Consider the following 57,671-nt stretch of genomic DNA (forward strand, 5'->3'; position numbering starts at 1 on the left):
TACTGACGTACTTCACTAAAGGTCATACCTCGCCCTTTGAAAGTAGAATGGTATTCTCCTCCAAAAATATGATCAGACAAACGACGTGTCTTAATCTCAATTTTTCGAACTTTTTTTAGTAACTCTTTAGTATCCATGTTTTAAGTATGCAGTGTGCAGTCTTCAGTTAGCAGTCAAAAAAATCAGAATTCTAGCAAGCATTGCCTACTGAATACTGATTTACTGGTAACTCATTTATGGTACTTCTATTTCATTAACAATTTTATTGATAATGTCTTCTGAGGTCACATTTTCAGCTTCGGCTTCATAAGTAATACCTATTCTGTGACGCAATACATCGTGTACAACTGCACGAACATCTTCTGGAATTACATAGCCACGACGCTTAATAAATGCATAACATTTAGCAGCATTAGCTAGGTTAATACTTCCACGAGGTGATGCTCCAAATGAAATAAGTGGTTTTAAATCGGCTAACTTATATTTTTCAGGATAACGTGTAGCAAACACAATATCTAAGATGTACTTTTCAATTTTTTCGTCCATGTAAACTTCACGAACAGCCTTTTGAGCATTTAATATTTGTTTAATAGATACTACAGGATTTACTTTCTCGAAACTACCCCTTAAATTCGCTCTAACAATTAATTGCTCTTCATCCATTTTTGGATAGTCAATGACTGTTTTAAGCATAAAACGATCCACTTGCGCTTCTGGTAGAGGGTAGGTTCCTTCTTGCTCTACTGGGTTTTGAGTTGCCATTACCAAGAAAGGCTTGTCTAAAATAAATGTTTCATCTCCAATAGTTACTTGCTTTTCCTGCATGGCTTCTAGTAAAGCCGATTGTACTTTAGCTGGGGCTCTGTTAATTTCATCTGCTAAAACAAAGTTGGCAAAAATTGGACCTTTTTTAATTGAAAAATCGTTTTCTTTTATATTGTATATCAGGGTTCCAACAACATCTGCTGGCAATAAGTCTGGTGTAAATTGTATTCTACTAAATGTACCATCTACTGCTTGCGATAACGTATTAATGGCTAATGTTTTTGCCAACCCTGGAACACCTTCAAGCAAAATGTGCCCTTGACCTAGTAAACCAATAAGCAAACGCTCCACCATATGCTTTTGGCCTACAATTACTTTATTCATTTCCATGGTTAGTAAATCAACAAAAGCACTTTCCTTTTCTATTTTCTCATTAATCGTTTTGATGTCAATTGTACCTGTATCTTCTATCATTTTGTTATTTTTTTATGCGTGAATATAGCTCGCATTTTTCAACACCGCAAATTGTTAAAATATTTTGTGTAGTGCTGTTAATAATTGGTTAAAAAAAAGAGCATTACTAATTAGCAATGCTCTTTTTTTTATCTTTTTTAAAATATACTATTCAAAATTAACTGTTTCAATTGTGGTAGTGTTTCCTATAGTTACTTCTATATCTTCAATAACTAATGGGGTAAATCCTGAAGCTTCTTCCGGAGTAACTATTATACTGTAAGCACCTTCTTCTAAACCTACTAACATGAAATTTCCATCTTCATTTGTATAGGTAGAAATTGTCTCACCATCTATTTCTGTAGCAACTTCTACTTGAATTCCTGTTGGTAAAACTTGTCCTGAAATAGTTCCTGTTTTAGCTTCTATAGATCCTCTTATTACTGGTTTTAAAATTATGTTGCTTGAATTTCCAGCAACGACTATAGATTCATCAACCACAAAATCTAATAAAAATGTATAACTGATATTTTCTTCTAGTGTTTCATTTACTTTTATTTTTAACCCACTTTGTTGAGCACTAGGAGTTTTTAGCAAAAAACTTTCACCATCAATTACAACTGTATTGTCATCTCCTAAAACTAATCTTATTTCGTTTAATGTTCCTGAAGGTATCTGAAAATCATCAACCAATAACACATTAACTCCACCCGTTAATTCTAAAAGATCATAAATTCCAGTATTAATAGGGTTTAGACTTTGCCATCCATTTTCATCATTACTATAGTCATTTAATTTTACCTCAACATCTACTACCTCGATGAATACATTATCATAATCTGCTGGGTCATCCATTAATCTTACAGAAATACTTGAAGTCCCATTATTTGTGGAAACTTCATCTTCATTACAACTAAAAGACATTAAAATTAAAAATAGAATAGTTGTTAATTTAAGATTTTTTACTGTTTTCATATTTAAGTTTTTGGGTTATACAATAATTACGAATAACTTTAAGCTCTGGATGTTTTTAATGCTATATAGATTTTAAAACACTATAAACAATGATACAATAATTATAAAGTAATAAGTATTTTTATATACGAATTACAAAAAAACAACCATTAACTGACTAGAATTTAAATAACTGTACTAAATGAATCAAAACAAAACAGCTTTAATCACAGGAGCAACTAGTGGAATTGGAAAAGCAACAGCCTATGAATTTGCCAAACATGGCATACGATTAATTTTATGTGGAAGACGTCAAGAGCGTTTAAACATCATACAAACTGCTTTATCAAAACAAACCGATGTCATCACTTTAAATTTTGATGTTAGAGATAAAACAGAGGTTTTTAAAGCCATAGAATCGCTTCCAGAACCTTTTAAGCACATAGATATTTTAATAAACAACGCAGGAAATGCTCATGGCTTAGATCCTATTCAAGATGGGAAATTGGAGGATTGGGATGCCATGATAGATATAAACGTAAAAGGGTTGTTGTACGTGAGCAAAGCAGTCATTCCGAAAATGACTAAAAGACAATCTGGACATATCATTAACATAGGTTCTTCGGCTGGAAAAGAAGTTTATCCAAAAGGAAATGTGTATTGCGCTAGCAAACATGCTGTTATTGCCATTACTGATGGTATGCGTATTGATTTGAATCCGTTTGACATTAAAGTTTCTGCCATTAATCCTGGGTTGGTTGAAACCGAATTCTCGCAAGTTAGATTTAAAGGTAATGCCTTGGCTGACAATGTATATAAAGGATATAAGGCTTTACAACCTGAAGACATTGCAGACATCATTTATTTTACAGTTACAAGACCTCAACATGTCAACCTTGCCGATATATTAGTATTCCCAACGGCACAGGCTAATAGTGTGACCGTGAAGAAAAATCTTTAACTTAAAAGATTCCTGCTTTCGCAGGAAATGATGTTATGATTAATAAACGCTTACTTATTAAAAACCTATTAGCTCACAACGATGAGAATAGTTTTTATGATAAAAAGCGAAAAATTGACATTGGTCAAAAAGAAGGGAAAGCCAAATTTTTAAAACACATTTGCGCGCTTTCTAATAGCAATCCAAAAAACAACTCGTACATCGTTATTGGAGTTGAAGATGAAGACAACAAGATTGTTGGTGTTGATTTTTTTGATGACAGCAAAATTCAAAACCTCATCAATGCATATCTTGCTAATCCACCCATAGTGCAATATGAAAACATTCCATTTCCTCATCTGCCTGACGATAAAGTAGTTGGTTTGGTAACTATTAGACCAATAAATGAAATTACATCCTTGCGCAAAAACATATGGAAGTATTATGGTGGTTCTGTGTTTTTTAGAGATGGCAGTATGAGTATGCCTAAGGTATTTGATATTGAACTTACAGACACTAATTCTGAGATTGTTACTGCTATAGAAAATCATGCTCAGAATAATATTGAACATACTCTAGATGGTGTGTTTGACTTTCTGCAAAAACGAAAAGATTATAATCCACAATACAAAGTGTTTAAAGAATACTTTGTTATGTGTTGGGCTGGACAAAAAAAAGAAGTGAAAGACGAAGTGTTCTATTCAAGAGTAGATATTGAGTTAATTAATGAACAAGTGCGTTTGTTTTTTTCAACGTTAGACGAGGTCTCCATTGAATACAACGAGGATTCCTTTAAAATAATTGAATATGTGAACTTAGGGTTACAAGGAACAAACAAATACTTTCAGTTAGAAGAAACGATTATCAGCTTTCAAGAAAGTGCCAACTACACGATTGACACGCAATTACTTTTCGAGCCTCCACAATATGATAAAAAAGTATTGCATCATATTTACAATTCTAACAATGCACTTCTAAAAAACATTCAAATTGGGACATCACTTAATAAACAGCAAGAATTGGATTTAAAAAATCTTCCTGTGACCTATTTAATTTGTTATTTCAATGGGTTTGAAGATGCCATTACTAAACTAGAAGAGGCAAAATCATATTTAAGAAAGCACAGTGTTGAAGTCTATAAATTGTATAAAGAAGCTGTTCGTGTGTTAAGAAAAGTAAAGTATAATTAAAAAAGCCACAACAAAATGATGTGGCTTTTACTATATATCTCTAAATACTTTTAAAGGTCAAACTTTATCCCTTGAGCTAAAGGCAATTCATCAGAATAATTAATGGTGTTTGTTTGTCTTCTCATATAAATCTTCCATGCATCACTTCCAGACTCTCGTCCGCCACCTGTTTCTTTTTCGCCTCCAAAAGCACCTCCAATTTCGGCTCCTGAAGTTCCAATGTTAACATTGGCTATTCCACAATCTGAACCAGCATACGATAAGAATTTCTCAGCTTCTTTCATTTCGTTAGTCATAATTGCTGACGATAACCCTTGAGCTACACCATTTTGTAATTCGATAGCGTTTTCAACATCACCAGAATATTTCATTAAGTATAAAATTGGTGCAAAGGTTTCGTGCTGTACAATTTCGTAGTGGTTCTCGGCTTCAATAATCGCTGGTTTTACGTAGCATCCGCTTTCGTAACCTTCGCCTTCCAACACGCCACCTTCAACCAGTACATTTCCGCCTTCGGCTTTTGCTTTTTCAATAGCAGCTAAATACATGTTTACAGCATCGTGGTCAATTAATGGCCCAATGTGGTTCTTTTCATCTAAAGGGTTTCCAATAGTTAATTGTTTATACGCTCCAACAATAGCATCGCGAACTTTGTCGTAAACCGATTCGTGAATAATCAGTCGTCTTGTCGATGTACAACGTTGTCCACAAGTTCCAACTGCTCCAAAAACAGCACCAGGAACGACTACTTTTAAATCTGCTGTAGGTGTAATAATAATCGCATTATTTCCACCTAACTCTAATAAAGATTTTCCAAAACGTTCGGCAACTGTCTTACCAACAATGCGTCCCATACGTGTAGAACCTGTTGCAGACACTAAAGGAATTCTAGAGTCTGTTGTCATGAATTCTCCAACTTTATAATCTCCATTAATGATGCAAGAAATTCCTTCTGGCAAGTTGTTATCTCTTAATACTTCTGCAATTATATTTTGACAAGCAATCGAGCAAATTGGTGCTTTTTCAGAGGCTTTCCAAACACAAACATCTCCACAAATCCAAGCTAAAGCAGTATTCCAAGACCAAACTGCTACTGGAAAGTTAAACGCCGAAATAATGCCAACCACACCTATTGGATGCCATTGCTCACGCATGACGTGACCTGGACGTTCCGACGGTATGGTTTGTCCATTTAATTGACGTGATAAACCTACTGCAAAGTCACAGATGTCAATCATTTCTTGAACCTCTCCATAACCTTCTTGCAACGATTTGCCCATTTCGTAAGACACTAACTTACCTAAAGGTTCTTTTAAGTCTCTTAATTTATTTCCAAACTGACGTACAATTTCGCCACGTTGTGGTGCAGGCACATCTCTCCAGGTTTTAAAAGCAGCGGTAGCTACATCCATCACTTTATCGTAATCTGCTCTTGTAGTAGTTTTTACTTTTCCTATTAATTTTCCATCCACTGGAGAATAACTTTCAATAATCTCTCCATTTGAAAAATTATTGGATCCTGTAGATGTTCCTTCATTTATATCTTTTATCCCTAATTGACTAAGTGCTTCTTGTATTCCAAAATCAGTTGCTACTGCTTCCATTCTATACGTGTTTTTTTGATTTATTAATTTGATGCGAAGATACTAATTTATTATATTTTTGTAGTTGTGTAATCACGTTAAGATTTTGGGCTATAATTGATTTTAATACTTATTTAACATTATTAAAAAGTCTAAACATATTAAATCTTGCGTAAGTATTTAACAAGAGATTACTTACGCTCTTTTAACAACATCGTTCACTTAAATACTTTTTACAATTATGCAGCTAAAAAAATCTCTTGTCGTTTTCCTTCTCACAATAGTTGCTTTTTCATGTAAGCAAAGAGCAACGCAAACCGATAATCTTTTCAAATTTAAAGACCATATAAGCTACACAACATCTGGATTGGTTTCTGTGACGAGTCCAATAACTATCAATCTTGTAAAAGCTGTAGATAGTTGGAAACCTAACGAAGAGATTCTAACAAACGTAATACGTATTTCGCCTAAAGTTTCTGGAAAACTCATTTCAAAAAATGCTAATCAATTAGTTTTTATACCTAAAAACCCTTTAAAAGCTGATACAGAATACACTGTAACGGTTAATCTAAAAGATATATATGAAACAATGCCGAAAGGTTTTGAAAGTTATACATTTCAGTTTAAAACCTTTAAACCCAATTTCTCGGTTATCACAAACGATTTACAATCCTACAGTAAAGAATGGCTATATATTGATGGCATTATAAAACTAGCTGATATGGTGCGTTTAGAAGATGCTAAAACGATAATTGAAGCTTCACAAAACAATAAAGATCTTTCAATAAAATGGGATGAATCTATTGAAACAGCTCGAATATTTGAATTTAAAATAGATAGTATTCATCGTGATATTGATGACTCAAAAGTAACCATCAATTGGAATGGAAAATCCATCAATGCTAATAATAAAGGCGAGAATACCATGATAATTCCAGGTATTAATAACTTCACCATCGTTGATGTAAAAGTGGAACAATCGCCTGAGCAATACTTGTCTATTAATTTTTCCGATCCTTTAAAAAAGCAACAAAACTTTGACGGTTTGGTAACATTAAAAGGCGTTTCAGACCCAAAATATATTGTTGATGGCAACGTGTTAAAGGTGTATACAGACTCTCGTGTAGTTGGTAATATTCAAGTAGATGTGTTTCAAGGCATCCGAAATACTGACGATTTTAAACTAAGAACACCTTTTTCAGAATTGATTTCTTTTGAAGCGCTAAAACCTCAGGTTAGACTCATTACAGGAGCGGGAATTTTACCAAATTCGCAAGATTTAAGGTTCAATTTTGAAGCGGTTAACTTAAAAGCGGTTGATGTTCGCGTTATCAAGATTTTCGAAGATAACATCCTCCAGTTTTTACAAGACGATAACATTGGTAGCAACAGCAATTATAGCATTAAACGTGTTGGACGACGCATTGCAAAGAAAACCATTCCACTTATAAAAGATGAAACTATAAACACAGGAAAATGGAAGGCCTACAGCATTGATTTATCTGAATATTTCAATGCAGATGCAGGTGCTATATATCGTGTTGAATTAAGCTTTAACAAAGACTATTCGCTATATGATTGTGAAGTGAATAACACCAATACAACCAATCTTGAGGACGACGAATACTACGAAGATGATTATTATTATGACGAAGAAGAATACACTAAAACTTCTGATGATGAAGACCTTCGTGAAGAACAATATTGGGATAATGTTATCTACAATTACAAACGCTATTCGTATAACTGGAGAGAACGAGATAATCCTTGTCACGAAGCGTATTACAATCAAGAGCGTATGGTTTCAAATAATCTTATGGCTTCAAATCTTGGAGCCATTGTAAAACGTGGTACTAACAATTCGTTTTATTTTGCTGTCACTAATATTTTAAATACCAATCCTGAAGCAAATGCTAAAGTGACACTGTATAACTTTCAGCAGCAACCTTTGGCTTCAAAAACCACTGATACTAATGGTTTCACAATTATCGATTCGGACACCAATGCCTATTTCGCTTTAGTTGAAAAAGGAACCAACACAACGTATGTAAAACTCAACGAAGGCAACTCATTATCCTTAAGCAAATTTGATATCTCAGGAAAAACGTTGCAACGTGGACTAAAAGGCTTTATTTATGGCGAACGTGGCGTGTGGCGACCAGGAGATTCGTTACACTTAACATTCATGTTAAACGATAACGCCAACCCTTTACCAAAAGAACATCCAGTAAAAATGGAAGTGACTGATGCCAATGGAAAGCTCGCCTACAGAAACATTACACAAAACGGATTGAATAACGTATATCGCTTTTCCGTACCTACCTCAACAGAGGACAAAACAGGAAATTGGAACGCAAAAGTGTCTGTTGGTGGTGCCACATTTTATAAAACCTTAAAAGTGGAGACCGTAAAACCTAATCGCTTAAAAATTAAAATAGATTTTGAAGACGAGGTACTTTCTAACACAAAGCCACTACAAAGTAAGCTTAGCGTGAATTGGTTACATGGTGCGCCTGCAAAAAACGTCAAGGCTGAAATAAAAGCAAAATTTAGCACAACTTCAACTGGATTTGAAACCTATCCAAAATATGTGTTTAGTGATCCAACACGTTCATTCAATACAGAAGAAATTACCATTTTTGAAGGGAATGTAAATGCCGAAGGTATTGCCAATGTTAACAAAAAAATCAATGTTGGCGCGAATGCTCCAGGCATGTTAAACGTATCATTCTTAACCAGAGCATTTGAAAATGGAGGTGATTTTTCTATAGACGCGTTTAGCAAAAAATATACGCCTTATAAATCGTTTGTTGGTTTGCGTTCTCCAAAAGGAAATGCATATGGCTCGTTTTATACAGATGAAAATCAAACATTCGATATCGTAGTTGTTGATGCTAATGGAAAACCCATACAACGCAATAATCTTGAAATAAAAGTTTATAAAATTGAATGGCGCTGGTGGTGGAATTCCTCTTATGATGATTTAGCTTCCTATGAATCATCAAGCTACCACACACCTTTTTCAAGCAGTGCTGTAAACACAAATGCTAAAGGCGAAGCCAATTTCAATATAAACATTCCAGATGATGAAAGTGGTCGTTACCTTATTCGAGTATATGACAAAGAAAGTGGTCATGCCACAGGACGCGTTGCTTATTTCTATAGAAATTGGTGGCATGGTAATTCTAGAAACGATAAAGAAGCTGCAAAAATGTTAGTCTTTGCTGCTGATAAAGAAACCTATACTATTGGTGAAGAAGCCAAAGTCACATTTCCTAGTGGCACCGAAGGTCGTGCACTCATCAGCATTGAAAATGGTACAGAAGTACTTAGTACAACATGGGTAAAAACTCAAAAAGGAGAAACCACGGCGAGCATTCCTATCACTAAAGAAATGACACCAAATGTGTATATAAATATTTCGTTGTTGCAACCTCATGCTGTTACCGAAAATGACTTGCCAGTTCGATTATATGGTGTCATTCCAATAATGGTGGAAGACAAAAACACCATTCTAGAACCTCAAATCTCAATGCCAAATGTGTTGCGTCCAGAGCAGAATATCACTGTAAAAGTCAGCGAAAAAAACAACAAAGCCATGACTTATACGGTTGCGTTGGTTGACGAAGGCTTATTGGATTTAACACGTTTTAAAACACCAAATGCTTGGGAGGAGTTTTACGCTCGTGAAGCTCTTGGTGTAAAAACTTGGGATATATTTGATGATGTGATTGGAGCTTATACAGGAAGTATTGACCAAGTGTTTGAAATTGGTGGTGATGGTTCTGCTTCCGAAGGCAAAAAGAAAAAAGCCAATCGCTTTAAACCAGTGGTTAAATTTTTAGGTCCTTTTGAGCTTAAAGCTGGAGAAACCAAAGCACACGACATAAAAATTCCAAAATATATTGGTTCGGTCCGTACTATGGTGGTTGCTGGAGATTCCAAAAATGCAGCCTACGGAAGTATCGACAAGACAACACCTGTAAAAAAGCCTTTAATGGTGTTAGCAACCTTACCTCGTAAACTAAGTCCAGGTGAAAAAGTAACACTTCCTGTGACTGTTTTTGCTATGGAAAACAACATCAAAAATATAAACATTAGTTTAAAATTGAGTGATGGTATTTCAATAGTTGGCAACAAAAATCAGTCGTTAACTTTTGCAAAACCTGATGAGCAAATGGCGTATTTTCAGTTAGATGTTAGCAAAGCAAAAGGGATTAATACTGTTGAAGTGATTGCTTCTGGACATGGTGAAATATCGTCATATCAAGTAGAAATAGATGTGATGAATCCAAATCCATATAGCACCAAAGCAACCGATTTTGTTCTAGACGGCAACACATCGCAAACCATAGATTTTGCAACCTTTGGTGAAATTGGAACTAATAGCGCAAACGTTGAGTTTTCAACCTTACCTCCAATGAATTTCACTGGAAGATTACAATATTTAATTCGCTATCCTCATGGCTGTGTGGAACAAATCACGTCTAGTGTATTTCCGCAGTTATTCTTAACAGATATTTTCGATTTAACCTTTGATAAAAAGAAGACTATTGAAGATAACGTGAAAAATGGGATTAAAAAACTGGCTCATTTTCAAAGACCAAATGGTGGTTTATCCTATTGGAGTGGACAACATGATGTGAATGATTGGGGAACGTCGTATGCTGGACACTTTATGATTGAGGCAGAGAAAAAAGGTTATGTATTACCATTGACTTTTAAAAGTAATTGGATTCAATACCAAAAACAAGCTGCCAAAAATTGGCGACCAAGTTATAGGTATTATCGAAGTGATGTCGCTCAAGCTTACAGATTATATACGTTAGCGTTAGCAGGACAGCCAGATTTAGCATCGATGAATCGATTAAAGGAATTTTCAGAATTAAGCAACGATGCTAAATGGCGTTTAGCTGCTGCCTATGCACTTGCTGGACAACCTGAAGCTGCAAAAGCGATTTCAGCCACAGCAAACATAGAATTCAATAACGTGCAATATGATTATTATACTTATGGCTCAGTTGATAGAAATAGAGCAATGGCACTAGAAACCATGGTAATCCTAAACGATACAAGAACTCGTGAATTAGCCGAATTAATTGCAAAACGTTTGTCATCAAATCAATGGATGAGCACACAATCTACAGCTTACAGTTTGTTGGCAATGGCTAAAATGGTCAACGAAAATGGAGGTAAAGATTTGAATCTAACTTTCAAACTTAATAATGGAAATCAAGAAACCATCAACACTAAAAATGCCATTTCACAACGTGATTTAAACATTAAAGATGGTAATAATCAAATTGTGGTCAACAATACAAAAAACAATACCATTTATGCTCGTGTGATTACTTCTGGAAAATTGCCATTAGGCAAAGAAATTTCAGAGCAAAGAGGATTAAAAGTCTATGTGACTTATAAAGATTCACAAGGCAATACTATAGATATTACTAAGTTACAACAAGGTCAAGATTTTGTTGCAAGCATACAAGTTACTAACCAGAAAAATGAACCAATCAACGATGTGGCACTCACCCAAATTTTCCCTTCCGGATGGGAAATAGTAAATACGCGTTTTACTGCATTTGGAGAGACAGCCACGAATCAAGCTGATTATACAGATATTAGAGATGACCGCGTAAATTTCTATTTCAATCTGAATAAAAGCTCGAGAGATGGAAGCACAAAAACCTTTAATGTGCTATTAAACGCTTCGTATTTAGGAACCTATTATTTACCAGGAACACAAGCCGAAGCGATGTATGATAATGACTATTTCGTGAGAACGAAAGGTCAGTGGATTGAAGTAATTAAATAAACAAATCGGTCATTCTGAAATTGGTTCTGAGAGCCAAGAATTTTTCTGAAACTTTTTCGGAGTGACTTTTAACACCTTAAAATAATGAAAACAATAATAAGTTTATTAGTAACAATCGTAGCATTTGGCTACGTAGAAGCACAAGACATTCAATACGTTAATGCAGAAAACGGATTAATTGTAAGAGAAAAACCAAGCCAAGGCGCCATTAAAGTTGGTATGTTAGATTATGGAACAGCTATAGAAATTACCGAACACACCAATTTAAAACTCGACGTTGTCGATGGTGGCACAAAACTTACTGGTGAATGGGTAAAAGTAAGAGGTATTGACGCTTACGAATTCTTTGAAGAAGGCTATGTTTTTAATGGTTATTTAACCGAAGAAAAACTGGAAAAACGCTTTAAGGCAAGCTATGATGAATTCACAGTAACTATTGAAGGCATCTTAGAAAAAGAGAGCAGGAAAGATGACATAAATCCTGATTTTGATGGCGTGTTGTTTTACAAGTTGAATGATGATGAAACTTTAGAAGGCAAAACAGTTAGGGTAAAACATCATCAAGAATTTAGAACTATTGAAGTATTCCAAAAGCATGAAAACAGTATCGCTATTTCTGATGATAAATCGCATTGCGATATTATTAACTGGCAACACTACTATTCTAGTTGGAAGCCTTTAAAAACCATTTCCAGCAATAAAAAGTTTGAAGCTTTACCAATTTCAGAAAAAGAAGCAAGCAGGTTTATTGATGTTGATATTGATGAGCTAAAAACAGTTGTAAACGATGCTTGTGGCGAAACTTGGAGTGAAGCTATAAAAGATGTTACCTCTTTGAATGACTATCCTACGAAAATTGTGGTAAGCAAAATGTATTTACGCATTTTAATGACAGATATTGATGGCTATAAAACAGAGAAGATAATTATCTTTGAAGTACCACTTAATAGTCAAACAAAAAAAGAGTCTTATGCAAAACTTTAAGCCATACTACGCAGTAATATTTACATCCACTTTAACTCAAAAGAATGAAGACTATAGTGAGATGGCACAAAAAATGGAAGATTTAGCCAAAACCCAATCTGGGTTTTTGGGTATTGATAGTGCACGAGAAGATGTAGGTATTACTGTGAGTTATTGGGAAAGTTTAGAGGCTATAAAAACATGGAAACAACATTCAGAGCATTTAATAGCACAACAAAAAGGACGTGAGCAATGGTACAGTTGGTACAACACTAGAATCTGCAAAGTAGAACGTGAATATGAGTTTAACAATATATAAACTTCCTTCCCTATTTTAGGGAAGGTGGATTTAATTCTTTTAGTAGAATTAAATTCGGAAGGGTAAAATCATAAAAGAATGAGTAAAACCCATAATCAAAGACATCTTGAAGAGCGCAGGAAAGAACTTAGAAAGAACCTAACTCCTGCCGAAGCGACCTTATGGAAATCATTACAAAGAAAACAACTAAAAGGAAGAAAATTTAGAAGGCAACACAGTATTCAAAATTTTATAGTTGATTTTTATTGCGCTTCTGAGGGATTAATAGTAGAACTCGATGGCGCTGTTCATTTAGATTTTGCGCAACAAAATTATGATTTGGAAAGAACTGAAATACTTGAAAACCTTGGACTTAAAGTAATTCGGTTTGAAAATCGGTTGATATTTGAACATTTATCCGAAGTATTAGAAGAAATTATCTGTCATTTTAAAACCACCTCGTCTTCTGAATAAAAATTCAGAAGCCACTCCTCCTCTCTAAGGAGGAGAGTTATATAAATAAATATTAATTGGAAGAATTCCTTCCCTATTTTAGGTAAGGTGTCACGAAATGACGGAAGAGTTATGAATAAAATAATAAGCTACATAAAACGTAACAAAATAAAATCAGTAGTAGTAACAATACTGCTGATTGCTTATTATTTCTGTTTGCCAAAACAACTTTTTACAGATCCTACAGCAACCGTTATTGAGAGTCGTGATGGTGAATTGCTTGGTGCTATTATTGCTAAAGATGGTCAGTGGCGATTTCCACATAACGACAGTATTCCAGAGAAATTTAAAGAATGCTTACTCCTATTTGAAGATGAATACTTTTACAAACATCCTGGATTTAATCCAGTGTCTATTTATAAAGCCTTAAGAGACAATATAAGTTCTGGTGAAGTGAAACGAGGCGGAAGCACACTCACTCAACAAACCATACGTCTGTCTCGAAAAGGAAAGTCAAGAACTTACACTGAAAAATTTAAAGAGATTATCCTTGCAACAAGGCTTGAATTAAGATATTCCAAAGACAACATTTTAGCTTACTACACAAGTAATGCGCCTTTTGGTGGTAACGTTGTTGGACTCGACGCAGCCTCATGGCGTTATTTTAATAGGAATGCTAACGATTTGTCTTGGGCGGAAAGTGCTACACTTGCCGTATTACCTAATGCACCCAGCTTGATTTATCCTGGAAAAAACCACGAGCGTTTACTCAAAAAAAGAAATGCACTTCTTGAAAAACTATTGAAAAACGAGGTCATAGATTCTTTAACCTATGATTTATCAATTCTAGAAGAATTACCTCAAAAACCCTATCCTTTACCGCAAATTGCACCTCATTTATTGCAAAATGTTGCCAAAAGCAATTATGGTAAACGCATTAAAACAACCATCAAAAAACAGGTGCAAGAGCAAACTAATGTCATTGTAAAAAATCATCATCATCAATTACGCCAAAACGAAATTCATAACATTGCTGTTTTGGTTTTAGATGTCAACACACGAAAAGTGGTGTCGTATGTTGGCAATGCGCCAACCGATAAAACACATCAAAATGCAGTAGATGTCATAACCAAACCACGAAGTACAGGAAGCATTTTAAAACCCTTTTTATATGCTGCTATGTTAGATGCTGGCGATTTGTTGCCAAACACTTTAGTGCCAGACGTACCAACACAATTTGGAAGTTACAATCCGCAAAACTATAGTAAGGAATTTGATGGTGCTGTCACTGCCAAACGTGCTTTAGCTCGTTCGCTCAATGTGCCTTCAGTGAGATTACTACAACAGTTTGGTTTGGACAGATTCTACTATTATCTCAAGCAATTAAAATTAAAAGACATAAAAAAGAACGCCAATCATTATGGTTTATCCTTAATTCTTGGTGGTGCCGAAAGTAATCTTTGGGATTTATGCAAAAGCTATGCTGCTATGGCTGGAACCGTTAATCATTTCAATGAAAACTCAAGTCAGTATTATACAAATGAGTTTTTAGAGCCTACTTTTTTTGCAGATGCAGAAGTAGATTTTGGTAACCTCAATAATGAAAAAACCATTTTTGATGCAGCTTCTATTTACCTCACGTTTGAAAGTATGAAAGAAGTCAACAGACCTGAAGGCGACGAAAACTGGCAGTTCTTTGACTCCTCTAAACAAATAGCTTGGAAAACAGGAACTAGTTTTGGTTTTCGAGATGCTTGGGCCATTGGTGTGACAAAAGATTATGTCGTTGGTGTTTGGGTTGGCAATGCAGATGGTGAAGGTCGTCCAGGATTGGTTGGTGTGCAAACTGCTGCGCCTATTTTATTTGATGTGTTTGATATATTGCCACATAGCGACTGGTTTAGTAAGCCTTTTGATGAAATGCAAGAAGTAGCCGTTTGCTCCAAAAGTGGTTATAGAGCGTCGCCTAATTGCAGGGATACTGAACAGAAATTCATTCAATTGAGTGGCTTAAAAACCAAACCTTGTCCTTATCATATCTTAGTACATTTAGATGCTTCTGAACAATATCAAGTGAATTCCTCTTGTGAATCTTTGGATAATATTAAAAACGTTTCTTGGTTTGTATTACCGCCTTTAATGGAATATTATTACAAGTCTAAAAACCCGTTTTATAAACCCTTACCTCCTTACAAAAGCGATTGTATAACAAAAGGCTCTACTACCATGCAGTTCATTTATCCTAAACAATCTGGCAAATTCTTTTTACCTAAGGATTTTGATGGAAATACCAATGAGCTTATTTTAAAAATTGCTCACTCAAAACCAGAAACAACCGTTTTTTGGTATCTGGATGACAATTTTATTGGAAGCACAAAAGTCATTCATGAACTTGCTATTTTGCCTGAAATTGGAAAACATGTCATTACTGTGGTTGATGAACTTGGCAATGAAGCCAAACGTCGTATTGAGATTTCGGAATAATTATCTCAACGGAAGTCCTTTTCCTGCCCACCATGGGTGTATTTCTATCACTAAGCGACCAGCTTTTACCATGGGATCAGCATTGGCTAAACTATCTGCCATTTCTAAGGTTGGAACATTGTAAATAGTGATCCCTCTAATATCACCATCGTCACCAAAAGGGCCTGAAATATCAGCATAACCCAATTCATACATTTTTGCTAAATGTGCTAAATGCGCCGATTGAAGTTTACTAGCTTCTTCTTCAGATTGTGACCGATTTGGTCCAGACTTTAAAAAGGCCATAAAGTATTGTTGCATCAAGGTAGTATCTTTGGTTTTTTCATCTACATAATCAAACACCTGAAAGCCTTTTGCAATAAGCGCTTCTTTTAATGCTTTGTTAGACTTTTCTATTGTTTCAAGAGGTTGTTCTGCGACTTCAACAGTATCTTTCGTTTCCGTTTTGCATGCAATAATCGCCAAAAGAATTGCTAAACTAAAAATGACTTTTTTCATTGGTACCAAGTATTATATGGTTGTTTACTTAATTGCGAATTATAATATTTTATGTCTCCCGTCACTTCTTCTCCTAGCCACTCTGGTTTTGTAAAGGTTTCATCTTCTGATTGTAATTCTACTTCAGCGACTACCAGTCCTTCATTGTCTCCAAAAAATTCATCGACTTCAAAAATATGATGGTTAACTTTAACTTCATAACGTATTTTATCAATAACTCCTTTCTCGCAAAACTCCAATAATGCATTTGCATCGTTTTTTGAAATCTCTTTTTCCCATTCAAAACGCGATAAACCATCATTAGATGAAAGTCCTTTTACAGTTAAAATGCCTTTGTCGTCTTTAAGCCTTACTCTAACGGTTCGTTCAGGGTCACGATTTAAAAACCCTTGAATGATTCTATGTTTTTGATGCGCTTCGGCTTTAAAAGCATCTGATATAACCAAAAATTTGCGTTCTATTTCTATCATTTAAATTGAATAAGAAATCCTAAATTTACGCTATGCCAAACGATTTACCAATAAGAAAAATTATTCATGTTGATATGGACGCTTTTTATGCATCTGTAGAGCAAATGGACAATCCTGAACTTAAAGGTAAACCACTCGCTGTTGGTGGTGGTGGCAAACGAGGTGTTATAAGTGCTGCGAGTTATGAAGCTCGACAATTTGGCGTTAAAAGTGCTATGTCTGGTAACTTAGCCATTAAATTGTGTCCTGAACTTATTTTTGTAAAACCTAATTTTGAACGCTACACCAAAATTTCTAAACAAATAAGAAAGATCTTTCATGATTATACCGATTTGGTAGAACCACTATCATTAGACGAAGCCTACTTAGATGTGACAAAAAACAAAAAAGGCAACCCAAGTGCCTCATTAATTGCCAAAGAAATAAGGCAACGCATTTTTGATGAAGTTGGCTTAACTGCTTCCGCAGGTATTAGCATTAATAAGTTTGTGGCAAAAATTGCGAGTGATTACAATAAACCTAACGGACAAAAAACCGTAAACCCTGAAGACGTTTTGGAATTTTTAGAGCAATTGGATATCAGGAAGTTTTATGGTATTGGTAAAGTAACTGCTGAAAAGATGTACCAAAAAGGTATTTTTACAGGAAAAGATTTAAAAGCAAAATCGGCTGACTATTTAGAAGCACATTTTGGAAAATCTGGAAAGTCTTATTACTACATTGTTCGAGGTATTCATAACAGTGAAGTGAAACCACATCGCACAAGAAAATCGTTAGCTGCCGAGCGCACCTTTTATGAAAACTTAACTAGCGAAGTGTTTATGATTAAAAAATTAGAGCACATTGCCAAAGAAGTTGCTAAACGATTATCTAAAAGTAAAGTGGCTGGAAAAACCGTGACGCTAAAAATAAAATACAGCGATTTTACCTTACAAACACGAAGCAGAACCTTGCCTTATTATGTGAGTGATAAAGACATTATCCTAGATGCTGCAAAAAACTTGTTGTATCAAGACACCTTAAAAGAATCGGTTAGGTTATTGGGCATTTCAATATCAAATTTAAACACACAATCCATCTACGCTAAAGCTTCGATGGACAAAGAAAGCGTGAGTGTACAGTTAAAGTTTGAGTTTTAGGTATTTGACATTGTAAGAAAAAACACCTAACTTCGTTTAACAGTCGATAAACTTCAATTAAAACTGAATTTATCTTAACATTGTGTGCAATGCAAAAATGAAAAAAATGAAAAAAATAATCGGAATTTTAATTATAAGTTTATATATAAATTCTTGTGAAGAAAAACCTGTAATAAGTTCAAAATCTGAATTTTATACTGACTCTATTTATAGTAAATATTTGAGTGAATATCGAAAACATAATATTTATTTACCAAATGGGTTTAATAGTAAAAAAAAATACCCAATTCTATATGCAACCGATGGTGGTGAAATAAAAGAGAACAATTTTTATAAAAGAACATTAGATTCATTGATCGACAATCGAATCATTAATCCAATGATTATGATTTTAAGTCATTCTAATAATAAAGTTGCTGACAGTGTTGACATGGGTAATGGAAAGAAATTCTATTTAACATTTAGAAATTATGAATATGCTAATGATATTGCATCTATCAGTGAGGATTCATTATTAAAAAATAAGTTTAAAAACCATATGTTATACTTTAATGATGAATTAATCCTTAAAGTAGAAAATGAATTGAACCAAAACCCAAATAAAAAAGACAGATATTTTTATGGGACTTCTAATGGCGCAGGTTTTGGGTTAAATTTATTAAACAAACACCCAAACAAAATTGGAACCTATCTTTGTTTTTCAGTATTCGGAGGAGATATTCAATCGAAAACATGGAAAAACAATGTTTATTATCCTAAATTATATTTAAGATACGGTAATAAAGAAGATATTTCTCTCAAAAAAGATGCGGAATTTTTAAAACTAAAATATAAAGAATTGAATTTATATGCTGATATCAGCGATTTTGAAGGTGGACACGACTCAAATAAATGGAATGAAATATTTACTGAAATGATTAGTAAAATATTTACGACTGAATGAAGCACTGCTCACAACAATGGCTATAATTCATTGTGGTTTTGTGCCACACCAAAATAAAAGTATAAATCAACGGCTGATTTCTCAGCGGAATAATCCTGCGGATGATTCCACAACGAAATCATAGCCGAGACCGTTAAACGAACATCTAAAAACTACAACTTGTAATTTCAGTAACACGTAAAGTGTTTACCATGCCTTTGTCTTGTATTGGCATTGCCGCTAAACTAATAAGCATATCGCCTTCTTCTAAATACCCTTTTTTGCAAGCAATGGCATTTACATCTTCAATAGTTTCATCGGTACTTACAAACTTATCATAATAAAATGCCTTAACTCCCCAAAGCAAACTAAGTTGTGTTAAGATGCTTTTATTAGAAGTAAATACTAAAATGTGTGCGTCTGGTCGCCATGCCGAAATTTGAAACGCCGTATAACCACTATTGGTTAATGTAGAAATGGCTTTGGCATTTATCTCGTTAGCCATATTGGCCGCGTGATAACAAATAGACTTTGTTATATATCTGTTGGTGCGAATATGTGGTGGCTCTTGAGGTACTGTAATTAAATGTGAATCTTCTACGCTTTTAATAATGTTAGACATTTGCCTAATAACTTGTACTGGATAACTACCAACTGAGGTTTCGCCAGATAACATCACAGCATCGGCGCCATCCATAACCGAATTGGCTACATCGTTTACTTCAGCTCTTGTAGGCGTTAAACTGTTAATCATAGTTTCCATCATTTGTGTAGCAATAATAACAGGGATTCTTGCTTTTTTTGCTCGTAATACCAACTGTTTTTGAATCAGTGGAACTTCTTCAGCTGGAATTTCTACACCTAAATCACCACGTGCCACCATTAAACCATCGCAATATGCTACAATCTTATCTATATTCTCAACAGCTTCAGGCTTTTCTATTTTAGCAATGATTGGAATTTTATGGTCGCTATGTTCTTTAATCAATTCTTCCAGTTGCATTAAATCTTCGGCATGACGTACAAATGATAAGGCCATCCAATCTACACGTTGCTCAATAGCAAAAATGGCATCTTTAATATCCTTTTCGGTTAAAGCTGGTTGTGAAATGTTGGTATTTGGAAGGTTGACTCCCTTTTTCGATTTTAATGGACCTCCTTGAATGACTTTAGCTGTAACCTCGTTTTTTTTATTTGTTGAAACGACTTCGAATATTAATTTGCCATCATCTAGTAATATGTGTTCTCCTGGTTTGGCATCTTGAGGAAATTTGTCGTACGTCATATACACACGGTCTTTGGTGCCTTCAAATCTTTTCCCAGTGGCAAAAATTATTTGGTCTCCTTCATTGACAATTACATCTGATTGCATTTTACCAACACGTAACTTAGGACCTTGTAAATCTCCTAAAATAGCTGCATTATAACCAAACTCATCATTCAATTCTCTAATAAGTTTAATTCGTCTCTTTACATCTTCGTAATTGGCATGCGAGAAATTTATGCGAAACACATTTACACCTTCATCGAGCATTGCTTTTAGTGTTTCTTTTTTGTTTGTTGCAGGACCTAAGGTTGCAACTATTTTGGTTTTTTTTCTTTTATTGGCCATTAATTAAAAATTAAATTGTCCTTAGATTTTAGTTGAGAAACATTAATACTAAACACAGCTGCCACCTGAGGCATTTCTTGAATTTTGTGAATAATTGCTCTTTCGTTTATAAAATTTCCATCATTGTTAATCTTTAGCAAATAATTCACCTTTTTATATTCTGGAATTAAATTATGGGTTCTTAATATTTTGTTTTGTGTTTCAAATAATGATCCAGAACTAGCCATACTATCTTCTTCCTTTTTACAAACATTAGAAACTAGATTCCAAATGGTTTGCTGGTTTTTATCTTTCCATTCATAAATTGGAAAGGATGATGCTGTGTATTGAACATCTATATCTTGCTGTTTTCTTTGTAAACTTATTTGAAGCTGTTTGTTTAAAAGATAGGCAATACGATAATCCTCAAGGGTACAATGAATTGCTAACAGAGAATACGTTTCAATATCAAAATCATCAACAAGTAACTTGTGTAATGCCATAATGCTTAAATTATGAAATGTAAATATAGCATTTTAACACTATAATTGTTTACTGTTTATTATAACTTAACAATAAAATAGTATGAAAAACACGGTAGTCTTGGTACTAAGTTAGATAGCTCTAGATATTTTTTCTTGTAAAGCAAAAAATGCGCGCTTGGACGCTTTTTCCTCGGCTTTCTTTTTAGAAGTTGCTCTTGCTTTAGCGATTACTTTGTTATTTATAGATAATTTTACTGAGAAGTGTTTTAACTGGTCGTTTCCTGTATCTTCGTAAACGTTGTAATTAAAATTTTTCTTTTCTTTTTGGCACCACTCAATTAATAAGCTTTTGTAACTAATTACTTTTCCTTCTAGCTTTTCTATATCTACATGCGGAATAATTACTCGCTCATAAATAAACTTTTCGCACATAGAGTAACCTTTATCCAAAAAAATAGCACCTACTAAAGCCTCAAATAAATTACCATGAATATTATTCCCAAAATTATCGGTTGAAATTCTACTTTTAACTAACTCAATAAGATTTAATTCTCTTCCAAGTTCATTTAGATGCTCCCTGCTTACAATTTTAGAGCGCATTTTGGTTAAATAGCCTTCGTCTCCTTGTGGTACTTCGCTAAATAAATGCGACGCAATTACTGCACTAAGCATGGCATCTCCAACAAATTCTAACCGTTCGTAGTTTATTGGGTTCCCATCATCATCACGAATATTCATGGAACGATGGGTAAATGCTTTTTTGTAGAAACTGTGGTTCTTAGTTTGGAAGCCCAATATTTTTTGCAATTGAACAAAAAAATTCCCGCCTTCATCAGAACGGGAATTTCTTTTCAATATGTTACGAATGAAATTCATTCGGGATTTAATCTAATTTCTTGAATAATACACAGGCGTTGTGTCCGCCAAATCCAAAGGTATTACTCATTGCTACTTTAACGTCTTGTTTTTGTGCTTTGTTTAGAATTAAATTTAAATCAGGATCAATATTCTCATCTACTACTGAATGATTTATTGTTGGTGGTATAATACCATGTTCTATTGCAAGAATTGATGCAATAGACTCAATAGCACCTGCGGCACCTAATAAATGACCAGTCATAGACTTGGTAGAATTGATACTAATATTTTTAGCATGATCTCCAAATACTTCTTTTATCGCTTTTAACTCTGCTACATCACCTAAAGGTGTTGATGTGCCATGAGTGTTAATATGATCGACATCAGAAGGAGAAATACCTGCATTCTCTAAACAATTTCTCATTACAGCCATTACGCCAATTCCTTCAGGATGTGGTGCTGTCATATGATACGCGTCAGAAGATAAACCTCCTCCAATAACTTCTGCATAAATTTTAGCACCTCTAGCTTTTGCATGCTCATAATCTTCTAAAATAATAGCTCCTGCTCCTTCGCCTAATACAAACCCATCTCGGGTTGCATCAAATGGTCTAGAAGCTGTTTCAGGACTTTCATTTCTTGTTGACAATGCATGCATTGCATTAAAACCACCCATTCCAGCAATGGTAACTGCGGCTTCACTACCTCCAGTAACTACAACATCACAATGCCCTAACCTAATATAATTAAGCGCATCAATCATTGAGTTTGCCGAAGAAGCACATGCAGATACAGTTGTATAATTAGGCCCCATAAATCCATGCTTAATAGATATGTTTCCTGGTGCAATATCTGCAATCATTTTTGGGATAAAAAATGGATTAAATCTTGGTGTACCATCGCCTTGTGCGAAGTTTAATACTTCGTTCTGGAATGTTTCCAAGCCTCCAATTCCTGCACCCCAAATAACACCTACTCGTAATTTATTTACTTCATCTAGGTTTAGCTTAGCATCGGTAATGGCTTCATCTGAAGCGACCATGGCATACTGTGCAAACCTATCCATTTTACGAGCTTCTTTTCTATCAAGAAAATCGGTAGCGTTAAAGTTTTTTAATTCACAAGCGAACTTAGTTTTGAACTTTTCAGTATCAAAATAAGTTATAGGTGCAGCACCGCTTTTACCATTAATAAGACCATCCCAATATTCCTCTTTGGTATTTCCTATAGGTGTAAGTGCTCCTAAACCTGTAACAACAACTCGCTTTAATTCCATAAATAACTATTAATTATTTTGCGTCTTCAATATATGATACTGCTTGACCTACTGTTGCAATGTTCTCAGCTTGATCATCTGGAATTTGAATATCGAATTCTTTTTCGAACTCCATAATTAATTCTACAGTGTCTAATGAATCTGCTCCTAAGTCGTTAGTGAAGCTAGCTTCTGTTACAACTTCGTTTTCATCAACACCTAATTTGTCTACGATAATCGCTTTTACTCTTGATGCAATGTCTGACATAATCTTTAAATTTTAAGTTTTAATTAGGACGCAAAAATAAAAAACTTTATTTTAAAACGCACCTTTAGTACAAAAATGTGATTGTAATTTAAGGATTTTAACTCTAAGAGTTTTATTTTGCTTCTAATTGTTAATAATTATTCTTTTTTTTGTCCGAATAATAAAAAGGTTGTCTGTAAATGAAACGTATTGTAATCTTTGCCTCCGGAAGTGGATCTAATGCTGAAAATTTAATTAAGTTTTTTCACAACAGAGATGATGTTTCTGTTATTCAAGTATTAACTAACAATCCTCATGCCAAAGTTTTAGATCGATGCAAAAAAATGAATGTAAGTGCTTTATCATTTAACAAAATCGCTTTCTATGATACAAATCATGTGTTAAATCTTTTAAAATCGGTTAAACCAGATTTAATAGTGCTGGCTGGCTTTTTATGGAAGTTCCCTGAAAATATTATTGCCGAATTCCCTAATGAAATAATAAATATCCATCCAGCTTTATTACCAAAATATGGTGGAAAAGGTATGTATGGTATGCATGTTCATAAAGCCGTTGTTGTTAATAAAGAAAAAGAAAGTGGTATTACAATACATTATGTAAATGAAAATTATGATGAAGGCGCTATCATTTTTCAGGCAAAATTTGACATTTTAACTTCAGATTCAGCCGAAGATGTAGCTGCAAAAATTCATGAATTGGAGATGGAGCATTTTCCTAAAGTTGTGGAAAAGATCTTATTGAATACAAACTAAAAGATTTACGTTTTCACGGAAACTAAAAATGAGTAAAAAAAAGAAAAAATATTACACAGTCTGGAAAGGACATCACACAGGGGTTTTTGAGTCTTGGGATGACTGTAAAGCGCAAATCAAAGATTTTCAAGGTGCTCAATATAAATCGTTTGAAACTTTTGATACAGCAAAAAAAGCTTTAAAAGGCAACTACAAGGACTATATTGGTAAAACCAAAAAGTTTAAAAGTGAACTTAGCGAGGAACAGCTTAAAAAAATTGGTCAACCTAATTATAATTCAATTTCAGTAGATGCTGCTTCAAGTGGAAATCCAGGTAAAATGGAATATAGAGGTGTCGATACCAAAACTAAAAAGCAATTGTTTATTCAAGGGCCTTTTGAAGAAGGCACAAATAATATTGGTGAGTTTTTAGCCATTGTACATGGTTTAGCCTTTTTAAAACAAAAAAATAGTAATCGAATTATTTACACAGACTCAAAAACTGCCATGAGTTGGGTTAGAAAAAAAAACTGTAATACAAAATTAGAGCGTAATGATAAAAACGAGGCGCTTTTTCAGTTAGTGGATCGCGCCATTACTTGGTTAAAAACCAACACTTATACAACCACCATTGTGAAATGGGAAACCAAAGCTTGGGGAGAAATTCCTGCCGATTTTGGAAGAAAATAACTGCTTTAAACAACCGCTTTCTTTACTTTTTTTCAGAATAAATTTTACGTAAGTTTGCACTGGATTTTTAAACCACTTTATGAGCAAATTAGTGATTGTTGGAACTGTAGCTTTTGATGCTATTGAAACCCCCTTTGGAAAAACTGATAAAATACTTGGTGGCGCCGCTACTTTTATAGGATTGGCAGCATCTCAATTTCATGTAGATTCTGCTGCTGTGTCTGTTGTTGGAGGTGATTTTCCGAAAAAATATTTAGATCTTCTTGAAGATAAAAACATTGATATTTCAGGAATAGAAATCGTTAAAGACGGTAAAACTTTCTTCTGGAGTGGTTTATATCATAACGATATGAACTCTCGTGACACACTTGCTACAGAGTTAAATGTTTTGGCCGATTTTCAACCTGTAGTTCCTGAAAATTATAAAGATGCTAAAGTAGTTATGTTAGGAAATCTTCATCCATTAACTCAGTTAAGCGTTTTAGAACAAATGCATAAAAAGCCTGAATTAGTTGTATTAGATACTATGAATTTTTGGATGGACAATGCTCTTGATGACTTACATAAAGTGATGAAAAAAATTGACGTTATTACTATTAATGACGAAGAAGCAAGACAACTTACAGGGGAATACTCATTAGTAGTAGCCGCTAGAAAAATACATGACATGGGACCACAATATGTGGTTATTAAAAAAGGAGAACACGGTGCTTTATTGTTTCATGACGACAACGTGTTTTACGCACCGGCACTTCCGTTAGAAGAAGTATTTGACCCAACAGGCGCTGGAGATACTTTTGCTGGAGGATTTGCAGGTTATTTAGCTAAAAGTGACGATCTGTCTTTCGAAAACATGAAAAAGGCAGTTATATATGGTTCGACATTAGCCTCTTTTTGTGTGGAAAAATTTGGTACAGAACGCATGGTAAGTTTAAAAAGCGACGAAGTTTTAAAACGACTTCAGCAATTTAAAGCCTTAACACAATTTGAAATAGAATTAACATAAACCAACGCGCTCAATTTTTGAGCGCGTTTTTATTTAAAATAGCACTTCAATATGCTGGCATATTGAAAACATAAAATTGTCATTCCTGTGAAGACAGGAATCTAAACAAAATATACAATGAGTGACGCTTTAAAACACGAATGTGGGATTGCCCATATTAGACTTTTAAAACCATTAGAGTATTACAAAGAAAAATATGGTAGCGCCTTTTATGGTGTAAACAAAATGTATCTGTTAATGGAAAAGCAACACAATCGTGGTCAAGATGGTGCTGGTTTTGCAAGCATAAAATTAGATACAAAACCTGGAGAAAGGTATATTAGCAGAGTTCGCTCAATACAACAACAACCTATTCAAGATATTTTTGCACAAATAAACGAGCGCATTAATAAAGAGTTTAAAGAAAACCCGGAATATGCTAACGATGTTGCTTTACAAAAACGTCATATTCCATACATTGGAGAGGTACTATTAGGGCATGTTAGGTACGGAACTTTTGGTAAGAATAGCGTAGAAAGTGTACATCCTTTTTTAAGGCAAAACAATTGGATGCACAGAAATTTAATTATGGCAGGTAACTTTAACATGACCAATGTTAAAGAACTTTTTGGAAACCTTGTAGATTTAGGGCAACACCCAAAAGAATACACAGACACCATTACCATCATGGAAAAAGTAGGTCACTTTTTAGATGATGCTGTTAGCAAAATATATAAGAAATTAAAAAAAGAAGGCTATAGTAAAAGTGAATGTTCGCCATTAATTGCTGAACGATTAAACATTGCTAAAATCTTAAGAAGAGCCGCAAAAAACTGGGATGGTGGTTACGCCATGGCAGGTTTAATTGGTCATGGCGATTCATTTGTATTACGTGATCCTGCAGGTATTCGTCCTGCTTACTATTATAAGGACGATGAAGTGGTTGTGGTAGCTTCAGAGCGTCCGGTAATTCAAACCGTGTTTAACGTAGATTTTGATGATGTTAAGGAATTAAATCCAGGGCATGCCATTATTACTAAAAAATCTGGAGAAGTATCAATCAAACAAATTTTAGAACCTTTAGAAAGAAAAGCGTGTTCATTTGAACGTATTTATTTTTCTAGAGGAAGTGATTCTGAAATCTACCAAGAGCGAAAACTACTAGGCAAACTCATTATGCCAAAGGTATTGAAGTCTATTGATAATGATATAAAAAACTCTGTGTTTTCATATATTCCAAATACTGCTGAAACATCTTTTTTCGGAATGATTGAAACGGTTGAAGAATTTTTAAATAAAGAAAAAACCAAAGCTATTTTAAATGGTGGTGGAAAAATGTCGGCAAAAAAAGTTACTGAAATACTTTCTGAACATCCAAGAATAGAAAAAATAGCCATTAAGGATGTGAAATTAAGAACTTTTATTACCGAGGACAGTAGTAGGGACGACCTTGTAGCACACGTTTACGATATTACCTATGGTGTTATTAAACCAGAAGACAACCTAGTTATTATTGACGATAGTATTGTAAGAGGAACTACTTTAAAGAAAAGTATTTTAAAAATGATGGATCGATTACGCCCTAAAAAAATAGTAGTGGTTTCGTCGGCTCCTCAAATTCGTTATCCAGATTGCTATGGTATTGATATGGCAAATCTAGAAAGTCTTGTGGCTTTTAGAGCAGCTTTAGCACTTTTAAAAGATGCTAATAGCTATAGTATCGTTGAAGACGTTTATAAAAAATGTAAAGCTCAAGTAAACTTAGATGATAAAGATGTAGAAAACTTTGTAAAAGAAATATATGCACCTTTTACCGATGAACAACTTTCAGATAAAATATCTGAACTTTTAAGTGATGAGTCTTTAAATGCTGAAGTTAAAATAATCTTTCAATCGGTTGAAAACTTACATAAGGCTTGTCCAAAAAATCTAGGAGATTGGTACTTTACTGGTAATTACCCAACCGTTGGCGGTAATCGAGTGGTTAACAGAGCATTTATTAATTTTTATGAAGGAAATAAAGAGCGTGCATATTAGCGAAAAAATGTGTTTTTCGTCTTTTAATCTATAAAAATAGGTCTTTAAACTAAAAAAAATGCAGTTCGTCTAATATTTATAGGCTTTCACCAAATTACATATACTTTAGTATCACCATAACATAAGTAGGTTAAGTTCATGGTAGATTTGGGGCAAAAAAAGGTGAACTCTCGTTCACCTTTTTTTATGCATATTTCTTACTATCCTAACTTCCTGAAAATAAAAATTTTATCTCTGATTTTTTTTGCTATTTTTCTCCTATCGCTTGATATACGCTGTTTTCCGCAAATCACTGTTAGACTAATTTATAAGTATTTTATCTAATAAATTTAATTATTAGAAATAATCACCCTTATATTTACATCACCATAACATAAGTAGGTTAAGTTTATGGTAGATTTGGGGCAAAAAAGGTGGACACTTCGTTCACCTTTTTTATTTTTATTAAAATATTGTTCTACAAAAAAAGACAACCTTATCAGGTTGCCTTTTTTGAATATTTATAAGCCAGTTCTTATTTAGCTTCTGCATAACGTCTTTCAACTTCATTCCAGTTAATCACATTAAAAAATGCTTCAATATAATCTGGTCTTCGGTTTTGATAATTTAAGTAATAGGCATGCTCCCAAACATCTAGACCTAAAATTGGTGTTCCTTGACATGTTACTCCAGGCATTAATGGGTTATCTTGATTAGGTGTAGAGCAAACCTCAACCTTGCCTCCTTTATGAACACACAACCAAGCCCAACCAGATCCAAACTGAGTTGCTGCTGCTTTACTAAAAGCCTCAACAAAAGCATCTTTTGAACCAAACTCTGCTTCAATTGCATCTTTAAGTTCTCCAGATAAATAACCTTTGCCTTCTGGGTTCATTACCTCCCAAAATAATGAGTGGTTATAAAATCCTCCTCCATTATTTCTAACAGCACTATTACTCATGTCTAAATTTGTTAGAATATCTTCAATAGATTTCCCTTCTAAATCAGTACCAGCTATGGCTGCGTTTAATTTTGTCGTATAACCATTGTGGTGTTTTGAATGATGTATTTCCATCGTGCGTGCATCAATATGGGGCTCTAAAGCATCATATGCATATTTTAATTTCAGTAATTCGAAAGCCATAATTTTAAAGTTTTTATATTAATATTTATTTTCCTATCAAATTTACAATAATGCATTAAGTTTTGTATAATTAAGTTATTAAGTTTCCTTATTTTGGTATAAAAATTTTCTTTTCTTGAGCTCGACCTCTTTTAATATTTACGATGCATCTGCTGGAAGTGGAAAAACCTACACTTTAGTTAAGGAGTATTTAAAAATACTTTTTAAATCGGCTTACAAAGATGTTTATAAAAACATCCTTGCGATAACATTTACCAATAAAGCTGTTGGTGAAATGAAAGAGCGAATAATTGAAACGCTTAAACAGTTTTCTGAAGACACTATTTTAACCGAGCCTAACAGTATGTTTAAAGATCTTTGTAAAGAGCTTAATGTTGCGCCTGAAAAGCTGTCAAAAAAATCTAAGAACATTTTAGAAAGTATTATTCATAATTATGCTGCTTTTGATATTTCAACGATAGACAAGTTCACTCAAAAAGTTATTAGGACTTTTGCCTACGACTTGCATTTACCTTTAAATTTTGAGGTTGAGTTAGACACCGACACGCTTTTGGCCAAAGCTATTGATAATTTAATTGCTAGCGCTGGAACCGAAAAAGAGCTAACCAAAACTTTAATTGACTTTGCTATTGAAAAGGCTGATGATGATAAAAGCTGGGATATTGCCTATGACTTTAATCCGGTTGCAAAATTATTGGTTAACGAAAATCATGTGCCTTATGTCGAGTTGTTAAAAAATAAAACCTTAGATGATTTTAAGAAACTTAAAAAGTATTTACGTAGAGAAATTGAAAATATTAAAGTTGAGATTACGCAGGAAGCACAAAGTACTTTAGAAATGATACATTTATCTGGGGTAAAATATTATGATTTTAGTAGAAGCTCACTTCCAAATCATTTTAAAAAACTTTCTAATGAAGATTTTAGCGTTGCTTTTACTTCTAATTGGCAAAGCGATTTAGTTGAGGGTAACTCTCTATACCCAGGTCGCGTTTCGCAAGATATTGCTACACTAATTGATGGTTTACAAACAAACCTTAGTAAGGTATTTAGTAAAACTAAGCAGTTAATTATTAATTATAACTTCCTGAAAAATATTTATAAAAATGTAACACCGCTTTCGGTACTTAATGAAATAAATAAAGAAGTTCGTAAAATTAAAGAAGAACAAAACTTACTGCTAATTTCAGAGTTTAACTCAATTATTGGTAATCACATTAAAAAGCAACCAGCTCCTTTTATTTATGAGCGTATTGGCGAAAAGTTTAAGCATTATTTTATTGATGAGTTTCAAGACACCTCAAAAATGCAGTGGGAAAATTTAGTACCTCTTCTTGAAAATTCTCTTTCTAGTGAAAACGGAAGCGTTATGCTGGTTGGAGATGCTAAACAAGCCATTTACCGCTGGCGAGGTGGAAAAGCTGAACAGTTTATAGATTTATATAATGGCAATAACAATCCTTTTCATGTAAAAGTTAATAAAGAACATCTTCCTGTAAACTACAGAAGTTACAAAGAGATTGTTAAATTTAACAATGCCTTTTTTAAACATATTTCATCTTTTGTTTTTAGTAATGAGGAATATTCTAAATTATATCAAAACAGTCATCAAGACTGCTATAAAAACCATCAAGGTTTTGTGGATATTACATTATTAGAAATCGATAAAGATGATGACAAAGACATTGAATATCCAATTCAGGTCTTAAAAACAATTACAAACTGTATTGAAAACGGTTTTAAATTAAACGATATTTGTGTACTTGTCAGAAAGAAAAAAGAAGGTGTTGCTGTAGCAAAATACCTTTCAGAAAACGGTATAGACATTATCTCTTCAGAAACTTTACTTATTGGGAATGCTCCAGAGGTTAAGTTTATAATTAATCTTTTAAAATATATTCTTGAACCACAAAATTTAGAAGTTAAGATTGAAGTTATTAGCTATCTTGGAAATAAAAAACTTCAAGTTGATGATATTCATGCTTTTTACAAAAAACTTATAAATCTAGATGTTGGTGCTTTTTTTGTAGAATGTAGCCATTTAGGGTTTAATTTTAATTATTCCGAAGCATTACAAACTGCAGTTTATGAGGTTATAGAGGCTATAATTTATGGTTTTAACCTTAACAAAACCTCCAATGCATATTTACAGTTTTTTCTAGATTTTACTTTAGATTATGAAAATAAAAAGAACTCTAATTTAACCGACTTTATAGCACATTTTGAAACCAAAAAAGAATCCTTAACAATAGTGTCTCCTGAGGGTCAAAATGCAGTTAAAATAATGACCATACATAAGTCTAAAGGCTTAGAGTTTCCTGTTGTTATTTTTCCTTATGCCGACTTAAACATTTACAAAGAAAATAGTCCCAAAATATGGTTTCCTTTAGATCCTGAAAGCTTTCAAGGATTTCCAATAGCATACATAAATTATAATAAAAATATTGATGCTATAAATGAGGTTGGAGAAGCGCTCTATACGCAACATCAATCAGAGTTAGAGTTAGATAATATCAATCTCCTATACGTAGCTCTAACAAGACCTGTTGAGCAACTGTATATTATTAGCAATAAAACTCAGTCCAATAGGAAAAATGAAACTTTAAATTCTTATAATGATTTATTAATTCATTATTTAAAGCATATAGGTAAATGGGAAGAAAGCAAGTTGAATTATAGTTTTGGAGACCAAAAAAGAGTCGTTTCCAAACATAAAAACCTAGTTATTACTGAAAAACAAAAAATGTTTATCTCTATTCCTAAAAAAAAACATGGAATAAACATAGTTACAACCTCTGGAAACCTCTGGGACACTTCTCAAAAAGAAGCTATTGAACGCGGAAACTTAATTCATGATATGATGTCTCAAATAAAAACCAAAAACGACATAGAAATTACTACAGAAAACTTTATTACATCTGGTGTCATCAATGAAAATCAAGCTGTAGAATTAAAAACGATTGTTGAAAATATTGTAAATCACAATCTAATAGCACACTTGTTTAGTCCAGATGTCACAGTTTATAATGAAAAAGATATTATAACTAAACAAGGCAAAATATGGCGTCCTGATAGAGTTGTCATTAATAAAAATAATGAGGCAACGATTGTCGATTACAAAACTGGCGCACAAGACAGTAATCATCTAGCGCAAATTGAAGACTATAAATATGCTTTAAAGGATATGGGATTTGAAGTAAATAAAGGTGTACTAATTTATACGAATGACACGATAGAAATAAAAGAAGTTTAACTTTGCAAAAAAATACATCATGTACGGAAACATTAAAGAACATTTAGAAAAAGAAATTCAAGATATTAAAGACAATGGTCTTTATAAGGAAGAACGCATAATAACCTCAGCTCAGGGAGCCAAAATAACCTTAAACACAGGTGAAACTGTATTAAACTTTTGTGCCAATAATTATTTAGGACTATCTGCACATCCTGAAGTCATTCAAGCAGCAAAAGACACGATGGATACACACGGTTTTGGAATGTCGTCAGTACGTTTTATCTGCGGAACCCAAGACATACATAAAGAATTAGAGCAAAAAATTGCTGATTTTTATGAAACCGAAGATACTATTCTTTATGCTGCTGCTTTTGATGCTAATGGAGGTGTTTTTGAGCCACTTTTAACTGCTGAAGATGCTATAATTTCAGACTCTCTAAACCATGCATCAATTATTGATGGAGTGCGCTTATGTAAAGCGGCAAGATATCGTTATAAAAATAATGATATGGAAGACCTTGAAAAACAATTAAAAGACGCAAATGCAAATAGTGCTCGCTTTAAAATAATTGTTACGGATGGTGTCTTCTCAATGGATGGTTTAGTAGCTCCTTTAGATGAAATTTGTGATTTAGCTGATAAATACGATGCGTTAGTCATGATTGACGAGTGCCACGCTGCTGGATTTATAGGTAAAACAGGAAGAGGAACACTTGAAGAAAAAGATGTTATGAATCGTATTGATATTATAACAGGAACTCTTGGCAAAGCCTTAGGTGGTGCTATGGGTGGTTACACTACAGGAAAAAAAGAGATTATTGATATGTTGCGTCAACGCTCTAGACCATATTTATTTTCAAACTCTTTAGCACCTGCAATTGTTGGAGCATCTATAAAAGTGTTTGACTTACTTTCAAACGACACATCACTAAGAGATAAACTAGAATGGAACACAAACTACTTTAAAAAAGGTATTAAAAATGCTGGTTTTGATATAGTTGATGGTGACTCAGCTATTGTTCCAGTAATGCTTTATGATGCAAAACTATCTCAAATAATGGCAAACAAACTATTAGAAGAAGGTATTTATGTTATTGGGTTCTTTTTTCCAGTAGTACCAAGGGAAAAAGCAAGAATTAGAGTGCAATTATCGGCAGCTCATGAAAAAGAGCATTTAGACAAAGCTATTGCCGCATTTATTAAAGTAGGAAAAGCCCTTGAAATTGTTTAAAACCTTTATAAATACTAGTGTTTTAATACAAAAAAGTCAATAATTTCCTATATTTGTCTTTGTTAATAAATTTTAACAACTTACTTTTGCTTACAATTAACACTTAAAATTAAAATTATAGAATATGAAAAATCTTAGCAGATTAATGTTCGCTTTGTTGCTAGTAATTGGTTTTAGCAACGTTAACGCACAAGACGAGAATAATCCTTGGCAATTAAGCATAGGGACTAACGCCGTTGATTTTTATCCAGTTGGAGATGGCTCTCCGCTTGGTGGGACTTTTGAAAAATTCTTTGATACAGATCATTGGAATATAAGCCCTACAATTAATTCCTTTTCAGTTTCTAATTATTTAGGAGATAATTTCTCTTTAGGAGCAGTTTTGTCTTTTAACCGAATTAAAAAATTTGGTGATGCTAACATTAATAGCTTAAGCTATTATGGTTTAGACGGTATCATTAAGTATAGCCTTGCTGATGCTTTAAATACAGGTAAATTTGACCCTTTCCTTGCTGTGGGAGGTGGTTATACTTGGGTAGATAAAATTGGAGCAGGGACTGCTAATGGAACATTTGGAATTAATTATTGGTTTAACGATAATATAGGCTTAACAGCTCAATCTAGCTATAAGCATTCTTTTGAAGATTATTTAGCTAAGCATTTTCAACATACTTTTGGAGTTTCTGTTAAGTTTGGAGGTAAAGATACTGATGGTGATGGGATATATGACAAATACGATGCATGTCCTGAAGTTCCTGGTCTAGAAGCTTTCAACGGTTGCCCTGATACTGATGGTGACGGTATTGAAGATTCTAAAGACACTTGCCCTAACGAAGCTGGTTTAGCTGAGTTTAATGGTTGTCCAGATTCTGATGGTGATGGTGTATCAGATAATAATGATAACTGTCCTAATGTTGCTGGTTTAAAATCATTAGCTGGTTGTCCAGATGCTGATGGTGATGGTGTAACAGATAAAGACGATAGATGTCCTAACGAAGCAGGTCCTTCTGCAAACAACGGATGCCCTTGGCCAGATTCTGATGGTGATGGTGTATTAGACAAAGACGATCAATGCCCTAACGAAGCTGGTACTGTTGCTAACAATGGATGCCCAGAAATAGTTGTTCCTACGGTTGAGGTTCAAAACCAATTAACTGAATACGCAAGAACTATTAACTTTAATACAGGTAAATCTTCTTTCAAAAGTGGTACTGAGCCAACATTACAAGCAATTGCTGCTATCTTAAAAGAATATCCTAAAGCTAACTTCACTATTGAAGGTCATACAGACAGTACAGGTGGAGATGCTTTAAACCAAAGATTATCAGAAGCTAGAGCAAATGCAGTTATGGATTACTTAGTAAACAATGGTATTTCTGCCGCTAGATTATCTGCAAAAGGTTATGGTGAAACTATGCCAATAGATTCTAACAGAACTAGAGCTGGTAGAGCTGCAAACAGACGTGTTGAAGTAAAACTTGCAAACATGTAAGAGATAAAATATAATTCAAATTATATAACAAAAAACGCTTCGAAATTTCGAAGCGTTTTTTATTTTTATACTATGCCAAACTTTATTAGTGATGTTTTAAAAGACCTTGAAATAAAAGAGGTTAATTTATCTAACCTAACGTTTATACTTCCAAGTAAACGTGCTGGTGTATTCCTGCGAAATGAAATAGCCACGAATGCTTCTAAAACTATTTTCGCACCATCAATAATAAGCATTGAAGAATTTGTTGAAGAACTTTCACAGTTAAAAAAAATAAGCAACACAGAACTTCTTTTTGAATTCTATAGTGTTTACAAATCTCAAACTCCTATTGAGCAGATTGAATCATTTGAAACTTTTTCAAAATGGGCTCGAATGTTACTACAAGATTTTAATGAAGTAGATAGATATCTTATTGAACCTAAATCTATTTTTAAATATTTAAGTGACATTAAAGATATTAACCATTGGGCGTTAGAAAAAAATCAAACTCCTTTAATTACGAATTATTTAGCGTTTTGGAAACGACTGTTTACTTACTATTCTAGTCTTGTTGATGTGCTTATAAAAAAAGGGAAGGCATATCAAGGGTTAATTTATAGAGAAGCCGTAGAGAGTTTAGAAAGCTATATTCAACTTAACGAAAATGACCATCACGTTTTTTTAGGGTTTAATGCATTAAATAATTCTGAAAGCCTTATTATACAGGAGTTACTCCAATCTGGTTTAGCAAGTGTGTATTGGGATATTGACGAATTGTTTTTAAATAATACTAAACATGATGCAGGTTACTTTATTCGCCAGCATAAAAACATGTGGACATACTTAAAAAGTAAACCTTTTCAATGGTCTCACAAACATTATTCAGAACAAAAAAACATGTCGGTTATAGGCATCCCGAAAAATGTTGGGCAAGCTAAATATGTTGGAGAAATACTTTCAACATTAAAATCACAAAAAGGTCATCTTAATAATACTGCTGTTGTTTTAGGAGATGAAACCCTGTTATTACCAGTGTTAAATTCGTTGCCAGATACTGTAGAGGCACTTAACATTACCATGGGATTTCCGCTTAAATCTATCCCTTTAGCGTCTTTATTCGATCAATTATTCTTGCTTCATAAAGATGGTAAATCATCCTTTTACTATAAAGATGTAATTGCAATACTATCTCATTCTTTTATAAGGTCATTATTTATAGACAATCATAAAGATTTTGGTCAAATTATTATTGATTTCATTAATGAAAACAACTTAGTAAATATTGATTATAAAAAACTTCTTAAGCTAGCGCCTCAATTAGAAACGATTTTAACTTTATTATTTAAACCTTGGTCAAACAACCCAAGCGAAGCACTACATAACTGCTTAAGAGTTATTCTTGAAATTAAAGCCTTTTTAGTAAAAAATAAAAAGGAAAACTTACTAGCTCTAGAGTATCTTTATAGGTTTAATGAAGTTTTTAACACTTTAACCACTCTAAACTCTAAATACAAGCACATTATTTCAATAAGTGCTTTGTATAGTGTATATAATGAACTTCTTAGCTTTGAAACACTTGATTTTAAAGGCGAACCCTTAAAAGGATTACAAATAATGGGAATGTTAGAGTCAAGGGTTTTAGACTTCGAAACAGTAATTATCACCTCAGTCAACGAAGGCATTTTACCTTCGGGAAAAAGTAACAACTCATTTATTCCTTATGATGTAAAACTAGAAAACAAGCTACCAACATATAAGGAAAAAGACGCTGTTTACACATATCATTTTTACCGATTAATACAACGTTCAAAAAATGTGTTTATTTTATACAATACTGAGCCTGATGTTATTAATGGAGGTGAAAAAAGCAGATTTATCACACAACTAGAAGTAGAAGGAATTCACAACATACAGCATAAAATAATTACTCCTATAACGCCCAAAATTTTTCAAGAATTGATGTCAATTTCTAAAACAGATGATGTTATTTCAACCTTAAAATCATTGTCCAAAAAGGGATTGTCTCCTTCATCTTTAACCAACTATATTAGAAATCCGTTAGATTTTTACTATCAAAAAATTCTCGGCATTAAAGAAGTTGACGATGTTGAAGAAACCGTAGCAGCTAATACTCTTGGAACTGTTGTACACAATACTCTTGAAGACCTTTATAAACCTTTTGAAAATGCTATACTAAACGTTGATTTGATTAAAAACATGACACAGAAGGTTGAAAACACAGTACAACATCACTTTAAAAACATATACAAAGATGGCGATATAACTAAAGGTAAAAACCTTATTATTTACGAAATCGCAAAACGCTATGTAACTAATTTTTTAAACGAGGAGCTAAAAGATTTAGAACAAGGAAACCGTATAAAAATCATTGAAGTAGAAGCAGATTTATCTGTAAACCTCAATATTGACACTTTAGATTTCCCTGTAACGCTAAAAGGTAAAGTAGATCGTATCGACGAGTACAATGGCACCTTACGAATTATAGACTATAAAACTGGAAAAGTAGAACAAAGCCAAGTTGAAGTAGTGGATTGGGACATTATATGTACCGATTACAAAAAGTACAGCAAAAGCTTTCAAGTATTAATGTATGCTTACATGTTGCACTTACAAACCCCTTTTAAACAAAATGTTGAAGCAGGAATAATATCGTTTAAAAACTTAAGCTCAGGGTTTTTGAAATTTGGTAAAAAAGAAAAACCTGGTAGTAGAAACAAAAACACTAATATAGATGTTGAAGTACTTAATAATTTTGAAAATGAGCTAAAAAAACTTATTCTAGAAATTTATAACCCTAATATTGATTTTATTGAAAAAGAAATAGAGTAATGCAAGTTTTAAAAAATTACATTTTTGAGCGGCAAAAAAAGAAACCAATACTTATTGATGCTTTTTATTCTAAAAGTAAATCTAATCAGCCAATAATTATTTTTTGTCATGGTTATAAAGGATTTAAAGATTGGGGTGCTTGGAACGTTATGGCTAAAAAAATTTCTGAATCTGGTTTTTGTTTTATAAAATTTAATTTCTCGCATAATGGAAGCACAATGGAAAATCCTATTGATTTTCCAGATTTGGAAGCCTTTGGACAAAACAATTACACCAAAGAGTTAAACGATTTAAACGATGTTATTAGTTGGTCACAACACCACTTTAAGGACGAACCTTTTGTTAATACCAAGAGCATATGTCTTATTGGTCACAGTCGTGGTGGTGGTATATGCATATTAAAGGCCTCTGAAGACAAACGCATTACAAAGCTTATAACTTTAGCGAGTGTTTGTGACTTTGAAAAACGTACAGCAACTATAGGAAATCTAAAAGAATGGAAAGAAAAAGGCGTAAAATATGTTTTAAATGGTCGTACTAAGCAGCAAATGCCACACTACTATCAATTTTATGAAAATTTTATTGCTAATAAAAAACTATTAAACATAAAATCTGCAACCAAAACATTAACCATTCCGCAACTAATTATTCATGGTGATAACGATACTTCTATAAACATTAAAGAAGCTAACGAATTACATAAGTGGAATCCAAATAGTAAATTACAAATTATTAAAGATGCAGATCATGTATTTAATACCAAGCATCCTTGGGAATCTAATGAGCTTTCCCCAGAACTGGAGGTGGTTGTAAAATCAATTACAAATTTTTAATAGTGGAGAAGATGGGATTCGAACCCACGACCTCTTGACTGCCAGTCAAAATTTTAATTATATTTTAGTTTATCATCATTTCTATTTTCTTTTGTATATATAACAAAAATAGAGAAAAGGTTTTGTTCTATTTTGTTATATTGTATGCAAATTATGTATTTTTGTATGCAAATAATATGCAATAATTATTTAATTGTGAAAAGAGAATATTCCATATCAATCTATCTAGACACAAGAAGACCTAAATCTAATGGCAAGTATCCCGTTAAATTAAGAGTTTTTAGCTCAAACCCTAGAAAGCAAAAATTATTCCCCACCGTGTTTGACCTAACAAAAAAAGAATTTGATAGTATTTGGCTATCAACAAAGCCGCGAAACAAAAACAAGAAAATTCGAATGCAAATTCAAGCAATAGAAACTAAGGCTAATGAAATAGCAGATAAGCTTAACATCTTTTCATTTGAACAATTCGAAAGAAAAATGTTTAGAGAAAAAGGAGAGGGAACAAAGATAAGCTATCACTATCATCAGCTAATAGAACACTATCGCAAAAACAATCGCTTAGGGACTGCCGACTCCTATAAATACAGTGAAAAAGCTATAAGCGAATTTGTAGAAAACAAAAATAAGAAGTATAACAAATTAAGCTTTTTCGATATTGATAAAAACTGGCTAAATGAATTTGAAAACTATTTAAAAATAACTGGTCGTAGCATAACTACAGTAGGGATATTCTTAAGACCGCTAAGAGCAATTTTCAATAAGGCTATAGCTGAAAATGAAATAGAGCAAGAAATATATCCATTCGGTAAAAGAAAATATCAAATTCCTTCTTCTAGAGCTTCAAAAAAGGCATTGACAAGGGAGCAACTTAAAATTCTATTTAACTCTACTCCAAGTACTCCAGAGCAAGAAAAAGCCAAAGCTTTTTGGTTCTTTTCATTCAACTCTAATGGAATAAACATTAAAGATATTGCATTACTTAAGTTTAAGAACATTGATGGCGAAACCATTAAATTCTATAGAGCTAAAACTCTTTTTACTTCAAAATCTGACTTAAAACCAATCACTATTTATCTTAACGATTATGCTAAATCATTTATTGAAAAATATAGTAACAAGAATACACATCCTGAAAATTATGTGTTTGATATCATATCAGAAACAATGAATGCAGAAGAACAGCGATTAAAAATAAAGGGCTTCACAAGATTTATCAATCAACATTTAAAGAAACTGTGTAAATCTATTGGACTTCCTAATGAAATATCTACCTATTGGGCAAGACACAGTTTTGCCACAACATCAATCCGCAAAGGAGCTACCATGGAACTCATACAGGAAAGTTTAGGGCATAAGAATATTAAAACAACTCAGTCTTACTTTAATGGATTTGAAGATGAAACAAAAAAAGAATTAGCAAAACAATTAATGGATTTTTAAACTATGGATACCAAATACATTAATAAAACGGTATTACCCTATTTAAATGAGGTCTTCTTCCCCGAAATACTGATTGGCGAGTTAATTCAATACGTTGTAGATGAAAATGGCTTTCAAGAAAGAACTAATAAAGATAAATCCCCTGATGATTGGGATTATGCCCAAAACGAACTGGTTGATATCACACCTGAAGACATCCTATATAAAGCAAAACATTATTTCAATACATCCAATTTTACCCAAACACAAATAGAGAGTATTTTTAAAGGTTTAGACATGTCTCTTGAACGATTTAAAAAAAAGACTCCAAAATCTTTTGTTTCTTTTGACTGGAAAAACAAATGTAAAAATGAAAAAGCCATTCCAGAAGCAAACAAAAGACAACAAGAAATAATTAATATCTATACTGCACTTAGAAATAAACTATTAGGAGTCAAAATCAATAAGTCCACTATAGATGAAACTGCTTTGAAATATGTTTACTTGGGTATTGATATTAATAGGTCAAATTGTAATATTCACGCCAATGACAACAATCATAAATCAGGTGAAAAGCTTTACCAGCGTTACATCTATTTTTTAAATAAAAACAATCGTATTGTCCCTCCTGACCCAATCTCCTTCATTAAATTTAGAAACAAAATAGAATTATTCGAGTCTGTTTTTGAAAAGCTGCCACTTAACAAGAGAGATATAGCTAAAGCTGACCTTGATTGCTTAAAAGAAAAATTCATTAATCTATATAATGATAAGTTGTAACTAAAAATAACTAGTTACATACTCCAACAAAATATAATATTGCCATATCAATTTTAAAATAAGGTAATATGAATAATCCTTTTGAATATATAGAGGCAAGGTTAGATAAGATTGAAATACTATTACTTGACATTATACAAAACCCTAATAATATGTCAGGTGATAAACATGACAACCCTATTGATATCAAAGCTGTTTCAGAGTTGACAGGATTATCAGTTCCAACTCTTTATGGTTATTGCCATAGAAGAGAAATTCCTTTTCATAAAATAGGCAATAGGTCAAAATTTTTCAGAAATGAAATCTTGGCTTGGATTAAATCAAAAAAGCAAGAGACCTTCAAAGAAATTGAAGCTAATGCAAATAAATACTTAAAGTAAGAAAGTAATCCTAAATACTGAATTATACAATAAGGAGGGGAAACCTGCATTAACCTTGTTGCGTTTAATAAACAACAATTATGAGTTTAATTACTAATGCCTACGGGAATTGGCTAACATCAATGAAATGGGATTACAATGCAACCCTTAGAAGACATTTTGCAATAACTGAATTTAACATACATCCTCTAATGGACAATTTGATAAAGTACAAAAGCATAAATAAGCTGTTTTGCTGTATAGAGGAAGATAGAAATGATAATATGACCCATCTACATTTACTGATTGACACTAACGCGTCCTACTCCAAAGAACGTTTATCAAAAGAAATAGGAGTTAACAAAAAAACTGTCAGTTATTTAGACAGAATTAATGATATCAACCAAATTGGACATTATGTAACTAAAGACTTTTGGAAAAGAACCTCATTCTACGATATAAGATTTAAATAAGTTATTGATATTCCTAACCTTAACTGAGAAATGAAGAAACAAAAAAAACCTCTTAAAGATTTATACAAAAATATCATTGACCAATACTTTTTAAATGGTTTCAATGGAATTAAAGCTGTAAGAACAGTTAAAGGCTCAATGTATAATTATAATAGTGCTGCTAGCCTTTTCAACACAGTTATCAAGCACACAGACTCAATAGCTTATATTCAAGCCAAGAGAGAAGCTTTAAGAAGTAGCGTTTCTATTAAGAATGAAGACATATTAAAAGAGTTGATTAACTGGGCTTACTCAGATATAACTGATTACATCCTTCTTACTCCGTCAGAATTAAAACAGCTCCCAGAAGACCTGAAACGTTGCATTCAATCAGCAACATATAAAAAAAAGAAATACGTTACAAGACAAGGTGAAGAGGTAGAAGAGGAAGTGATGACAGTTAAACTCGTTGATAAATCAAAAGCATTAGAAATGATTAATAAACATCTTGGGTTTTACCTTGAAGACAATAAACAAAAGTCCAATCCAATTAACATAGAACGTCTAAGTGTTGATACACTTAATGCCTTACTACAAGCAATAGAGTAACACCACAAACCCCAAAAGAGGTGTTAAAAGGACACTCTTGAAAGGTATCCATACAATTTTGGAAGTTTTCAAATAAGTTATGAATAAAACCCATTAAAACCCATTAATGTAAAACACTGGTTATCAATTAAAATTCAGAATTGGGCTAATAGACGAGCTATTGCACATATACATAAACACAATTTGAAATTTTTGGTGGGTGGTGAAATATAAAAAACCTTATAAATCTTCGATAGCCTTTTCGATAGATGCTTTCTCTTTTTCTATAACCTTTTTTTCTAATTTTCTGGCTTCATCTTGTGTTTCATATTTAAAATGGAGCAATAATCTATATTTAAAATTATAATCATCTTCAACTATATTCAATCGAATACTTTTATTTCCTATTTTCCATTCTATATTTGGCAATTGATTATATATAAAAGTGTCTGTCGGGATGCCATATTTTTTAATTAATATTGATTTTAAAGAAGAAAAATCATCCAACATATAATTTTTGAAATAATTATAATTCCTAATCTGCCCATACAGTCTTAAATGCCTAAGCCCTCTATTTTCATCATAAAAATCTGGTCTCATAGAAAATTTAAATGTTCCCAGCTTACCATTGGTTGAGTTTAAAAACTTCTCTTTCTCCAGTACATATTCAGCTTTACTAATTCCAAAATTAATATTCCCTACCGCTATTTTTTCTTCAATTTTTATAATACTATCTCTGCTGTTTTCGGCTGCCAATCGAACACTATCAAATTTCTCCTTGCCTTGCTGCTTATATGAATTGTTATTTCTATTATCGCCACAGCTATAGATTAAAATAATTAAAATAGCTAAAATAAATCTGTTAAATATCATAGTTTTTGCATGCTTTGATTAAAAATTCTTGTCTTTAAAAGTAGCAATTATTTTATATTGGACACAAACATGTGTCCGATTAGTTTATTTGATGTACTGATATTTCGGTATGCCAAAGAAGTATTCATCGTCAAAACAAGAGTTTTTAAAAAAGCTAGGTAACACTCTTAAAGAAATTAGAATGTCTAAAGGGCTTTCTCAATTCCAATTAGCTATTGAAGCTGAAATTCCTAAAAATCAAATAGGTCGTATTGAGCGAGGTGAAATAAATACTAGTGTTTATACTTTAAAAAAAATTTCTGTGGCATTAAAAACGCCTGTTGACGAGTTTTTGAAATAATTAACTAATTCTTTTCAGCAAGTAATCTGTACTATCAACCATTTCATGACATATATATTTTTCAAACAAGTTCTTTTCTTTTTCAACATGGCTGTACGTAGTTAATATTATTTGACACTTATTTTCTTCTATGTGCTCAATCAAGCTAATGAACTTTTTAAGTGTTTTATTATCCAAATTTTGCTGTTTTGGTTCATCAAAAATTAAGATGTTTGGGAATTTGATGTTATTATCTTTTTCAAGTTTAACGGAAGTCTGTAATAAACTCAAATAATAACTTAAAATTATACGCACATTATCACTTGAACTCACAATATTATAGATGTCATATGAATCTAAATAAGGCGTGTAATAATCGTTTTCATCAATTTTTATTTGATTTATTAATTGCTCTTTACTTCTGAACAATTCAAGCTCTCTTACATTGTTTCTAAAATTATCTACAATAGACTTTAAAATTTCAAGGTCTCCTTTTGTGTATTTTAAATCCCTTAGCTTTTCATCTATCGTCTTTTTTTCAGCCTCTAACTCCGCCAATTCTTCCCTGAAATAATCCAATTCTTGCCATTTTCTAGACGCCCATCTATATCTCTTAATTTCTTCCCTAATATCATCTAACTCTAAAACCTTTAATTTAATTTTAGATTTACTAGAATCAGAATAGGTGTTAATACTGTGCTCAATTGTTTCCTCAAGCTCTTTTAGCTTGGCTTTTTGGTCTGCGATAGCTACTCCTACCTTTCTAAGTTCCAGCTTCTTTGACCGTAGTACTTCTTTAAAAGATTTTTCTTCGTCTTCTAAAAAAGCCAAATTTTGTTCTGGAGAAGATATTTTCCTTTTTAATTTAGAATGACATAGTTTGCATTCTCCTTCTTCCTCAACATTTAATTCTGTCTCACATACAGGACAAGAATTAATGTTTAAAGTTAAAGCTAGATTTTCAATTTTCTTTAACTGTCTATTTTTGGCTTTGTTAATCTGTATTCTTTCTATATAATTTACGTAGCCACTTATTTCTGAATTAAGCTTATTCGCTCTGTCAATTGATTTTCTTAATTTGTAATCTAACCTTCTAAGCCTAGTTCTCAAACCCTTATTTTCATCTTTTAAACCAGAATCACTCTCACTTAAGTTTTCCAGAACTTCTAACTCACGATTGTATTTTTTATCTAAATAACTTAGCCCATCATGAACACTCGTTTTACCAATATCACTTCTGTTTACTAACAATACACTCCCATCTTTTTCACCGTTTATTCCAACAATAATCTCTTCCTCTCTATCTCCAAGTACAGCCTTTTTTCTTCTTATTTTCTCCAGTATTTCCTTCTTCCTTATTTCAATAAGATGTGACTCAAACCTATCTAATCCCATTAGGTATTCGAAAGCCACTCTTTTGACATCCCTAATACCATACCTTGTTACTTGCATTGACTGAATTTGTGACCACCCTGCTCTCTGTTCCACAAAAAACAAAGGGGTTAAATTCTCAAAATACAGTTTTGATGCTCCCCCGTCATAAGTTGGCACTTCTAAGAATGGTATGTTCAAAAACTTATAAAGATAGTGTTGTAGCCCTCCTTTTGAAGCAACTCCATCTCCTACTGCAACGTAATAGTTAATTTTTTTTGTTGAGTGAAAATCTTTGATTTTACAGTTTTTAATTCCTACTACATTGGTTTTACCTATAATGCTTCTTGCTATGGTTATTGTTTTTTTACCATTAGATATTTCTAATTGAACAAATGATGTTGAAATCTTTTCTCCCTCTATGACATCATAAAATTCAGGTTTAAATGGATTTTGACTAGATTTAAAAATCCCAAAGGACTTTTCTAAACCCATAGAATAGAGAATTCCAATTATTATACTCGTTTTACCTAAAGAATTTGGGCCATAAACAATATTAAGTCCTTTATCAAATACTATATCAGCTCCAAATTTAGAGCCAACATTTGTTCCTATATTATATTTAAGACGATTAATGAATAAGTTTCTCATTCTCTTTCCAGTATGATTCAGGTATTACTTTAGTTATGATATGTATGGTTTTTTCCTCCGAAATAGTTTTACCAAAAATTTCAAGAAAGTTAATCTCGTCAGGGAATATCTCTTCAAAACTCTTTGAGTAATCAATCCCTTTTTCACTTATAATAGCTCTAGGGTTTTTCTCACTACTTGTAAAAACAATAAGCTCTCTAACCAAAAGAAAAAGAAACATATCATTAAACCTTAAATCCCATGGTAAACTTTTATATTGTACAATGTTACTATCCATTTCTAAACTACAAGAAAGATTATATATTTTTATTTTTTCGGCTATTTTTTTATTGTCTTTAAAATACTGCAATATAAACTGTCTTTGATAGCTTGTGTTTCTTAGTAAGAAATCAACACAAGCTATTACCTCTTTAGATAATCCTCTCTTAGTGTTTAACATCTTAAGTATCAATAACACTCTATGAGCTCTATACATTAATCTATCTTCAGGTTGAATGTAATATGGTCTTTCCATGTTTACATTTATCTTGAGATTTTTTCTTTCTAAAGCTGTAATTAAAGTGTTTATTGTACTCATACTATTCTCTCCAATCTAGTGGGCACTCAGCAGCTAATTCCATCACTACTCCATGCAATAACTTCTCGTCACTACCACTCAATGAATTATTATCGTAAAAACTTATTAGAGAATTTTCGGCAGCTTGGAAAAAATCGTGAAAAAATTTGCTTGGGGTGTAGTTTTTGTCTGATTTAAATTTACTTGTTAATCTAAACGCCTTAAGCCTCAAATCATCTTGCCAATCAATTATTTTTCCTCTTAAAGCATTATTCAAGTCCTGTTGCTCCTCTAAAAATATTTTATAATTACACCTTAGTTGATGATACCTAATTCGTTCCTCATTTGAAGGACTAAGTGCATCCAGTTTTTCATCCAATGTAGTTCTAAGATTCTCATCTTCATCAGGAGTTTCACTTGTTTCAGAAATCGAAATAAAATTGCTTATTGCCAAAGTGTCTTTTTGACTTAGAATCATATTAATTCTAGCCTTAAATTTTTTCAAATAATCTTCACGATTAAGTTTAATTGAACATTCTTCATCATAAACAACTTTATAATAATCTTCGTCCAATGCAAATAAATTATGAACCTCCGAATCCGGGGTCAAAAATTTAATAGGAAACTTAAATGAAGACTCTAACTGCTCTTTTAAATTATCATCCCGGTTACTAATATCTCTCTTAGGAGACAGTGCAATAAATCCATCTGGCACATAATTTGAACCATTTAATTCAATAATCTTTGTTACAATTTGGCTAAAAGATAACGTAGTTTCATAATATTTGCATTCAATAAAAATACTTCTATCTATACCATGGTCATCTTCAAAAGAAATTTTTATATCAAACCCGTTTTGAGTTCCTGATGTTTGATTCCTAACTTCTAAAACATGAAATCCTATTTCCTCAAATACCTTTCTAAAGAATGGTTTTGTATGGTTTTCGAATTGAGTCCCTGTTATTGGCATTTAATATGTATAGATTTCATCCCATTTAAATTAGGATGGATTTATTAATAATACTATTAAAAATTAGGGAGTAAAGCAAATATACATTTTAAAATAATAACAACAAATAAGGGAATGAAATAACCTATTTTAAAGCTAATTTGTTATTTAAGTTGACTGAGAATAATTGCTAAAAATGATTTAGCGTGGAATAATATGCAAATCGTATGCAAAAGAAATAAAAAATATTTTCTATTTCTTTTGAAAGCCTATTTATTACTAGTGGAGAAGATGGGATTCGAACCCACGACCTCTTGACTGCCAGTCAAGCGCTCTAGCCAACTGAGCTACATCCCCATTTTTACTACTTCAACCCACTCAACACTAATACAGGTCGTGTACTATGAAAATCTTTCTTTAAAATGGTGTTTTTCTCCCATTTTTTTGTGAAAAACCCACGTCTGCGTCGTACCACACACAACATATCTGGGTCGTTAGATTTAAAATGCTCTAAAACCCCTTGAAAGGTCGTTGCATTTTCTGTGGTAGTGGTATTATTGACCAAGTTGTTTAACTCATCATTCACGTCAAAATCACCTTCGTTGTAATACGGTGTTTTAACCAACAGTAAACTGGTCACAGCATTAAACTTACTTTGAATTTCTTTTAGTGGTTCTAAAACACCTTCCTTCTTTATAATTGCCGATTTTACAGCCATTAATATTCTGGTAATAGGCTTAAAAACATAGTTTTCTGGTACAATTAATGCAGGAATTTGTGTTTGTTTTATGATTTTTCCAGAAGTTTTTCCTAAAAATACTTCATCTCTTATAGAGTTTGTTCTTGGTTCAAGAATAATTAAATCTATGTCTCCTTTTTTACAAGCCAATTCAATTGTATCTACAAGCTTACCCTTAAGAACTCTTGTATGTACATCTACGCCTTTTGTATCAATTTGAGCTATAAGCTTATTTAAAAATTCTTGACTTTCGCGTTCTAGTATATGATCAACTTTTATCATAGTTCCTGCCTTAGTATATACATTATACACTTGTACTATGTATAGCTTTGCATTAAACTCTTTGGCAAAGTCAACAGCATATTGTAAATGGCTTTTAGCGTTTTTAGAGGATCCAACAGGAACTAAAATATTCTTCATACTCAAAATTTTAAAGACTAAATTTACTGAAAATTATACAGCAAAAATAATCATTAATAATAATTAGTTATAAAAAGACTTTTGAGTGCAACTATTACCCTAAAACAAATTAACAAACTAGCCATTCCAGCATTAATTTCAGGGGTTTCCGAACCTATTTTATCATTAACTGATGCGGCAATTGTTGGAAATATTGAAGTAAACGCAACCGAATCATTAGCTGCTGTTGGTATCGTTACTACATTTTTATCGATGCTTATTTGGGTGCTTGGTCAAACACGAAGTGCCATTTCTTCTTTGGTTTCTCAGTATTTAGGAGCCAATAATCTTGAAGCTATAAAATCACTTCCAGCTCAAGCTATTTTTATTATCACTTCTTTAAGTATCTTAATCATACTTACAACATATCCTTTTGCGGCATCTATTTTTAAACTTTACAATGCCTCAGATTTAATATTAGATTATAGTGTAGATTATTATAAAATTCGTGTTTTTGGCTTCCCTTTTACGCTGTTTACTATTGCTGTTTTTGGCACGTTTAGAGGGCTTCAAAACACCTATTATCCAATGCTTATTGCTATTGTTGGTACCATAGCAAATATTGTTTTAGATGTTGTTTTAGTTTATGGTGTTGATGGATTAATTCCAGCTATGAATATTAAAGGCGCTGCCTATGCAAGTGTTGTTGCTCAACTCATTATGGCGACCCTATCTGTTTACTACTTATTAAGAAAAACAGAAATTTCACTAAAACCAACATTTCCTTTTAACAAAGAAATAAAAACGTTTATACTAATGATTTTTAACTTATTTGTAAGAACGTTAGCTTTAAATGTAACCCTATATTACGCAAGTGCTTTTTCAACAAGTTATGGTAAAGAATATATTGCTGCTTACACCATTGCTATTAATTTATGGTTTCTAGGTGCCTTTATTGTTGATGGTTATTCAAGTGCAGGAAACATCTTATCCGGAAAACTATATGGTCAAAAAAATTATAAAGCTTTGGTACAATTAAGCAACAAGCTTATTAAATATGGAATGATTTTGGGTGTTGCTATTGCAATTATTGGAGGTGTTTTATATTATCCCATCGGAAACATATTCACAAACGACCCTGAAGTACTCAAACAATTTTATAATATTTTCTGGATTGTTTTAGCTATGCAACCTTTTTGTGCACTTGCTTTTATTTTTGATGGCGTATTTAAAGGGCTTGGTAAAATGAAATATTTAAGAAACGTATTGTTGTTTTCAACGTTCATTATTTTTATTCCAATACTATTTTGGTTAGATGCCCTAGACTATAAACTTTACGCTATTTTTATAGCAATAACCTTCTGGATGATTGCAAGAGGCGTTCCTTTAATTATAAAATTTAGACGACAATTTTTATCGCTTTCACAAAAGACGTAACTTTGGCATAATAATGTAACATATGGTAGTAGCAACAATTCTTCAGGAAGTAAATATTGAGGAGAAAATTAATAATGCACCTGACAATAGTTATGAAATAGGTGTGTTTATAGGCTCTATGATTCCTTTTGTAGTGCTGGCAATAATAGCTTATGCTATTTATTACTACAATAAAAAACGACTAAATAAAGAATAAAATGGGAGGAAGTAGACTTTTTTTAATATTGGCAATCGTACTAATTATAATCTATTTTTATAACCGAAATAAAAGACGTTAATTACCTAGTTTTTAACCACCCTGTAACACTCATTCTTTCTTTGTTTACGGGCTTAACCTCATGCTCAATAATCTGGCTTTCAAAAATGACGACACGACCAGGAAATGGATAAATAACCTTTTCAATTTCTTGACCATTTTCATTTAGATACAGTACCAATTCACCTCCATTTACTGGCAGCCAACCATCTTCGTTTAAATAACAAACAAGCGATAGTTTTCGCCTATCATCATTTTGAAACGTGTCTATGTGTCTTTTATAATAAGTGCCTTCTGGATATAATGCGTAATGGAATTCTTTATGTAAAATACCTAAAAAGCAGGTTTTGTTTAAGTAATTTACCAAATCATTTATCTTATTAAAAAACAACATTTCCGCTTTATTGGCTTTAAGCTCATCTATCCATAAAATAACATCACCACGAATTGATTTTACAATAACTTCATTAACACGATTACCTATAGCAGCTTTTTTAAAGGCATCTTCTTCATGCTTTTGTATTAATGATTGTCTTAAAGACATAACTTCTTCGTCAGTAAAAAAATCTTCAACAATACAATATTTCTGTATTGAAATATTTTCTATAATACGCTCGTATTGAGGGTTTTCAACAAAATTTATATCTTCAAATAGCTGGTTCATAATTAATTGATAGTTTAAAAAGCGCGCAAATGTAATCTAAAAAGCAATTGCTTTTACAAAATGAATATCTTTGCAATGAAAATGAATAGCAATGAGCAATATTAGAATTACAAAACAGTTTTCTTTTGAAACAGGTCATGCACTTTATGGTTACGATGGAAAGTGTAAAAATGTTCATGGACATAGTTACCGTTTAGACGTTACAGTAATTGGCAAACCTATTTCAGATAACTCTAACGTGAAATTTGGAATGGTAATTGACTTTGGGGACTTAAAAAAAATCGTAAAAGAAGAGGTTGTTGACGTATTTGATCATGCTACAGTTTTCAATAAAAACACGCCTCATATTGAGTTAGCGAAAGAACTCGAAGATAGAGGTCATAATGTGTTACTTGTAAATTACCAACCAACAAGTGAAATGATGGTCATTGATTTTGCAAAAAAAATAAAAAAACGATTGCCAAGTAACATTAAATTATTCTCATTAAAACTCCAAGAAACTGCAACCAGTTTTGCCGAATGGTTTGCAAGCGATAATGAATAAAGCCACTCACATAACAGTTCCTAAAGGGAAAAAAATTTATTTTTCTTCTGATAATCATTTGGGTGCACCAACTCAAAAAGAATCACTGCCACGTGAGAAAAAATTTGTGGCTTGGTTAGATGAAGTTAAGCACGATGCAGCGGCTATTTTTTTATTAGGAGATTTGTTCGATTTTTGGTTCGAATATAAAAAAGTAGTGCCCAAAGGGTTTACAAGAACCTTAGGAAAACTTGCTGAAATCTCAGATGCTGGCATTCCTATTTATTACTTTGTTGGTAATCATGATTTATGGATGAATGGCTATTTTGAAGAAGAGCTAAATATTCCTGTGTTTCATAAACCTCGAGAGTTTTTCTTTAATCAAACCTCTTTTTTTATTGGTCATGGTGACGGTTTAGGTCCTGGTGACAAAGGCTATAAGCGCATGAAAAAAGTGTTTACCAATTCGTTTAGCAAATGGATATTTCGTTGGTTACATCCAGATTTAGGTGTGCGTTTAGCGCAATATATGAGTGTGAAAAACAAATTAATTTCTGGTGATGATGATGCTAAGTTTTTAGGAGAAGACAACGAATGGCTGGTACAATACTGTAAACGAAAACTTGAAGAAAATCATCGTGATTATTTTGTGTTTGGTCATCGCCATTTGCCTTTAGAAATTGATTTAGAGACAAATTCAAAATACATTAATCTAGGCGATTGGATACGCTATTACACCTATGGTGTTTTTGATGGTGAGAAAATGGAGTTAAAAGAATACTAATCTTCTTTCTCGTGCTCTTCAATATCTTTTGTTAAGTCTAGTTTTCTAAAAGATGGCAATGCAATTCCTGTAGTGATTACTGTAATTAGAGTCATTGTTCCTCCAAAAACAACAGCGGTTGCTGTTCCCATTAATTTTGCAGTTAAACCACTTTCAAAAGCTCCCAATTCATTAGAAGACCCTACGAACATAGAGTTAACCGACGATACGCGTCCACGCATATTATCAGGTGTTTTTAATTGAAGAATGGTTTGTCTAATAACCATAGATACACCATCTGTAACACCACTAAAAAATAAGGCACCTACAGAAAGCCAAAATGAAGTTGACATCCCAAATACGATGATACTAATTCCAAAACCAAAAATAGCTATAAGCAGTTTCATACCTGCGTTTTTGCTTATTGGAATATAAGCTGTTACCAACATCGTTAAGAATGCACCAACAGAAGGTGCTGCCACTAAAATACCGAAACCTTTTGGTCCAACTTTTAAAATATCCTCAGCAAAAACGGCCAATAAAGCTACAGCTCCACCAAACAACACAGAAACCATATCTAAAGTTAAAGCTCCTAAAATAGCTTTGGTTTTATAAACAAATCTAACTCCTTCTTTAAGGCTTTGAATTACTGGCTCTCCTATTTTTGGATTAAGAATAGGTTTCTTTTTAAGTTTAAAAACCATTATAAAGGAAAACACGACCAACCCAAAAACGATGCATAAAGATAGATTTACACCAATCCAACTAATAGAAAAACCTGCAAAAGCGACCCCAAGAACACGAGCCATCTGCCAAGTAGAGCTATTCCATGTTGCTGCATTTGGATAAAGTTTCTTGGGTACAATTAACGCCACTAATGAAAATACTGTAGGACTAAAAAAAGCTCTTAAAATGCCTCCAAAAAATACTAATGCATAAATACAATATAAGATTGTTTGTTTAGACCATGATGCTTCAATTTTTGATGTAGTTAGCCAAAATAATCCAAAACTTATTAATGAAAACGCAGCAATACATTGCGCAAAAAGATTGCGTTTTTCTCGCTGATCTACAATATGACCTGCAAATAATGCCATTCCTAGTGCTGGAATTATTTCCATAAGTCCAATAATTCCTAACGACAATGGGTCTTTTGTTAAAGCATAAACTTGCCATTCAATAACAATAAACTGCATAGACCATGCAAATACCAATGCAAATCTAACTACTAGGAATATATTAAACTCCTTAAATCTGAGTGCTGCATAAGGGTCTTTTTTTGCCATACTATGACTTAATGTCTCTTAATTTTAATTGCAATGATGTTCTTCCTTGCCAATAGTTTTCATCAACAGAATACACAGCTTTAAATGGTTTCTTATTGGTAATAATACCTAGCTTATCTCCCAGTCCAAAACCTATACAAACCAATGTTTCTTTTCCTATTTGTGTAGCTGTGATTCGTAGATGCTTGTCATCTTCACCAACACATTTGCCATAACCTGTATCTTTTAAATTATTGGTCATAAAAATAGGTGTCATATTTCCTGGACCAAAAGGTGCAAACTGACGTATAATTCGCCATAGCTTATCATTTACTTGAGACAAATCAATTTGCATATCGATTTTAATTTCGGGTGTTAATAACGATTTATCAATCGTTTTAGAAACCTCATCTTCAAAAGCTTGTTTAAAAACTTCGTAGTTTTCTTCTTTTAAGGTTAAGCCAGCAGCATATTTATGACCACCAAATTGTTCAATATGTTCGCTGCAAGCCGCTAAAGCATTATACACATCAAATCCTGAAACTGAACGTGCTGAAGCTGCTAACTTATCTCCACTTTTGGTAAAAACCAAGGTTGGTCTATAATAGGTTTCAATTAATCTTGATGCTACAATGCCAATAACACCTTTGTGCCAATCTTCCTGATACACTACGGTTGTAAAACGCTCTTGTTCATTTTCGGCTTCAATTTGTTGTAATGCTTCTTCGGTAATTTGTTGATCTGCTTCTCGTCTATCAGTATTAAATTCTTCAATTTCGGCTGCATATTCTTTAGCCAATTCTAAATTAGTTTCCGTTAACAACGTAACCGCATAATTACCATGCTTCATCCGTCCAGCAGCATTAATTCTAGGCGCAACAATAAACACAACATCTGTTATAGTGAGTTCTTCTTTTTTAACCTGATTGATAATCGCTTTAATTCCTGGTCTTGGGTTTGAATTGATCACTTGTAAACCAAAATATGCCAATGCTCTATTTTCGCCAGTAATAGGCACGATATCTGCGCCAATCGCTGTGGCTACCAAATCTAAATATTCCGTTAAATCTTCAACGGTTTTACCTTCTTTTTGAGCTAATGCTTGAATAAGCTTAAACCCAACACCACAACCACACAGTTCTTTATAAGGGTACTCACAATCATTGCGTTTTGGGTCTAAAATGGCAACTGCTTTAGGCAATTCATTTCCTGGTCGGTGATGGTCGCAAATAATAAAATCAATCCCTTTTTCTTTGGCATAAGCCACTTTGTCAATAGCTTTTACACCACAGTCTAACGCAACGATGAGTGTAAAATCATTATCGTGTGCAAAATCAATTCCTTTAAAAGAAACTCCATAACCTTCATCATATCGATCAGGAATATAAGTTGCTATATTATCTGTTCTTGTTTTTAAATAAGAAGACATTAATGCGACTGACGAGGTTCCATCCACATCATAGTCGCCATATACTAAAATGTTTTCACCTTGAAGAAGCGCAGCTTCGATTCGTTGAACTGCTTTTTCCATGTCTTTCATCAAGAATGGATCGTGTATATCGCTTAAACTTGGTCTGAAAAAGGTTTTGGCATCTTCATAGGTTTCAATACCACGCTGTAATAATAACGTAGCCACAACCTCATCTACTTGAAGTGCTTCTTTTAATTGTGCTATTTTCGTAGCTTTCGGTTTTGGCTTAAGCGTCCAACGCATAAATTGGTTTTGAATATATTCCTATTTGTTATGATAATGAATTTCGGTCTCTAACTGGGCAAACTGACGAAACATTTCCATAACACCACAGTATTTTTCTACTGAAAGATCAACGGCTTTTTTAAATTTTTTCTCCTTTAAATCTTCACCGTAAAAATGATAATCTAGTTTTACTTTATGATAATATTTAGGATGCTCTTCGGTTAACTCTCCTGAAACTTCCATTTTAAACTTATAATCAGTTACTTTCATTTTATCTAAAACAGAAACTACATCCAATCCAGTACACCCAGCAAGTGCTGATAACATTAATGCTTTTGGAGCTAACCCTTCACGTTTGTCAACTCCTTCAACCTTATCGTCAATCAAAAAAGAATTTCCACTTGGATTATCAGATTCGAAAGCCATACCACCTTTCCACTCTGTAGTGATTTTATTTATCATATTTAAAGAATTTTTCGTTTATTGATAGTTCAAAAATACTATTAAAAAACTAAAATAAATAAGAATATGGCATTAGTAACACCTCTTGATCCTAATCATGATGAGGAGACAAAAAAACTTTCAGATTTCTATAACGAAACCCTTGGGTTTTGCCCAAATTCAGTATTAACTATGCAGCGTCGTCCAGCTATTTCAAAAGCGTTTATCAACCTCAATAAAGCGGTAATGGCAAATGAAGGTCGTGTAACTTCCGCCTTAAAACGTATGATTGCTTGGGTAAGTAGCAACTCTACTGGCTGTAGGTATTGTCAAGCACATGCCATTAGAGCTGCTGAACGCTATGGTGCTGAACAAGAACAATTAGATAACATTTGGGAATATAGAACGCATCCTGCTTTTAACGACGCCGAACGCGCTGCGCTTGATTTTAGTTTAGCTGCATCTATGGTGCCCAATGCTGTTGATGAAGACATTAAAAAACGCTTGTACAAACATTGGAACGAAGGTGAAATTGTGGAAATGCTAGGTGTTATTTCATTATTTGGCTACCTCAACCGTTGGAACGATAGTATGGGAACTAATATTGAAGAAGGTGCTGTTGAAAGTGGCGAACAATATTTAGGAAAACATGGTTGGAATGAAGGAAAACATGATGGATCGCAATATTAAATTTGCTTTATATTAAATGAAAATCACATATTTGCAACAAGAAATGAAAAATACAATAGTACATATTGCACCAAAATCACTGTCTAGTCAGTGGGATTATCGAGGAATAAGTGAATTATTCTCTCGGTCAAGGGTCTTATGTTGTTGTTTTAACTGATTTTTATATACAATATAAACTAAGAAAACCTATAATTATAACAAGCGTCCAAGAAATTGGGAAACAAACTTTTATTAATTACAACAGCTAATAATGATATTGATGTTGCCATTAAAACTACTTTTAAATTAGAAGATAATCCTGTAAAAGAGTCTATTAGAGCTTACAAAATAAAACCAACCGAAAAAATTCCTATCGGAACTTCGAAAGTATGTTATATTGGTAAAGAATACCAAGTAACATGTGAAATAGTTTCAGCTGGTTTTAAAAATGAAAAAACTACCAACCATTAGTTTTTCCAGGAGCTATATTTTTTAACCGCGTATAAATTGTTGTTTTGCCATGTTCTCTTTGTAAGTGAGAAGTCATAATCAATATGGATTGTAATCTTGACATTTTCCTTCCAAAAAATTCAATCTCTTCATTTAGATCTTCATTAGTAAGTTTAGTCATTCCATTTCTAATAAACATAAAAGATTCCTTTAATTCTTTAATAATTTGATTCTTGTTTTTTGTATCTGTTAAAGGACTTGGATCTGGTCTTTCTAACTTAACTACAGTTGCAAAAAGATAATTTGCCCCAGCTGTATGTCCTATTTGGCTTGTAAAGTCGCGCAATTCTTCTGTCGGTTTAAATGAATAGTACTCACTAGGCATTGCCTCGGCTGTTTCTACTACCATATTTGTCATATTGTCCCAAGCTTTAATAAGTGCTTCTGAATTTATTTGAGAAAACGTAGTATTACTGACAAATAAACAGAATACAATTAACGGAATAGTTTTAAATTTAATTTTTTTCATACTTTTTAAGTTTTATTAATTTAAGTTAAAATTATGAACAAAAAGGCATTTGTAATTTAAATTGTGTTTGTTGGTTAAATTTGTGATGAATAGTTTTAGTTTAATCTAACTTTAAACAAAAAAGGATCCATAATTATTTGTTTTTAATTCTAATAGCTGGCTTCATTGATTTAATGTAAAAAACAGCATCTATAGATTGATTCCATTTTACTAAATATTCTTTATTAAACACAAAACTAGCCTTAAATGGATTTTTAAAAAAAGTAGATTTAGAATTATTTATATCGTTAAGCATAAAATATGCGTAATCAAATTCTTTAGAGTATAATAATGATTCAATACTTTTTGGTGATGGTTTTTTTAATCTTTTAACAGAATTATTGTATATATCTAAAAAGCTTCCATCATGACCTGTAAAGGCGATATGAAACATCTTGTCAGAGCCTATAAGATTACTTAAATATTCACCCATAAATTTTGTTTTTGAGGACCATCCCATTTGATTTAAAAAGGTTGAATCTACATTTCTCATATTATGATTTGTAGCTGCCCAAACAATTACTTTTTTATTTTCTCTAGTAATCCATTCAAGGTTTTCAGCCATCATTTTACTTCTTCTATTAAAAAATAAATACCTAGAATAGGTGCCATTTAATCTACTCCATTTGTTTATAGAATGCATTTTATAGCTTTTCCATACTTGTTTCCAAAAACCACTAGAATTCCAATGAAAATTATTAGCTGAATGTTTTTCAAATTCAAGAAGATACACTTCAAGAATAGCCAAAAACTTGTCATGCTCAAATTTTGAAGGCAGAAATTTTTTATTCTTAATTGACTTGTTTACGAAATACTTAAAAAAAGTATAATTCTTGTGTTTAAATAACTTTGGATGGGTCTCTTTAAGGAAGTTTTCAAAATCATATAATAAATATTCTTTAGA

At 32.7% G+C, this 57,671-nt stretch carries 53 protein-coding genes and 2 tRNA genes (2 of these 55 running past the window's edge); 30 read left to right on the top strand and 25 right to left on the bottom strand.

The window, feature by feature from the left end:
- The 3 genes from E5167_RS02645 to E5167_RS02655 form a co-directional block, all read right to left on the bottom strand.
- Positions 1 to 137: the start of a DUF58 domain-containing protein gene (locus tag E5167_RS02645; protein ID WP_136840748.1), read on the bottom strand. Its footprint begins 730 nt before the window's first position; the window shows 137 of its 867 coding nt (coding positions 1-137); its start codon is at positions 135 to 137; its stop codon lies off the left edge, out of view.
- A gap of 97 nt (positions 138 to 234) precedes the next feature.
- Positions 235 to 1,239 carry an AAA family ATPase gene (locus tag E5167_RS02650; RefSeq protein WP_136840750.1) on the bottom strand — a complete coding sequence of 335 codons (1,005 nt, stop codon included), beginning with the start codon at positions 1,237 to 1,239 and terminating at the stop codon, positions 235 to 237.
- Between the two features lie 147 nt (positions 1,240 to 1,386).
- Positions 1,387 to 2,193, bottom strand: coding sequence for a DUF4382 domain-containing protein (locus E5167_RS02655; RefSeq protein ID WP_239021927.1), 807 nt, complete (start codon positions 2,191 to 2,193; stop codon positions 1,387 to 1,389).
- Between the two features lie 181 nt (positions 2,194 to 2,374).
- On the opposite strand from E5167_RS02655, the gene E5167_RS02660 reads away from it, so the two are divergent.
- Entirely contained in the window at positions 2,375 to 3,133 is a 759-nt protein-coding gene (locus tag E5167_RS02660) for an SDR family NAD(P)-dependent oxidoreductase (RefSeq protein ID WP_136840752.1), read from the top strand.
- A gap of 35 nt (positions 3,134 to 3,168) precedes the next feature.
- Complete coding sequence (locus E5167_RS02665; protein ID WP_136840754.1) at positions 3,169 to 4,302, top strand: ATP-binding protein; 1,134 nt, start codon at positions 3,169 to 3,171, stop codon at positions 4,300 to 4,302.
- 50 nt (positions 4,303 to 4,352) lie between these two features.
- Here the strand turns inward: E5167_RS02665 and amaB are convergent, their stop codons facing one another.
- Positions 4,353 to 5,906: an L-piperidine-6-carboxylate dehydrogenase gene (amaB, locus tag E5167_RS02670; protein ID WP_136840756.1), complete on the bottom strand. Its 1,554-nt coding sequence runs from the start codon at positions 5,904 to 5,906 to the stop codon at positions 4,353 to 4,355.
- A 220-nt stretch (positions 5,907 to 6,126) separates the two neighbouring features.
- Between amaB and E5167_RS02675 the strand changes: the two genes are divergently transcribed.
- The 5 genes from E5167_RS02675 to pbpC all read left to right on the top strand — a co-directional run bounded on the left by E5167_RS02675 (position 6,127) and on the right by pbpC (position 15,901).
- Positions 6,127 to 11,703 (top strand): Ig-like domain-containing alpha-2-macroglobulin family protein, encoded by a 5,577-nt coding sequence (locus E5167_RS02675; protein ID WP_136840758.1) that lies wholly within the window; start codon positions 6,127 to 6,129, stop codon positions 11,701 to 11,703.
- An 84-nt stretch (positions 11,704 to 11,787) separates the two neighbouring features.
- Positions 11,788 to 12,687, top strand: coding sequence for an SH3 domain-containing protein (locus tag E5167_RS02680; protein WP_136840760.1), 900 nt, complete (start codon positions 11,788 to 11,790; stop codon positions 12,685 to 12,687).
- Positions 12,674 to 12,985, top strand: coding sequence for an antibiotic biosynthesis monooxygenase family protein (locus E5167_RS02685; RefSeq protein ID WP_136840762.1), 312 nt, complete (start codon positions 12,674 to 12,676; stop codon positions 12,983 to 12,985). The genes E5167_RS02680 and E5167_RS02685 overlap by 14 nt, the downstream gene beginning before the upstream one ends.
- A 78-nt stretch (positions 12,986 to 13,063) precedes the next feature.
- Positions 13,064 to 13,438, top strand: coding sequence for an endonuclease domain-containing protein (locus E5167_RS02690; RefSeq protein ID WP_136840764.1), 375 nt, complete (start codon positions 13,064 to 13,066; stop codon positions 13,436 to 13,438).
- A 111-nt stretch (positions 13,439 to 13,549) separates the two neighbouring features.
- Positions 13,550 to 15,901: a penicillin-binding protein 1C gene (pbpC, locus tag E5167_RS02695; RefSeq protein ID WP_136840766.1), complete on the top strand. Its 2,352-nt coding sequence runs from the start codon at positions 13,550 to 13,552 to the stop codon at positions 15,899 to 15,901.
- Here pbpC and E5167_RS02700 read toward each other — a convergent pair whose 3' ends face one another.
- Positions 15,902 to 16,399 (bottom strand): YciI family protein, encoded by a 498-nt coding sequence (locus E5167_RS02700; RefSeq protein WP_136840768.1) that lies wholly within the window; start codon positions 16,397 to 16,399, stop codon positions 15,902 to 15,904.
- Entirely contained in the window at positions 16,396 to 16,869 is a 474-nt protein-coding gene (locus E5167_RS02705; RefSeq protein WP_136840770.1) for a CYTH domain-containing protein, read from the bottom strand. Before E5167_RS02705 ends, E5167_RS02700 begins: the two co-directional genes overlap by 4 nt.
- A 32-nt stretch (positions 16,870 to 16,901) precedes the next feature.
- Here E5167_RS02705 and dinB point away from each other — a divergent pair, with 32 nt between their 5' ends.
- Positions 16,902 to 18,008, top strand: coding sequence for a DNA polymerase IV (dinB, locus tag E5167_RS02710; RefSeq protein WP_136840772.1), 1,107 nt, complete (start codon positions 16,902 to 16,904; stop codon positions 18,006 to 18,008).
- Positions 18,009 to 18,114: 106 nt separating this feature from the next.
- Positions 18,115 to 18,951 carry an alpha/beta hydrolase gene (locus E5167_RS02715; protein WP_239021928.1) on the top strand — a complete coding sequence of 279 codons (837 nt, stop codon included), beginning with the start codon at positions 18,115 to 18,117 and terminating at the stop codon, positions 18,949 to 18,951.
- Between the two features lie 145 nt (positions 18,952 to 19,096).
- On the opposite strand, the gene pyk is transcribed toward E5167_RS02715, so the two are convergent.
- The 5 genes from pyk to E5167_RS02740 all read right to left on the bottom strand — a co-directional run bounded on the left by pyk (position 19,097) and on the right by E5167_RS02740 (position 23,387).
- Positions 19,097 to 20,542 (bottom strand): pyruvate kinase, encoded by a 1,446-nt coding sequence (gene pyk, locus E5167_RS02720; protein ID WP_136840776.1) that lies wholly within the window; start codon positions 20,540 to 20,542, stop codon positions 19,097 to 19,099.
- The gene (locus E5167_RS02725) at positions 20,542 to 21,024 is read right to left on the bottom strand and encodes an IPExxxVDY family protein (RefSeq protein WP_136840778.1); all 483 of its coding nucleotides are present in this window, start codon (positions 21,022 to 21,024) and stop codon (positions 20,542 to 20,544) included. Before E5167_RS02725 ends, pyk begins: the two co-directional genes overlap by 1 nt.
- A 111-nt stretch (positions 21,025 to 21,135) precedes the next feature.
- The gene (gene rnc, locus E5167_RS02730) at positions 21,136 to 21,882 is read right to left on the bottom strand and encodes a ribonuclease III (protein ID WP_136840780.1); all 747 of its coding nucleotides are present in this window, start codon (positions 21,880 to 21,882) and stop codon (positions 21,136 to 21,138) included.
- A 7-nt stretch (positions 21,883 to 21,889) separates the two neighbouring features.
- Positions 21,890 to 23,140 carry a beta-ketoacyl-ACP synthase II gene (fabF, locus tag E5167_RS02735; protein WP_136840783.1) on the bottom strand — a complete coding sequence of 417 codons (1,251 nt, stop codon included), beginning with the start codon at positions 23,138 to 23,140 and terminating at the stop codon, positions 21,890 to 21,892.
- A gap of 13 nt (positions 23,141 to 23,153) precedes the next feature.
- Positions 23,154 to 23,387, bottom strand: coding sequence for an acyl carrier protein (locus tag E5167_RS02740; protein WP_136840785.1), 234 nt, complete (start codon positions 23,385 to 23,387; stop codon positions 23,154 to 23,156).
- Positions 23,388 to 23,566: 179 nt separating this feature from the next.
- Between E5167_RS02740 and purN the strand changes: the two genes are divergently transcribed.
- The 4 genes from purN (at position 23,567) to E5167_RS02760 (ending at position 27,831) form a co-directional block, all read left to right on the top strand.
- Complete coding sequence (gene purN, locus E5167_RS02745) at positions 23,567 to 24,139, top strand: phosphoribosylglycinamide formyltransferase (RefSeq protein WP_136840787.1); 573 nt, start codon at positions 23,567 to 23,569, stop codon at positions 24,137 to 24,139.
- A gap of 28 nt (positions 24,140 to 24,167) precedes the next feature.
- Positions 24,168 to 24,809, top strand: coding sequence for a ribonuclease H1 domain-containing protein (locus tag E5167_RS02750; protein ID WP_136840789.1), 642 nt, complete (start codon positions 24,168 to 24,170; stop codon positions 24,807 to 24,809).
- A 79-nt stretch (positions 24,810 to 24,888) separates the two neighbouring features.
- Positions 24,889 to 25,815: a PfkB family carbohydrate kinase gene (locus tag E5167_RS02755; protein ID WP_136840791.1), complete on the top strand. Its 927-nt coding sequence runs from the start codon at positions 24,889 to 24,891 to the stop codon at positions 25,813 to 25,815.
- 117 nt (positions 25,816 to 25,932) lie between these two features.
- Positions 25,933 to 27,831: an amidophosphoribosyltransferase gene (locus tag E5167_RS02760; RefSeq protein WP_136840793.1), complete on the top strand. Its 1,899-nt coding sequence runs from the start codon at positions 25,933 to 25,935 to the stop codon at positions 27,829 to 27,831.
- Between the two features lie 514 nt (positions 27,832 to 28,345).
- Here E5167_RS02760 and E5167_RS02765 read toward each other — a convergent pair.
- Entirely contained in the window at positions 28,346 to 28,954 is a 609-nt protein-coding gene (locus E5167_RS02765) for a superoxide dismutase (RefSeq protein WP_136840794.1), read from the bottom strand.
- Between the two features lie 115 nt (positions 28,955 to 29,069).
- On the opposite strand from E5167_RS02765, the gene E5167_RS02770 reads away from it, so the two are divergent.
- From E5167_RS02770 to E5167_RS02790, 5 genes are all read left to right on the top strand, one after another.
- Positions 29,070 to 32,207, top strand: coding sequence for a UvrD-helicase domain-containing protein (locus E5167_RS02770; RefSeq protein WP_136840796.1), 3,138 nt, complete (start codon positions 29,070 to 29,072; stop codon positions 32,205 to 32,207).
- A 19-nt stretch (positions 32,208 to 32,226) separates the two neighbouring features.
- A complete protein-coding gene (gene kbl, locus E5167_RS02775; RefSeq protein ID WP_136840798.1) occupies positions 32,227 to 33,420 on the top strand; it encodes a glycine C-acetyltransferase in 1,194 nt (397 codons plus the stop codon).
- A 124-nt stretch (positions 33,421 to 33,544) separates the two neighbouring features.
- The gene (locus tag E5167_RS02780) at positions 33,545 to 34,912 is read left to right on the top strand and encodes an OmpA family protein (RefSeq protein ID WP_136840800.1); all 1,368 of its coding nucleotides are present in this window, start codon (positions 33,545 to 33,547) and stop codon (positions 34,910 to 34,912) included.
- A gap of 72 nt (positions 34,913 to 34,984) precedes the next feature.
- Positions 34,985 to 37,744 (top strand): PD-(D/E)XK nuclease family protein, encoded by a 2,760-nt coding sequence (locus tag E5167_RS02785; RefSeq protein WP_136840802.1) that lies wholly within the window; start codon positions 34,985 to 34,987, stop codon positions 37,742 to 37,744.
- Complete coding sequence (locus E5167_RS02790; RefSeq protein ID WP_136840804.1) at positions 37,744 to 38,577, top strand: alpha/beta hydrolase family protein; 834 nt, start codon at positions 37,744 to 37,746, stop codon at positions 38,575 to 38,577. The genes E5167_RS02785 and E5167_RS02790 overlap by 1 nt, the downstream gene beginning before the upstream one ends.
- Positions 38,578 to 38,580: 3 nt before the next feature.
- Here E5167_RS02790 and E5167_RS15355 read toward each other — a convergent pair.
- Positions 38,581 to 38,659 (bottom strand) — tRNA-Ala (locus E5167_RS15355).
- Between the two features lie 113 nt (positions 38,660 to 38,772).
- Between E5167_RS15355 and E5167_RS02795 the strand changes: the two genes are divergently transcribed.
- The 5 genes from E5167_RS02795 (at position 38,773) to E5167_RS02815 (ending at position 42,199) form a co-directional block, all read left to right on the top strand.
- The gene (locus E5167_RS02795; protein ID WP_169301360.1) at positions 38,773 to 40,020 is read left to right on the top strand and encodes a site-specific integrase; all 1,248 of its coding nucleotides are present in this window, start codon (positions 38,773 to 38,775) and stop codon (positions 40,018 to 40,020) included.
- Between the two features lie 3 nt (positions 40,021 to 40,023).
- Entirely contained in the window at positions 40,024 to 40,779 is a 756-nt protein-coding gene (locus tag E5167_RS02800; protein ID WP_136840808.1) for a hypothetical protein, read from the top strand.
- Positions 40,780 to 40,847: 68 nt separating this feature from the next.
- Positions 40,848 to 41,159, top strand: coding sequence for a helix-turn-helix transcriptional regulator (locus E5167_RS02805; protein WP_136840810.1), 312 nt, complete (start codon positions 40,848 to 40,850; stop codon positions 41,157 to 41,159).
- A gap of 80 nt (positions 41,160 to 41,239) precedes the next feature.
- The gene (locus E5167_RS02810; RefSeq protein ID WP_136840812.1) at positions 41,240 to 41,611 is read left to right on the top strand and encodes a hypothetical protein; all 372 of its coding nucleotides are present in this window, start codon (positions 41,240 to 41,242) and stop codon (positions 41,609 to 41,611) included.
- A gap of 30 nt (positions 41,612 to 41,641) precedes the next feature.
- Positions 41,642 to 42,199, top strand: a complete 558-nt coding sequence (locus tag E5167_RS02815) for a terminase small subunit (protein ID WP_136840814.1) — start codon at positions 41,642 to 41,644, stop codon at positions 42,197 to 42,199.
- A 219-nt stretch (positions 42,200 to 42,418) separates the two neighbouring features.
- Here the strand turns inward: E5167_RS02815 and E5167_RS02820 are convergent, their stop codons facing one another.
- Positions 42,419 to 43,051, bottom strand: coding sequence for a hypothetical protein (locus tag E5167_RS02820; protein WP_136840816.1), 633 nt, complete (start codon positions 43,049 to 43,051; stop codon positions 42,419 to 42,421).
- A 109-nt stretch (positions 43,052 to 43,160) separates the two neighbouring features.
- On the opposite strand from E5167_RS02820, the gene E5167_RS02825 reads away from it, so the two are divergent.
- A complete protein-coding gene (locus E5167_RS02825) occupies positions 43,161 to 43,391 on the top strand; it encodes a helix-turn-helix domain-containing protein (RefSeq protein ID WP_136840818.1) in 231 nt (76 codons plus the stop codon).
- On the opposite strand, the gene E5167_RS02830 is transcribed toward E5167_RS02825, so the two are convergent.
- The 5 genes from E5167_RS02830 to E5167_RS02850 all read right to left on the bottom strand — a co-directional run bounded on the left by E5167_RS02830 (position 43,392) and on the right by E5167_RS02850 (position 48,056).
- Positions 43,392 to 45,392: an ATP-binding protein gene (locus E5167_RS02830; RefSeq protein WP_136840820.1), complete on the bottom strand. Its 2,001-nt coding sequence runs from the start codon at positions 45,390 to 45,392 to the stop codon at positions 43,392 to 43,394. It abuts the gene before it with no gap.
- Positions 45,373 to 45,969 carry a hypothetical protein gene (locus tag E5167_RS02835; RefSeq protein ID WP_136840822.1) on the bottom strand — a complete coding sequence of 199 codons (597 nt, stop codon included), beginning with the start codon at positions 45,967 to 45,969 and terminating at the stop codon, positions 45,373 to 45,375. Before E5167_RS02835 ends, E5167_RS02830 begins: the two co-directional genes overlap by 20 nt.
- Position 45,970: 1 nt before the next feature.
- Positions 45,971 to 46,918 carry a hypothetical protein gene (locus E5167_RS02840; protein WP_136840824.1) on the bottom strand — a complete coding sequence of 316 codons (948 nt, stop codon included), beginning with the start codon at positions 46,916 to 46,918 and terminating at the stop codon, positions 45,971 to 45,973.
- A gap of 262 nt (positions 46,919 to 47,180) precedes the next feature.
- Positions 47,181 to 47,254: transfer RNA gene (locus tag E5167_RS02845), tRNA-Ala, on the bottom strand.
- A 7-nt stretch (positions 47,255 to 47,261) separates the two neighbouring features.
- The gene (locus E5167_RS02850) at positions 47,262 to 48,056 is read right to left on the bottom strand and encodes a universal stress protein (protein ID WP_136840826.1); all 795 of its coding nucleotides are present in this window, start codon (positions 48,054 to 48,056) and stop codon (positions 47,262 to 47,264) included.
- Positions 48,057 to 48,137: 81 nt separating this feature from the next.
- Here E5167_RS02850 and E5167_RS02855 point away from each other — a divergent pair, with 81 nt between their 5' ends.
- Positions 48,138 to 49,472 carry an MATE family efflux transporter gene (locus tag E5167_RS02855; RefSeq protein ID WP_136840828.1) on the top strand — a complete coding sequence of 445 codons (1,335 nt, stop codon included), beginning with the start codon at positions 48,138 to 48,140 and terminating at the stop codon, positions 49,470 to 49,472.
- Positions 49,473 to 49,494: 22 nt separating this feature from the next.
- Entirely contained in the window at positions 49,495 to 49,668 is a 174-nt protein-coding gene (locus E5167_RS15360) for a hypothetical protein (RefSeq protein WP_169301361.1), read from the top strand.
- 82 nt (positions 49,669 to 49,750) lie between these two features.
- On the opposite strand, the gene E5167_RS02860 is transcribed toward E5167_RS15360, so the two are convergent.
- Complete coding sequence (locus E5167_RS02860; RefSeq protein WP_136840830.1) at positions 49,751 to 50,392, bottom strand: 2OG-Fe(II) oxygenase; 642 nt, start codon at positions 50,390 to 50,392, stop codon at positions 49,751 to 49,753.
- Positions 50,393 to 50,483: 91 nt separating this feature from the next.
- On the opposite strand from E5167_RS02860, the gene E5167_RS02865 reads away from it, so the two are divergent.
- Both E5167_RS02865 and E5167_RS02870 read left to right on the top strand, forming a co-directional pair.
- Positions 50,484 to 50,936, top strand: coding sequence for a 6-pyruvoyl trahydropterin synthase family protein (locus E5167_RS02865; protein ID WP_136840832.1), 453 nt, complete (start codon positions 50,484 to 50,486; stop codon positions 50,934 to 50,936).
- A 10-nt stretch (positions 50,937 to 50,946) separates the two neighbouring features.
- Positions 50,947 to 51,699 carry a UDP-2,3-diacylglucosamine diphosphatase gene (locus tag E5167_RS02870; RefSeq protein ID WP_136840913.1) on the top strand — a complete coding sequence of 251 codons (753 nt, stop codon included), beginning with the start codon at positions 50,947 to 50,949 and terminating at the stop codon, positions 51,697 to 51,699.
- Here the strand turns inward: E5167_RS02870 and E5167_RS02875 are convergent.
- Genes E5167_RS02875 through E5167_RS02885 form a run of 3 tightly spaced genes read right to left on the bottom strand, consistent with a single transcriptional unit; the run spans position 51,696 to position 55,101 of the window.
- Complete coding sequence (locus tag E5167_RS02875; protein WP_136840834.1) at positions 51,696 to 52,964, bottom strand: MFS transporter; 1,269 nt, start codon at positions 52,962 to 52,964, stop codon at positions 51,696 to 51,698. The two genes, E5167_RS02870 and E5167_RS02875, sit on opposite strands and share 4 nt — an antisense overlap.
- A 1-nt stretch (position 52,965) precedes the next feature.
- On the bottom strand, positions 52,966 to 54,657 hold the full coding sequence (gene recJ, locus E5167_RS02880; RefSeq protein ID WP_136840836.1) for a single-stranded-DNA-specific exonuclease RecJ: 1,692 nt from the start codon (positions 54,655 to 54,657) through the stop codon (positions 52,966 to 52,968).
- Positions 54,658 to 54,678: 21 nt separating this feature from the next.
- Positions 54,679 to 55,101: an OsmC family protein gene (locus E5167_RS02885; RefSeq protein WP_136840838.1), complete on the bottom strand. Its 423-nt coding sequence runs from the start codon at positions 55,099 to 55,101 to the stop codon at positions 54,679 to 54,681.
- Positions 55,102 to 55,167: 66 nt separating this feature from the next.
- On the opposite strand from E5167_RS02885, the gene E5167_RS02890 reads away from it, so the two are divergent.
- Together E5167_RS02890 and E5167_RS02895 are read left to right on the top strand one after the other, a co-directional pair.
- Positions 55,168 to 55,770 (top strand): carboxymuconolactone decarboxylase family protein, encoded by a 603-nt coding sequence (locus E5167_RS02890; protein ID WP_136840840.1) that lies wholly within the window; start codon positions 55,168 to 55,170, stop codon positions 55,768 to 55,770.
- Positions 55,771 to 55,983: 213 nt separating this feature from the next.
- Positions 55,984 to 56,220 (top strand): hypothetical protein, encoded by a 237-nt coding sequence (locus E5167_RS02895; protein ID WP_136840842.1) that lies wholly within the window; start codon positions 55,984 to 55,986, stop codon positions 56,218 to 56,220.
- Here the strand turns inward: E5167_RS02895 and E5167_RS02900 are convergent.
- Together E5167_RS02900 and E5167_RS02905 are read right to left on the bottom strand one after the other, a co-directional pair.
- Complete coding sequence (locus E5167_RS02900; RefSeq protein ID WP_136840844.1) at positions 56,207 to 56,728, bottom strand: DinB family protein; 522 nt, start codon at positions 56,726 to 56,728, stop codon at positions 56,207 to 56,209. The genes E5167_RS02895 and E5167_RS02900 overlap by 14 nt on opposite strands.
- Before the next feature lie 133 nt (positions 56,729 to 56,861).
- Positions 56,862 to 57,671: the 3' portion of an erythromycin esterase family protein gene (locus E5167_RS02905; RefSeq protein WP_136840846.1), read on the bottom strand. Its footprint extends 516 nt past the window's final position; only the last 810 of its 1,326 coding nucleotides appear in the window; its start codon lies beyond the right edge, outside the window — the gene reads right to left on this strand; the stop codon is at positions 56,862 to 56,864.

This window comes from Pontimicrobium aquaticum (genome assembly GCF_005047595.1).
Lineage (GTDB): Bacteria > Bacteroidota > Bacteroidia > Flavobacteriales > Flavobacteriaceae > Pontimicrobium > Pontimicrobium aquaticum.

Excerpts from the sequence above, each read along its gene's own strand:
- E5167_RS02650 (WP_136840750.1), bottom strand. The coding sequence starts at position 1,239 with ATGATAGAAGATACAGGTACAATTGACATCAAAACGATTAATGAGAAA.
- E5167_RS02655 (WP_239021927.1), bottom strand. The coding sequence starts at position 2,193 with ATGAAAACAGTAAAAAATCTTAAATTAACAACTATTCTATTTTTAATT.
- E5167_RS02660 (WP_136840752.1), top strand. The coding sequence starts at position 2,375 with ATGAATCAAAACAAAACAGCTTTAATCACAGGAGCAACTAGTGGAATT.
- E5167_RS02665 (WP_136840754.1), top strand. The coding sequence starts at position 3,169 with ATGATTAATAAACGCTTACTTATTAAAAACCTATTAGCTCACAACGAT.
- amaB (WP_136840756.1), bottom strand. The coding sequence starts at position 5,906 with ATGGAAGCAGTAGCAACTGATTTTGGAATACAAGAAGCACTTAGTCAA.
- E5167_RS02675 (WP_136840758.1), top strand. The coding sequence starts at position 6,127 with ATGCAGCTAAAAAAATCTCTTGTCGTTTTCCTTCTCACAATAGTTGCT.
- E5167_RS02680 (WP_136840760.1), top strand. The coding sequence starts at position 11,788 with ATGAAAACAATAATAAGTTTATTAGTAACAATCGTAGCATTTGGCTAC.
- E5167_RS02685 (WP_136840762.1), top strand. The coding sequence starts at position 12,674 with ATGCAAAACTTTAAGCCATACTACGCAGTAATATTTACATCCACTTTA.
- E5167_RS02690 (WP_136840764.1), top strand. The coding sequence starts at position 13,064 with ATGAGTAAAACCCATAATCAAAGACATCTTGAAGAGCGCAGGAAAGAA.
- pbpC (WP_136840766.1), top strand. The coding sequence starts at position 13,550 with ATGAATAAAATAATAAGCTACATAAAACGTAACAAAATAAAATCAGTA.
- E5167_RS02700 (WP_136840768.1), bottom strand. The coding sequence starts at position 16,399 with ATGAAAAAAGTCATTTTTAGTTTAGCAATTCTTTTGGCGATTATTGCA.
- E5167_RS02705 (WP_136840770.1), bottom strand. The coding sequence starts at position 16,869 with ATGATAGAAATAGAACGCAAATTTTTGGTTATATCAGATGCTTTTAAA.
- dinB (WP_136840772.1), top strand. The coding sequence starts at position 16,902 with ATGCCAAACGATTTACCAATAAGAAAAATTATTCATGTTGATATGGAC.
- E5167_RS02715 (WP_239021928.1), top strand. The coding sequence starts at position 18,115 with ATGAAAAAAATAATCGGAATTTTAATTATAAGTTTATATATAAATTCT.
- pyk (WP_136840776.1), bottom strand. The coding sequence starts at position 20,542 with ATGGCCAATAAAAGAAAAAAAACCAAAATAGTTGCAACCTTAGGTCCT.
- E5167_RS02725 (WP_136840778.1), bottom strand. The coding sequence starts at position 21,024 with ATGGCATTACACAAGTTACTTGTTGATGATTTTGATATTGAAACGTAT.
- rnc (WP_136840780.1), bottom strand. The coding sequence starts at position 21,882 with ATGAATTTCATTCGTAACATATTGAAAAGAAATTCCCGTTCTGATGAA.
- fabF (WP_136840783.1), bottom strand. The coding sequence starts at position 23,140 with ATGGAATTAAAGCGAGTTGTTGTTACAGGTTTAGGAGCACTTACACCT.
- E5167_RS02740 (WP_136840785.1), bottom strand. The coding sequence starts at position 23,387 with ATGTCAGACATTGCATCAAGAGTAAAAGCGATTATCGTAGACAAATTA.
- purN (WP_136840787.1), top strand. The coding sequence starts at position 23,567 with ATGAAACGTATTGTAATCTTTGCCTCCGGAAGTGGATCTAATGCTGAA.
- E5167_RS02750 (WP_136840789.1), top strand. The coding sequence starts at position 24,168 with ATGAGTAAAAAAAAGAAAAAATATTACACAGTCTGGAAAGGACATCAC.
- E5167_RS02755 (WP_136840791.1), top strand. The coding sequence starts at position 24,889 with ATGAGCAAATTAGTGATTGTTGGAACTGTAGCTTTTGATGCTATTGAA.
- E5167_RS02760 (WP_136840793.1), top strand. The coding sequence starts at position 25,933 with ATGAGTGACGCTTTAAAACACGAATGTGGGATTGCCCATATTAGACTT.
- E5167_RS02765 (WP_136840794.1), bottom strand. The coding sequence starts at position 28,954 with ATGGCTTTCGAATTACTGAAATTAAAATATGCATATGATGCTTTAGAG.
- kbl (WP_136840798.1), top strand. The coding sequence starts at position 32,227 with ATGTACGGAAACATTAAAGAACATTTAGAAAAAGAAATTCAAGATATT.
- E5167_RS02780 (WP_136840800.1), top strand. The coding sequence starts at position 33,545 with ATGAAAAATCTTAGCAGATTAATGTTCGCTTTGTTGCTAGTAATTGGT.
- E5167_RS02785 (WP_136840802.1), top strand. The coding sequence starts at position 34,985 with ATGCCAAACTTTATTAGTGATGTTTTAAAAGACCTTGAAATAAAAGAG.
- E5167_RS02790 (WP_136840804.1), top strand. The coding sequence starts at position 37,744 with ATGCAAGTTTTAAAAAATTACATTTTTGAGCGGCAAAAAAAGAAACCA.
- E5167_RS02800 (WP_136840808.1), top strand. The coding sequence starts at position 40,024 with ATGGATACCAAATACATTAATAAAACGGTATTACCCTATTTAAATGAG.
- E5167_RS02805 (WP_136840810.1), top strand. The coding sequence starts at position 40,848 with ATGAATAATCCTTTTGAATATATAGAGGCAAGGTTAGATAAGATTGAA.
- E5167_RS02810 (WP_136840812.1), top strand. The coding sequence starts at position 41,240 with ATGAGTTTAATTACTAATGCCTACGGGAATTGGCTAACATCAATGAAA.
- E5167_RS02815 (WP_136840814.1), top strand. The coding sequence starts at position 41,642 with ATGAAGAAACAAAAAAAACCTCTTAAAGATTTATACAAAAATATCATT.
- E5167_RS02820 (WP_136840816.1), bottom strand. The coding sequence starts at position 43,051 with ATGATATTTAACAGATTTATTTTAGCTATTTTAATTATTTTAATCTAT.
- E5167_RS02825 (WP_136840818.1), top strand. The coding sequence starts at position 43,161 with ATGCCAAAGAAGTATTCATCGTCAAAACAAGAGTTTTTAAAAAAGCTA.
- E5167_RS02830 (WP_136840820.1), bottom strand. The coding sequence starts at position 45,392 with ATGAGAAACTTATTCATTAATCGTCTTAAATATAATATAGGAACAAAT.
- E5167_RS02835 (WP_136840822.1), bottom strand. The coding sequence starts at position 45,969 with ATGAGTACAATAAACACTTTAATTACAGCTTTAGAAAGAAAAAATCTC.
- E5167_RS02840 (WP_136840824.1), bottom strand. The coding sequence starts at position 46,918 with ATGCCAATAACAGGGACTCAATTCGAAAACCATACAAAACCATTCTTT.
- E5167_RS02850 (WP_136840826.1), bottom strand. The coding sequence starts at position 48,056 with ATGAAGAATATTTTAGTTCCTGTTGGATCCTCTAAAAACGCTAAAAGC.
- E5167_RS15360 (WP_169301361.1), top strand. The coding sequence starts at position 49,495 with ATGGTAGTAGCAACAATTCTTCAGGAAGTAAATATTGAGGAGAAAATT.
- E5167_RS02860 (WP_136840830.1), bottom strand. The coding sequence starts at position 50,392 with ATGAACCAGCTATTTGAAGATATAAATTTTGTTGAAAACCCTCAATAC.
- E5167_RS02865 (WP_136840832.1), top strand. The coding sequence starts at position 50,484 with ATGAGCAATATTAGAATTACAAAACAGTTTTCTTTTGAAACAGGTCAT.
- E5167_RS02875 (WP_136840834.1), bottom strand. The coding sequence starts at position 52,964 with ATGGCAAAAAAAGACCCTTATGCAGCACTCAGATTTAAGGAGTTTAAT.
- recJ (WP_136840836.1), bottom strand. The coding sequence starts at position 54,657 with ATGCGTTGGACGCTTAAGCCAAAACCGAAAGCTACGAAAATAGCACAA.
- E5167_RS02885 (WP_136840838.1), bottom strand. The coding sequence starts at position 55,101 with ATGATAAATAAAATCACTACAGAGTGGAAAGGTGGTATGGCTTTCGAA.
- E5167_RS02890 (WP_136840840.1), top strand. The coding sequence starts at position 55,168 with ATGGCATTAGTAACACCTCTTGATCCTAATCATGATGAGGAGACAAAA.
- E5167_RS02900 (WP_136840844.1), bottom strand. The coding sequence starts at position 56,728 with ATGAAAAAAATTAAATTTAAAACTATTCCGTTAATTGTATTCTGTTTA.